This window comes from Actinoallomurus sp. NPDC050550 (genome assembly GCF_040655075.1).
Classification (GTDB): domain Bacteria; phylum Actinomycetota; class Actinomycetes; order Streptosporangiales; family Streptosporangiaceae; genus Actinoallomurus.
On the sequence record NZ_JBFAJC010000049.1, the window covers coordinates 1 to 56,555 of the forward strand.

50 protein-coding genes are annotated in these 56,555 nt (G+C 70.5%); 24 read left to right on the plus strand and 26 right to left on the minus strand.

The window, feature by feature from the left end; genetic code table 11:
- Nucleotides 1-210 precede the first annotated feature (210 nt).
- A complete protein-coding gene (locus tag AB0I04_RS42340) occupies nt 211-1,572 on the minus strand; it encodes a HAMP domain-containing sensor histidine kinase (RefSeq protein ID WP_360898146.1) in 1,362 nt (453 codons plus the stop codon).
- Nucleotides 1,569-2,237 (minus strand): response regulator transcription factor, encoded by a 669-nt coding sequence (locus AB0I04_RS42345; protein ID WP_360898148.1) that lies wholly within the window; start codon nt 2,235-2,237, stop codon nt 1,569-1,571. Before AB0I04_RS42345 ends, AB0I04_RS42340 begins: the two co-directional genes overlap by 4 nt.
- Before the next feature lie 125 nt (nt 2,238-2,362).
- Between AB0I04_RS42345 and AB0I04_RS42350 the strand changes: the two genes are divergently transcribed.
- From AB0I04_RS42350 to AB0I04_RS42375, 6 genes are all read left to right on the plus strand, one after another.
- A complete protein-coding gene (locus AB0I04_RS42350) occupies nt 2,363-2,863 on the plus strand; it encodes a DUF2231 domain-containing protein (protein ID WP_360898150.1) in 501 nt (166 codons plus the stop codon).
- Between the two features lie 92 nt (nt 2,864-2,955).
- On the plus strand, nt 2,956-3,321 hold the full coding sequence (locus tag AB0I04_RS42355; RefSeq protein ID WP_360898152.1) for a hypothetical protein: 366 nt from the start codon (nt 2,956-2,958) through the stop codon (nt 3,319-3,321).
- A complete protein-coding gene (locus AB0I04_RS42360; protein WP_360898154.1) occupies nt 3,321-4,292 on the plus strand; it encodes an FAD:protein FMN transferase in 972 nt (323 codons plus the stop codon). Before AB0I04_RS42355 ends, AB0I04_RS42360 begins: the two co-directional genes overlap by 1 nt.
- Nucleotides 4,289-5,044, plus strand: a complete 756-nt coding sequence (locus tag AB0I04_RS42365; protein ID WP_360898156.1) for a ferric reductase-like transmembrane domain-containing protein — start codon at nt 4,289-4,291, stop codon at nt 5,042-5,044. Before AB0I04_RS42360 ends, AB0I04_RS42365 begins: the two co-directional genes overlap by 4 nt.
- Entirely contained in the window at nt 5,041-6,357 is a 1,317-nt protein-coding gene (locus AB0I04_RS42370) for an NADH-ubiquinone oxidoreductase-F iron-sulfur binding region domain-containing protein (RefSeq protein WP_360898158.1), read from the plus strand. The genes AB0I04_RS42365 and AB0I04_RS42370 overlap by 4 nt, the downstream gene beginning before the upstream one ends.
- 2 nt (nt 6,358-6,359) lie before the next feature.
- Nucleotides 6,360-6,563, plus strand: coding sequence for a ferredoxin (locus AB0I04_RS42375; RefSeq protein WP_360898160.1), 204 nt, complete (start codon nt 6,360-6,362; stop codon nt 6,561-6,563).
- On the opposite strand, the gene AB0I04_RS42380 is transcribed toward AB0I04_RS42375, so the two are convergent.
- The 4 genes from AB0I04_RS42380 to AB0I04_RS42395 form a co-directional block, all read right to left on the minus strand.
- Nucleotides 6,537-7,367: a tryptophan 2,3-dioxygenase family protein gene (locus AB0I04_RS42380; protein ID WP_360898162.1), complete on the minus strand. Its 831-nt coding sequence runs from the start codon at nt 7,365-7,367 to the stop codon at nt 6,537-6,539. The genes AB0I04_RS42375 and AB0I04_RS42380 overlap by 27 nt on opposite strands.
- A gap of 277 nt (nt 7,368-7,644) precedes the next feature.
- Nucleotides 7,645-8,577 (minus strand): class I SAM-dependent methyltransferase, encoded by a 933-nt coding sequence (locus AB0I04_RS42385; protein WP_360898164.1) that lies wholly within the window; start codon nt 8,575-8,577, stop codon nt 7,645-7,647.
- A gap of 139 nt (nt 8,578-8,716) precedes the next feature.
- Nucleotides 8,717-9,232 carry a hypothetical protein gene (locus AB0I04_RS42390; protein ID WP_360898166.1) on the minus strand — a complete coding sequence of 172 codons (516 nt, stop codon included), beginning with the start codon at nt 9,230-9,232 and terminating at the stop codon, nt 8,717-8,719.
- Nucleotides 9,233-9,292: 60 nt separating this feature from the next.
- A complete protein-coding gene (locus AB0I04_RS42395; RefSeq protein ID WP_360898168.1) occupies nt 9,293-10,858 on the minus strand; it encodes an FAD-dependent monooxygenase in 1,566 nt (521 codons plus the stop codon).
- A 94-nt stretch (nt 10,859-10,952) separates the two neighbouring features.
- Here AB0I04_RS42395 and AB0I04_RS42400 point away from each other — a divergent pair, with 94 nt between their 5' ends.
- Entirely contained in the window at nt 10,953-11,684 is a 732-nt protein-coding gene (locus AB0I04_RS42400) for a TetR/AcrR family transcriptional regulator (RefSeq protein ID WP_360898171.1), read from the plus strand.
- Nucleotides 11,685-11,816: 132 nt separating this feature from the next.
- Here AB0I04_RS42400 and AB0I04_RS42405 read toward each other — a convergent pair whose 3' ends face one another.
- Together AB0I04_RS42405 and AB0I04_RS42410 are read right to left on the minus strand one after the other, a co-directional pair.
- Nucleotides 11,817-12,227 carry a cupin domain-containing protein gene (locus tag AB0I04_RS42405; RefSeq protein ID WP_360898173.1) on the minus strand — a complete coding sequence of 137 codons (411 nt, stop codon included), beginning with the start codon at nt 12,225-12,227 and terminating at the stop codon, nt 11,817-11,819.
- A gap of 87 nt (nt 12,228-12,314) precedes the next feature.
- Entirely contained in the window at nt 12,315-13,097 is a 783-nt protein-coding gene (locus tag AB0I04_RS42410; RefSeq protein WP_360898175.1) for a hypothetical protein, read from the minus strand.
- Between the two features lie 1,111 nt (nt 13,098-14,208).
- Here AB0I04_RS42410 and AB0I04_RS42415 point away from each other — a divergent pair.
- The 3 genes from AB0I04_RS42415 (at nt 14,209) to AB0I04_RS42425 (ending at nt 18,964) form a co-directional block, all read left to right on the plus strand.
- Nucleotides 14,209-14,799 (plus strand): TetR/AcrR family transcriptional regulator, encoded by a 591-nt coding sequence (locus tag AB0I04_RS42415; protein ID WP_360898177.1) that lies wholly within the window; start codon nt 14,209-14,211, stop codon nt 14,797-14,799.
- 90 nt (nt 14,800-14,889) lie between these two features.
- Nucleotides 14,890-18,012, plus strand: coding sequence for an MMPL family transporter (locus AB0I04_RS42420; protein ID WP_360898179.1), 3,123 nt, complete (start codon nt 14,890-14,892; stop codon nt 18,010-18,012).
- A gap of 112 nt (nt 18,013-18,124) precedes the next feature.
- A complete protein-coding gene (locus AB0I04_RS42425; RefSeq protein ID WP_360898181.1) occupies nt 18,125-18,964 on the plus strand; it encodes a YceI family protein in 840 nt (279 codons plus the stop codon).
- A gap of 138 nt (nt 18,965-19,102) precedes the next feature.
- Here the strand turns inward: AB0I04_RS42425 and AB0I04_RS42430 are convergent, their stop codons facing one another.
- Nucleotides 19,103-21,427: an MFS transporter gene (locus AB0I04_RS42430; protein ID WP_360898183.1), complete on the minus strand. Its 2,325-nt coding sequence runs from the start codon at nt 21,425-21,427 to the stop codon at nt 19,103-19,105.
- Between the two features lie 302 nt (nt 21,428-21,729).
- On the opposite strand from AB0I04_RS42430, the gene AB0I04_RS42435 reads away from it, so the two are divergent.
- Nucleotides 21,730-22,341: a hypothetical protein gene (locus AB0I04_RS42435; RefSeq protein WP_360898185.1), complete on the plus strand. Its 612-nt coding sequence runs from the start codon at nt 21,730-21,732 to the stop codon at nt 22,339-22,341.
- A gap of 125 nt (nt 22,342-22,466) precedes the next feature.
- On the opposite strand, the gene AB0I04_RS42440 is transcribed toward AB0I04_RS42435, so the two are convergent.
- Nucleotides 22,467-23,228 carry an isocitrate lyase/phosphoenolpyruvate mutase family protein gene (locus AB0I04_RS42440; protein ID WP_360898187.1) on the minus strand — a complete coding sequence of 254 codons (762 nt, stop codon included), beginning with the start codon at nt 23,226-23,228 and terminating at the stop codon, nt 22,467-22,469.
- A gap of 62 nt (nt 23,229-23,290) precedes the next feature.
- Nucleotides 23,291-24,712 (minus strand): MFS transporter, encoded by a 1,422-nt coding sequence (locus tag AB0I04_RS42445; protein WP_360898189.1) that lies wholly within the window; start codon nt 24,710-24,712, stop codon nt 23,291-23,293.
- Between the two features lie 183 nt (nt 24,713-24,895).
- Between AB0I04_RS42445 and AB0I04_RS42450 the strand changes: the two genes are divergently transcribed.
- Nucleotides 24,896-25,900, plus strand: a complete 1,005-nt coding sequence (locus AB0I04_RS42450; protein ID WP_360898191.1) for a sigma-70 family RNA polymerase sigma factor — start codon at nt 24,896-24,898, stop codon at nt 25,898-25,900.
- Nucleotides 25,901-25,909: 9 nt separating this feature from the next.
- On the opposite strand, the gene AB0I04_RS42455 is transcribed toward AB0I04_RS42450, so the two are convergent.
- Nucleotides 25,910-26,938 (minus strand): hypothetical protein, encoded by a 1,029-nt coding sequence (locus tag AB0I04_RS42455; protein WP_360898193.1) that lies wholly within the window; start codon nt 26,936-26,938, stop codon nt 25,910-25,912.
- 153 nt (nt 26,939-27,091) lie between these two features.
- On the opposite strand from AB0I04_RS42455, the gene AB0I04_RS42460 reads away from it, so the two are divergent.
- The 4 genes from AB0I04_RS42460 (at nt 27,092) to AB0I04_RS42475 (ending at nt 32,644) form a co-directional block, all read left to right on the plus strand.
- Complete coding sequence (locus tag AB0I04_RS42460; RefSeq protein WP_360898195.1) at nt 27,092-28,207, plus strand: hypothetical protein; 1,116 nt, start codon at nt 27,092-27,094, stop codon at nt 28,205-28,207.
- Nucleotides 28,208-28,353: 146 nt separating this feature from the next.
- Complete coding sequence (locus AB0I04_RS42465) at nt 28,354-30,561, plus strand: MMPL family transporter (RefSeq protein WP_360898197.1); 2,208 nt, start codon at nt 28,354-28,356, stop codon at nt 30,559-30,561.
- A 134-nt stretch (nt 30,562-30,695) separates the two neighbouring features.
- Nucleotides 30,696-31,970: a sensor histidine kinase gene (locus AB0I04_RS42470; RefSeq protein ID WP_360898199.1), complete on the plus strand. Its 1,275-nt coding sequence runs from the start codon at nt 30,696-30,698 to the stop codon at nt 31,968-31,970.
- Entirely contained in the window at nt 31,967-32,644 is a 678-nt protein-coding gene (locus tag AB0I04_RS42475) for a response regulator transcription factor (RefSeq protein WP_360898201.1), read from the plus strand. The genes AB0I04_RS42470 and AB0I04_RS42475 overlap by 4 nt, the downstream gene beginning before the upstream one ends.
- 50 nt (nt 32,645-32,694) lie before the next feature.
- Here the strand turns inward: AB0I04_RS42475 and AB0I04_RS42480 are convergent, their stop codons facing one another.
- The 5 genes from AB0I04_RS42480 to cseB all read right to left on the minus strand — a co-directional run bounded on the left by AB0I04_RS42480 (nt 32,695) and on the right by cseB (nt 37,522).
- Nucleotides 32,695-34,335 carry a trypsin-like serine protease gene (locus AB0I04_RS42480; RefSeq protein WP_360898203.1) on the minus strand — a complete coding sequence of 547 codons (1,641 nt, stop codon included), beginning with the start codon at nt 34,333-34,335 and terminating at the stop codon, nt 32,695-32,697.
- Nucleotides 34,336-34,596: 261 nt separating this feature from the next.
- Nucleotides 34,597-34,920, minus strand: a complete 324-nt coding sequence (locus AB0I04_RS42485) for a hypothetical protein (protein WP_360898205.1) — start codon at nt 34,918-34,920, stop codon at nt 34,597-34,599.
- A complete protein-coding gene (locus tag AB0I04_RS42490; RefSeq protein WP_360898207.1) occupies nt 34,917-35,111 on the minus strand; it encodes a hypothetical protein in 195 nt (64 codons plus the stop codon). The genes AB0I04_RS42485 and AB0I04_RS42490 overlap by 4 nt, the downstream gene beginning before the upstream one ends.
- Before the next feature lie 406 nt (nt 35,112-35,517).
- Complete coding sequence (locus tag AB0I04_RS42495) at nt 35,518-36,717, minus strand: HAMP domain-containing sensor histidine kinase (protein ID WP_360898281.1); 1,200 nt, start codon at nt 36,715-36,717, stop codon at nt 35,518-35,520.
- Nucleotides 36,718-36,799: 82 nt separating this feature from the next.
- Nucleotides 36,800-37,522 (minus strand): two-component system response regulator CseB, encoded by a 723-nt coding sequence (gene cseB / locus AB0I04_RS42500; protein ID WP_360898209.1) that lies wholly within the window; start codon nt 37,520-37,522, stop codon nt 36,800-36,802.
- A 140-nt stretch (nt 37,523-37,662) separates the two neighbouring features.
- On the opposite strand from cseB, the gene AB0I04_RS42505 reads away from it, so the two are divergent.
- Entirely contained in the window at nt 37,663-38,418 is a 756-nt protein-coding gene (locus AB0I04_RS42505; RefSeq protein ID WP_360898211.1) for a hypothetical protein, read from the plus strand.
- Between the two features lie 24 nt (nt 38,419-38,442).
- Here AB0I04_RS42505 and AB0I04_RS42510 read toward each other — a convergent pair whose 3' ends face one another.
- The 3 genes from AB0I04_RS42510 to AB0I04_RS42520 form a co-directional block, all read right to left on the minus strand.
- The gene (locus AB0I04_RS42510) at nt 38,443-39,033 is read right to left on the minus strand and encodes a class I SAM-dependent methyltransferase (protein WP_360898213.1); all 591 of its coding nucleotides are present in this window, start codon (nt 39,031-39,033) and stop codon (nt 38,443-38,445) included.
- 447 nt (nt 39,034-39,480) lie between these two features.
- Nucleotides 39,481-40,356 carry an SDR family oxidoreductase gene (locus AB0I04_RS42515; RefSeq protein ID WP_360898215.1) on the minus strand — a complete coding sequence of 292 codons (876 nt, stop codon included), beginning with the start codon at nt 40,354-40,356 and terminating at the stop codon, nt 39,481-39,483.
- Between the two features lie 2 nt (nt 40,357-40,358).
- Nucleotides 40,359-41,600: an MFS transporter gene (locus AB0I04_RS42520; RefSeq protein ID WP_360898217.1), complete on the minus strand. Its 1,242-nt coding sequence runs from the start codon at nt 41,598-41,600 to the stop codon at nt 40,359-40,361.
- A gap of 88 nt (nt 41,601-41,688) precedes the next feature.
- Between AB0I04_RS42520 and AB0I04_RS42525 the strand changes: the two genes are divergently transcribed.
- Nucleotides 41,689-42,594 carry a LysR family transcriptional regulator gene (locus tag AB0I04_RS42525; protein ID WP_360898219.1) on the plus strand — a complete coding sequence of 302 codons (906 nt, stop codon included), beginning with the start codon at nt 41,689-41,691 and terminating at the stop codon, nt 42,592-42,594.
- Nucleotides 42,595-42,605: 11 nt separating this feature from the next.
- Here the strand turns inward: AB0I04_RS42525 and AB0I04_RS42530 are convergent, their stop codons facing one another.
- A complete protein-coding gene (locus AB0I04_RS42530) occupies nt 42,606-43,586 on the minus strand; it encodes a hypothetical protein (RefSeq protein ID WP_360898221.1) in 981 nt (326 codons plus the stop codon).
- 175 nt (nt 43,587-43,761) lie between these two features.
- On the opposite strand from AB0I04_RS42530, the gene AB0I04_RS42535 reads away from it, so the two are divergent.
- Both AB0I04_RS42535 and AB0I04_RS42540 read left to right on the plus strand, forming a co-directional pair.
- Complete coding sequence (locus AB0I04_RS42535) at nt 43,762-44,391, plus strand: TetR/AcrR family transcriptional regulator (RefSeq protein WP_360898223.1); 630 nt, start codon at nt 43,762-43,764, stop codon at nt 44,389-44,391.
- Nucleotides 44,388-45,872: an MFS transporter gene (locus AB0I04_RS42540; RefSeq protein WP_360898225.1), complete on the plus strand. Its 1,485-nt coding sequence runs from the start codon at nt 44,388-44,390 to the stop codon at nt 45,870-45,872. The genes AB0I04_RS42535 and AB0I04_RS42540 overlap by 4 nt, the downstream gene beginning before the upstream one ends.
- On the opposite strand, the gene AB0I04_RS42545 is transcribed toward AB0I04_RS42540, so the two are convergent.
- Entirely contained in the window at nt 45,865-46,527 is a 663-nt protein-coding gene (locus AB0I04_RS42545; protein ID WP_360898227.1) for a DUF4232 domain-containing protein, read from the minus strand. The two genes, AB0I04_RS42540 and AB0I04_RS42545, sit on opposite strands and share 8 nt — an antisense overlap.
- A gap of 333 nt (nt 46,528-46,860) precedes the next feature.
- Between AB0I04_RS42545 and AB0I04_RS42550 the strand changes: the two genes are divergently transcribed.
- Nucleotides 46,861-47,475 (plus strand): DUF4189 domain-containing protein, encoded by a 615-nt coding sequence (locus AB0I04_RS42550; RefSeq protein WP_360898229.1) that lies wholly within the window; start codon nt 46,861-46,863, stop codon nt 47,473-47,475.
- Nucleotides 47,476-47,577: 102 nt separating this feature from the next.
- On the opposite strand, the gene AB0I04_RS42555 is transcribed toward AB0I04_RS42550, so the two are convergent.
- Both AB0I04_RS42555 and AB0I04_RS42560 read right to left on the minus strand, forming a co-directional pair.
- A complete protein-coding gene (locus AB0I04_RS42555) occupies nt 47,578-48,249 on the minus strand; it encodes a response regulator transcription factor (protein ID WP_360898231.1) in 672 nt (223 codons plus the stop codon).
- Between the two features lie 4 nt (nt 48,250-48,253).
- Nucleotides 48,254-49,378 (minus strand): histidine kinase, encoded by a 1,125-nt coding sequence (locus AB0I04_RS42560; RefSeq protein WP_360898233.1) that lies wholly within the window; start codon nt 49,376-49,378, stop codon nt 48,254-48,256.
- 203 nt (nt 49,379-49,581) lie between these two features.
- Here AB0I04_RS42560 and AB0I04_RS42565 point away from each other — a divergent pair, with 203 nt between their 5' ends.
- Nucleotides 49,582-51,069: a nitrilase-related carbon-nitrogen hydrolase gene (locus tag AB0I04_RS42565; RefSeq protein ID WP_360898235.1), complete on the plus strand. Its 1,488-nt coding sequence runs from the start codon at nt 49,582-49,584 to the stop codon at nt 51,067-51,069.
- A gap of 87 nt (nt 51,070-51,156) precedes the next feature.
- Nucleotides 51,157-52,104: an SMP-30/gluconolactonase/LRE family protein gene (locus tag AB0I04_RS42570; protein ID WP_360898237.1), complete on the plus strand. Its 948-nt coding sequence runs from the start codon at nt 51,157-51,159 to the stop codon at nt 52,102-52,104.
- 54 nt (nt 52,105-52,158) lie between these two features.
- Here the strand turns inward: AB0I04_RS42570 and AB0I04_RS42575 are convergent, their stop codons facing one another.
- Nucleotides 52,159-53,364 (minus strand): RNA-guided endonuclease TnpB family protein, encoded by a 1,206-nt coding sequence (locus AB0I04_RS42575; RefSeq protein WP_360898239.1) that lies wholly within the window; start codon nt 53,362-53,364, stop codon nt 52,159-52,161.
- A gap of 155 nt (nt 53,365-53,519) precedes the next feature.
- Between AB0I04_RS42575 and AB0I04_RS42580 the strand changes: the two genes are divergently transcribed.
- Nucleotides 53,520-55,565 carry an NAD(+) synthase gene (locus tag AB0I04_RS42580; RefSeq protein WP_360898241.1) on the plus strand — a complete coding sequence of 682 codons (2,046 nt, stop codon included), beginning with the start codon at nt 53,520-53,522 and terminating at the stop codon, nt 55,563-55,565.
- 43 nt (nt 55,566-55,608) lie between these two features.
- Here AB0I04_RS42580 and AB0I04_RS42585 read toward each other — a convergent pair whose 3' ends face one another.
- Complete coding sequence (locus AB0I04_RS42585) at nt 55,609-56,463, minus strand: ABC transporter permease (protein ID WP_360898243.1); 855 nt, start codon at nt 56,461-56,463, stop codon at nt 55,609-55,611.
- Nucleotides 56,464-56,555: the final 92 nt, after the last annotated feature.

A 56,555-nucleotide genomic window follows, 5' to 3' on the forward strand; every position in this document is an offset into this window, starting at 1 on the left:
CTACCCGCCAACGCCGCAGACGACGCCGGGAAGGACACGACCGTCCTCAGCCGATGAGCCGGTGTTCCGGCGCCCCTCGGGCGCCGGAACACCCCCGATCGGATACCGCCGAACCGTCCTCCGCCACGGTGCCTTTCGAACCAGGTGTCGAGGGGTATGTGGTCCTGTCGGGTGAGGGACGACGGTGCCTTCTGGCCGCAGCCGCCTGGGTCATCTCGTCGCCGGAAGGTCCAGAGTGACGGTGAGCCCTCCGCCGAGGGTTTCGGACAGCGTCACGTCTCCGCCGTCGGCGGTGATCAGCCGGTGCACGATGGGCAGGCCCAGGCCGGTGCCGCCCGCACGGCTGGTGCGGAATCTACGGAACGCCTCGGCCATCGCCTCGGGTGACATGCCGGGGCCGTCGTCGGCGACGGTGACGCGGACCCGATGACCGGTACGGCCTGCGCCGATCCGCACGTGACCGCCACTGGGCGTCGCGGTCAGCGCGTTGTCCACCAGATTGTCGATCGCCTGTTCGAGGCGGCCGGGGCCCAGCATCGCGGTCAGGGGTTCGCCGGGCTCCAGCGACAGTTCGACGCCTCGTTCGGCCGCGACCGGTTTCCAGGCGTCCACACGCTCCTGTAGCAGGTCGGCGACCGCGATCGCCTGCGGGGACGCCGTGGTGTTCTCCGCCCGAGCAACCGCGAGGAGCCCGTCGACCATGCGGGCCAGGCGGCCCAGCTCCTCCAGCGCGGCCTCGAACTCGGTCGCATCCGCCTCGCGCCCGGTGGACTCGGCCTCCTCGGCGAACAGCTCGATGCGCAACCGCAGCGCCGCCAGCGGCGTACGGAGCTGGTGGGAGACGTCCGCGAGCACGGCGCGGCTGTCATAGATCAGGCTTTCCAGACGGGCGGCCATCACGTTGAACCGCTCGGCGAGGCCGCGCACCTCCTGCGGGTGACGCGGTGGATCGGCGCGCGCCGCCAGTTCGCCGGCACCGAGGGCCTCGGCGGCCGCGCCCAGCCGACGCAGTGGGCGGCCGACCCACCTGGCGAGGTATACGGCGAGGACGACGGCGGTGACCACCGCCATGAACGCGATGACGCCGAGCCGCATCCACAGCAGGTCGACCCGCTCCAGCAGCGGCGTAAGCGGCCGGGCCAGCAGCACGGCGCCCTTCACCCGCTCGCGCTCGTCCTGAACCCCGACCGGCACGATCACCAGTAGGCGATCGCCGAGATCGGAGACGCGGGTCTGCCCGTGCAGGCCGATGGCGGCTCGGACGGGCGTGTACAGGCCGCTGTCGCCTCCGACGATGACCCGACTCTTCCGGTCGACGACGGTGACCACGGCCTGGTCGCCGCCCTCGATCTCCTGGCGCACCGTAGCCAGCCTGCGAGGCAGGCTGGTCGCGCTGTCCGGGTCCTCGAGACCCTCCTCGGCCGTGCTCGCGAGCGCACGGGCGAGCTCGAGCGTGCTCGTCCGGTAGTCACGTCGATGCTGGTCGTCCATTGCGAACCCCAGCGGCAGCAGCGCGCCGATGATCAGGCCGCCGGTCAGGACGAGGAACGCCGCGAGGATCCGGCTGGTCACCCGAGGTCCCCGAGCCGGAAACCCCGGGCGTAGACGGTCTGGATGGCCGACGGGTCACCCAGCTTTCGGCGCAGCGCCGCGATGTGGACGTCCAGGACGCGGGTGGGGCCGTACCAGTGGGTGTTCCACACGCGTTCGAGGATCTCCTGGCGGCTCACCACCCTTCCCGGGTCGGTGGCGAGGCACTCGAGAATGTCGAACTCGGTGGGGGTGAGGGAGACCTCGATGTCCCCGGACGTCACCCGCCGGGCCCTGGTGTCGATGATCAGCGAGCCGTGCCGTAGCAGATGCGTCTCGGTCAACCTGGTGCGACGCAGCACCGCCCGGATCCGCGCCATCAGCTCGGCGAACCCGAACGGCTTGACGATGTAGTCGTCGGCGCCGGCGTCCAGTGCGGCGACGCGGTCGGGCTCTTCCCCGCGCGCGGTGATCACCAGGATGGCGCTGTCGGACCGCTGCCGGAGCGTGCTGCACAGCTCGGTGCCGTCGGCGTCGGGCAGGCCCAGGTCGAGGAGGACCACGTCGTGGGTCTCGGCGGCCAAGGCGTCCGCGGCCGTACTCACGGCGCACGCGTCGTATCCCGCGCGGGTCAGGCCACGCTGGAGGGAAGCGGAGATCCCCGGGTCGTCCTCGACTATCAGGATCCGTACCGGTACGTCGGGCACGCTCTCACGGTACGGCCGTGGGCCCGATCTGAACGAGTTCTGAACATTTCCCTTAATCCCTGTTCAGCTCTGACCCGGAACAGTGGAGCGAACCGACCCGTAGTCAACCTCCCAGAAAGATCCTCATGCCCTCCACCATCATGGGACTCCCCGCTCACCCGCTCATAATCCACGCGGTGGTGGTGCTCATCCCGCTGGCCGCCCTCAGTGCGATCGTGGTCGCCATCTGGCCCGCCGCCCGCGAGCGGTACGCCTCGCTGGCGCTCGGGGTGGCGACGGTGGCCCTTGTCGCGATCCCACTCGCCACGCACACCGGCGAGCTGCTGGAAGCCCACGTCAAGCGGACACCGCTCGTCGAACGGCACACCGAGATGGCCGACGGCCTGCTGCCCTTCGCCGCTCTGCTCTGGCTGGGCCTGGCCGTACTGGTCTTCGTGCGCTGGTACGGGGCCAAGCGGAACGTGCAGTGGGGCCGGTACCTGACGGTCGCCGCCGCGATCGTCGCGGTCGTCGGTGCGGTGGCCAGCGGCGTCCAGGTGGCGCGCATCGGCCACAGTGGCGCTGCGGCCGCCTGGCACGGCGTCGACACCTCATCCTCCGGGCAGGCCGCCCGCGGGCACCGCTAGAGGATGAACGACTTCTTCACGTTTTAGGCCCAGCTTTCCGACATTCCGCCGACGACACTCGAACCTGAGCGCATGTCGAGGGGGAACGAACGATGCAACATCCCGAACGTTCACGCCGGCGTCGGCGCGATGCCGGCCTGAACCAGGTGACGGCCTGGACCCGTCGGGCGGTCGGCGTCGGCGTCGTCCTGTCCGGCCTGCTGGCCGCCGGTCTCGCGCACCTGCTGCCCGGGCAGGCCGCCGACCGGCCGCACGTCGGCCCGGCGGCTCCGACGTCCTCGGAGGAGCCCGCCACGCCGCCGACCACGAGCTTGTCGCCGTCCGACTCGACCGGCTCCTCCACCTCCGCGCGGCCGCACCGGACCCACCACCACCTCACTCCGCCCACGACCGCGCCGGCCGCTCCGCCGAGCACCCCGGCCCGGCATCCGACGCACGCGACCTCAGGCGGCTCGTGATGACGGGCGCGCTCAGCTTCCCGGTCTGGGGAACGACGGCGCGGCTCCTCGTCACCGACCCGAAGCGACTCGACGCGGCGCGCGCCGCCCTCGACGCCGAGCTCACGGCGATGGGGACGGCGTGCGACCGGTTCCGCGCCGAATCGGAGCTGTCCCGGCTCAACGCCGCTGGCGGCCGACCGGTCCAGGTGTCCGCCTTGTTCGCGCGGACACTGAAGCGGGCGCTGGAGGTGGCCGAGGCGACCGATGGCATGGTCGACCCCACCGTCGGGGCCGCGCTGGTGGCCGCCGGGTATGACCGGGACATCGCGGAGGTGCGCGATGGCGGTCCGGCGCCGCGCCTGGTACGGCGACGGGTCGCCGGCTGGCGCACGGTACGGCTCGACGGACAGGTCGTGCGGCTGCCCCGCAGCGTGCGGCTGGACCTGGGCGCGACGGCGAAGGCGCTGGCCGCCGACCGGGCCGCCGCGCGGGCGTTCGCGGACACCGGCTGCGGGGTGCTCATCGGGCTGGGGGGCGACATCGCGGTCAGCGGGCCGCCACCTGACGGCGGCTGGCGCATTCGCGTGACCGACGACCACCGCGACGACGGCTCGGACGCTTCCGACCAGGAGGTCGTGATCACCACGGGTGGCCTGGCCACCTCATCGGTGACCGTACGGTGCTGGCGGCGCGGAGACCAGCGGCTGCACCACATCATCGACCCGGCGACCGGCATTCCCGCCGCCTCCTGCTGGCGTACGGCCAGCGTCGCGGCTGCCACCTGCGTCGATGCCAACGCCGCCGCGACCGCGGCCCTGGTCAAGGGCTGGAATGCGATCCCATGGCTGGCCGATCTGCGGCTACCGGCCCGCCTGGTCCGTCTCGACGGGCGTGCGTTCGCCCTCGCCGGCTGGCCTGAGGAGACCGCCGCGGCGGTCGCGGCCGGCCCGTCCACGGACGAGTGGCCGTCGGGAGGGCGGTCGGGATGAGCCTCCTGTGGTACGCCACGCGCGCGACCGGAGAGGTCACGCTGCTGTTCCTCACCATCGTGCTGACGCTCGGCGTGCTGTCGGCTCTTCGCGTCGGCGGGCGGCGAGCTCCCCGTTTCGTTCTCGCCGGACTGCACCGCAATCTCACCTTGGCCGGCCTGGGCTTCCTCGCCGTGCACATCGCGACCACGGTCGCCGACTCCTACGCGCCGATCACCCTGACCGACGTCGTCGTGCCGTTCGGCTCGGCGTACCGGCCGATCTGGCTGGGCCTGGGCGCCGTCGCGTTCGACATGATCGTCGTCCTCACGGCGACCAGCCTGCTGCGGGCCAGGATCGGCTACCGGCGCTGGAAGGCGCTGCACTGGGCTGCGTACGCCTGCTGGATGGCGGCCCTCGTGCACGCGCTCGGTACCGGCTCAGACGTCCGGTCCTCGCTGTTCCTCCTGCTCGCCGGGGTCTGCGCCGCCATCGCACTGGCCGCCGTTGCCTGGCGGCTGGTGGCCGCCGGTCCGGGCAACGCGGGCCTACGGGCCGGGACCGGGTTGCTGACGCTCCTGGCGGTCTTGGTCGTCGGCGCCTGGACCGTGTCCGGTCCGCTGGCGGGCGGCTGGGCCCGGCGCTCCGGCACGCCCGCCTCGCTGCTCGGGAAGGCAGGCACCACGGGGACGACCGACGGTACGCCGACCCCACGTTCGACGCGGGCCACGCCATCGACCGATGACGGCGACGAGAGAGGAGACGGGGGGTGACCGCCGGAACGGCGACACCGCACGCCGTGCGCCTGCTCGCCGGATATCACGCGCTGGGCCGACCGGCAGGGCTGGACGACCACCTGGCACAGTACGGCGCGCCGCCTCTGGCCACAACGGGCGCCGCGTTGATCCAGGCCGTCGAGGAGTCCGGGCTGACCGGCCGGGGCGGCGGCGGGTTCCCGACCGGCCGCAAGCTTCGCTCGGTGGCCGCCGGACGACGGTCCGCAGTGGTGGTCGTCAACGCCGCCGAAGGCGAGCCGGCCAGCGGCAAGGACCGCGCGCTGCTGACGGTCGCGCCACACCTTGTGCTGGACGGCGCCGCGCTCGCCGCCGGTGCGGTCGGCGCACGCGAGATCGTGGTGTGCGTGCACGCCGAGCGGGACTCCGGTGAGATCCCGCAAGCCGACGCACGACGAGGCGGTACCGCCGCCCTCGCGGGCGCGGTCCGGCGCGCGGTCGCCGAGCGGGAACGGGCCCGGCTCGCGTCGGTGCCGATACGGGTGACCGCCGTACCGCCCCGCTACGTCGCCAGTGAGGAGACCTCCCTGGTCCGCTGGATCGATGCCGGCGACGCCCGGCCGTTCGTTACGCCGCCCCGCCCCGCCGAGCGTGGCGTCGGAGGCCGGCCGACGCTTGTCAGCAACGCCGAGACATTCGCGCAGATCGCGCTGATCGCGCGGTACGGTCCCGCCTGGTTCCGCTCCTGCGGCAGCCAGGAGGCGCCGGGCACGGCCCTTTTCACGGTGTCAGGCGCGGTCGCACGCCCCGGCGTGGTCGAGGCCCCGCTCGGCACGCCGGTCGGCGAGATCCTGCGCCTGGCGGGCGGCCCGTCCGAGCCGCTGCAGGCCGTTCTGGCCGGCGGGTACGGCGGTACCTGGCTGCCACCGGAACTGCAGGACATCCCGACGACACCGTCGGCGTTCAAGGCCGCCGGCCTCGCGCTTGGACCGGGCATCCTGATCGCGCTGCCCCAGCGGGCGTGCGGGGTGGCGGAGTCGGCACGGGTCCTGGCATGGCTCGCCGCTGAGACTGCCGGGCAGTGCGGACCGTGCGTCCACGGCCTGCCGGCGATCGCCGCGGACTTCGCCGAGATCGCGGCATGCCAGGTCAGCACGGAACTGTATCGCCGGCTCGACCGGCGGCTGTCGGTCATCGCGGGCCGTGGCGCCTGCCGTCACCCGGACGGCGCCGTACGGTTCGCGGTCAGCGCCCTGCGCGTCTTCGGACCGCACCTGCGGGTCCACGCGCGTGCGGAGGGCTGCCTGCTCGCCCGGTGGCCGTCGGTTCTGCCGATCCCCGAGGAGGCCTGAACATGACATGGCGGCTGAGGGTCGACCCGATCGCCTGCACGGCGCACGGCCTGTGCGCCGAGCTCCTTCCGGAGACGATCGACCTGGACGAGTGGGGCTACCCGATCACCGGGACCTTGCCCGATCGGCTGCTGCCGCTGGCACGCCGCGCCGTGGCCGACTGTCCCACCCTGGCGTTGCTACTCGAACGCGACCGCGCGCGCTGACCGCAGCTCGGGGAAGAATCGGTGTTCGGTGGCCGGGCCCGGCCACACGGCGCCCGGCGTACCGCCGGTTTCCGGCGTGTGGCTCAGGAGGCGTTCCACGGTCTGCAGATGGGTGGTGCGCCAGTGGGAGTACCGGTGGTCCAGCTCGGTCGGTGCCTCGGCCAGTGAGTACATCTCCCCGCTCGCCTCGCGGTAGATCTCGGCCCACGCCTGCTCGACCGCGGGATGCGGCTGGTACGGCCGGGCGAAGTCACGTTCGACGCACTCCATGGGAATGTTCGCGCCCTTGCGCCGCAGCAGGGCCAGGACCGCGTCGTAGAGGCTCGGCGCCCCCAGCGTCGCCTCGATCACGGTGTGGAGCCGGGGCACCGCCGCGAACGCCGTGGCCATCTCCGGTGATTTGCCGCCGAGCGCGAACTCCAGCCGGCGGTGCCAGAAGGTGCGGTACATCAGGGATTGCGACCCCGACGCGATACCCACCAGTTCGTCCCGGAGCACCGCAAACTCCGCAGGCGTGATCGCGCTCACCTGTTCCCAGGAGGCGATGAGCATCCGCTGAACGTGTCCGACACGGCGCAGGCGCCACAGCGCAAGCTGCACCAAGTCGTCCAGCAGCAGGTCCCGCGCCGCGTTGATGTCGGTGAACAGCAGCTTGAACAACAGCTCCTGCACCTTCCCGGTGACATAGAACGACAGCTCCGCCGACTGATCGGTACGCGGGTACTGCAGGCCTAGCAGGACCTCGCATTCGATCAGGTCGATCGCGGATTCGGTCCGGTGGTCGCCGTGGGTTTCAGTTGTCACCAGGGTTTCCCGTCAGAGTCATTCGGCCGTGCGACAGGGCTGGACTCGAAAACCCGTAGCCGAGTACGGCGCGGATTTCTGCATCCCGCAGTTCGGTCACGGCGGTGTCTCCGCGCAGCGGCATGCAGTGCCCAGCCATGACGGTTACCACCTATGCGTCACTTGTGGCGCCAAGGGGTAAAGCCGTTCCAGGACAGCACGACTGCGGCCGGCGATCATCAACCAAAATGGTTGTGGCAACGCAAGGTTCGGCCAGACCTTCTGCCTCTCCGAATGATCAGTGCCGGGTCGGCCTCATCGTGTCGGAGGCGCCCACGATCCGTCGACCGGGCTTGCTTGCGAACACCCACCGGTTGGCGGCCAGTGCGTCGGGCCGCTCGGGCTCGGGGTGTGGGCCGCGCCCGTGTTGGCGGGTGAATTCGAACGCGGTGTGGACCGACGTGGACCAGCCCTGGGCCGCCAGGTCCCCGGCGGAGTCGGGCCTCGGCTCCCCGCCGAACAGGACGAGAAGGTCGACACCGATCCGTCGCCTGGCCGCCGAGTAGATCGGGCTTTCGCGGACGGCCGCCGACTCCGTGCCGATCTTGACCTCGTAGGCCAGAGCGCTCCCCGCCGCGCTCAGTCCGTCCACCGCCTCGATGAGGGCGCGTTCGGCGGCATGGGGAAGGTAGAGCAGCAGCCCCTCGGCGAGCCAGGCGGTCGGTGCGGCCGGGTCGAAGCCCGCGTCGGTCAGCTCCCTGGCCCATTCGAGGCGCAGATCGCCCCCGATCGTGATGCGCTCGGCCTTCGGCACGGCACGCAGCCCGTCGAGCACGCGGTTCTTGAACACGAGGACGTCCTCGTGGTCGATTTCAAAGATCGTGCAGCCGGGCGGCCAGTCGAGCCGGTACGCCCGCGTGTCCAGGCCCGCCCCGAGGAGGACCACCTGCCGAGTGCCCGCGCGCACCTGCCGCAGGAGGAAGTCGTCGAGGACCCTTGTCCGCAGGCCGAAGTAGCGCGCGAACCGGCCCCAGAACGGATCGGCGTCGCCGTCCGGAACCTGCTGGAGGCGCACCGGCCAGGCCGCGGACGCCCGTGCCGCGCGTACGAAGTGCTCGGCATAGACGTCCCGCGCCAGGGCGTCGCGGCGGTGGGTCTCGATCGCCCGCGCCGCGGCGACCATGAGGGCGGTCCGTCCGACGCCTTCTTCCACGCCGGTATCGCCGGCCATGGGCTCTCCTCTCCGGGCCCCACCGCACGGTCGGTCCTCGAACCGTGCGGCGGCGGTCAGGTAAGACGGGAACATTCGTCGCATCGATGTCGATGCCGGTGCGGGCACCGGCTTCGACATCGACTGCCGGGGACGCGTGTCAGACCAGGGTGTCGCTGACGGCGTGGCTGCCCCTGGCGAGGAAGAAGTCCTCGATGGCGGTCAGCCACTCGATCCTGGAGACCTGGCCGGTGCCTTGCGGGTCGAGCGCCCGGGAGAGAGCCTCGATGTTCGCCACGGGGAAGCCCACAGCCCCCAGCCCCCGTACGAGGTCGGCGTGCTGGACGAAGCCGTCGTCATCTCGATCGCAGATCGAGGTCAACGCCTCCGCGTAGGGCCGGACGTTCTCCTCGTACCCGTCAGGTTCGTGGAACCGGGCGTATTCCTCGGAGCTCAGCTTCCCGTCGTTGTTCCGGTCGAGGGTGTCGACCAGGCCCTTCCAGTAGCGCCGGCAGCTCGCGTGGAGCGCTTGAGCCTTGGGTGCGCTCTCCGCCACGTCCAGCGCCTCGCTGATCCTGCGCCCGAGCCCGTCGAAGTCCTCCGCCTCCAGGTAGCCGTTGGAGTTCGTGTCGAGGGCGTCGAACGCGGCCTTGATTCGATCCAGACGTGCATCCATCGGGGGAACCTCCAGTGAGGAGTGCGATGCAGACAGTAGTACTATAACTACATATCGTGATCAATCAAGCGCCATTCGCATTGGCGCATCCATGGGGGTCCCCGAGACTCGTGCCGTCCCCGACCAGCGCGTCAGGGCGGTTTCCAGGCCGGCGGGGTCACTGGCGCCGTCGGCCGACGCCCACGCCACGAAGCCGTCGGGACGCACCAGCAAGCCGCTCACCCCGGTGCCGTCCGCGCTACCCCGGACCAGCTCCAGACGCCCGGCGTACGGCTTGGCCAGGGCCGCCAGTTGGTCGTCCCCGGCGAGATCGACGAGCAAGGCCCGGCCCTCATGGGTGTGGTCGGCGAGCCGTGTGCCGTCGTCCAGCCGGAGGTCGGGCACCGTCGCGCCGACCAGCGGATGGCCGTCCCCCAGGTCGTAGCGCTGCCACAGACCGGAGATCCGCTTCACGTAGTAGGTCGCCCCGTCCGGTGTGCCGAGGAAGTCGGTGACCACACTCCTGAGGGCACGGCTGTAGGCGTCGCCGCGCATCACGGCCGCCTGCGCGCGTGTCCAATCGAGCACCCAGGCGCCGATCGGGTGCCGTTCGCCGGTGTACGTGTCGAGCAGGCCCTCGGGTGCCCACCCTTGCACGGTGGCGGCGAGCTTCCAGCCCAGATTGACGGCATCGCCGAGCCCCAGGTTCAGGCCCTGACCGCTGAAGGGCGAGTGCACGTGGGCGGCGTCCCCGCAGAGGAGCACGCGACCGCGCCGATAGGTCGTCGCCTGCCGCGCGTTGTCGGTGAAGCGCGTACCGCTGACGACCTCGGTGACGCGGACGTCGACGCCACTGACGCGCCGCAGACTGGCCTCCATCTCGGCCGCGGTGACCGGTGTCTCCCGGTCCGCCGGGGGGCCGTCCAACTCGACCGTGCGCACGCGACCCGGCATCGGCCCGTAGACGTACACGCCGGTGGGGGTGTGCTGCCAGCCTCGCCCCAGGTGCTCCGCCCCCTCCACGGTGGCCACCGCCTGGCGGACCGTGATCTCGGGGTCCGTGCCGGGGAACTCGAAACCGGCTTGGCGGCGGACCAGACTTCGGCCTCCGTCGCAGCCGACGAGCCACGCCACGCGCACGTCCTCCCCGCCGTGTAAGTGAACGGTGACGCCGGCCTCATCCGCGTCGAATCCACGCACCTCGACGCCGCGCCGGACGTCGACGCCGAGCTCCGCCGCGCGCTCACCGAGGATCCGCTCCACCTCGGCCTGCGGGACTTGCACGTACCAAGCCGGACCACGGCCGCGCAGGCCGGGATCCTCCTCGTCGACGGGGTCTGCCGGGACCTGAATCCCACCGAAGTGCCCGGCGAACGGTGGCCGCCTCCACTCCTCCTGAAACGGCAGCGACCCCTCCACCGCCTTCAACGCGGGGAGCAGGCCGCGCCGTTCGAAGGCCTCGGCGGAGGCGGTGTTGATCCCTCCCGCCTTGAGCGCGGTGTCGAGCTCGGTCCGCCGTTCGACAACGAGCACCCGGACCCCTGCCAGCCGCAGTTCGGTCGCGAGCATCAGGCCGACCGGCCCGGCGCCTGCCACGAGAACGTCGTAGTCCATGCGGCTGGTGTCGGTGGTCGGCGCGGTCTTCATGGGGGAAGCAGAAGTTGACACGAACACTGTTCTATTTAGGAACAGTGTTCGTGTCAACCAGAACTACGCTCGTCCCTCGTCTAGACTGTGCCGCATGGCATCGCCTCCTCAGCGACGGCGCGCAGCGCGGCACCGGCAACCCCTGGCCGACGGCACCAACGCGACCCGTCGCGGACCGTCGGCAGGGCGCAAGAAGCCCATCACCGTCGACGCCATCGTCGAGACCGCGCTCGGGATCGTCGAGCGCGAGGGATATGACGCCCTGACGATGCGACGAGTGGCCGGCGCCCTCGAAACAGGCCCTGCGTCGCTCTACGCCCACGTCGTCAACAAGGAGGACCTGGACGACCTCCTCATTGGACGGCTCTGCGCCGAAATCGAGCTCCCCGAACCGAACCCGCGCACCTGGCGTGAGCAGATCATCAGCGTCTGCGCCCAGATCCGTGATCAGTACCTGCGCTACCCCGGCATCTCCCTGGCGGCGCTCGCCGCGGTCCCGACGAACCTGGAAACCCTGCGCGTGAGCGAGGGCATGCTCGGCATCGTGCTGGCAGGGGGCGTCGACCCGCAGACGGCCGCTTGGGCGATCGACGCCCTGATCCTCTACGTCAACGCCTTCTGCCTCGAGACCTCCCTGCTCGACAGGCATGCCGACCAGGAAGAGTGGGCCGTCAGCCGCGACGAATTGCTGCGCCGATTCGCCGCGCTGCCCGGCACCTTCCCCCACACCAAGCGCCACGCGGCCGAGCTGACGTCCGGCACCGCCGTGGATCGATTCGAGTTCACCCTCAACCTGATCACGGCCGGTCTCGGTAATCGCACCTAGTGCATCGGAACGGTGGGTGGCGGTAACTCGACACTGAGCGCCGCGCTAACGCCAACCACCGTTCGGTTGCTCGTGATGGGCCGGCTCGTGCTCCTGCCCGCCGCTGCTAGCCGCCCTGGCGGCGGCCGGTCATCACGACTGGGTGACCCGTAGGTGTCGTCGTTCGGCCAGCTCCTCCGCACTGACCACGGTCAGAACCGGGGTACCCGGCGGCGCGAACATGGTCACCACCATCTGCGACTGCGCGTTCGGAAGGTTGTTGGCGCCCTGGAGGTGGATCACGTCGCCCCCGGGCTCGAACAGGGCGTCACCGGCCCTGAGCACCCGGGGCGGCTGCCCCTCCAGCTCGAAGAAGATCTCGCCCTGGGTCACGTAGCCGAAGATCGGCCCGGGGTGCCGGTGCGGGGGCGCGCCGGGGTCACCGGGCGGCAGGGTGATCCGGACGGTCCTGGCTTCGGCGCCGGCCGGGATCCGGGCCGCCGCCTCCGGCAGGGTCGAGATCACCTCGACGCCCGGGGGCAAGTGTGAGAGCTCAGCGCTCATGTATTCCTCCAAACATGGACTGTCCACAGGAAGACCAGACGACCTCCCCGTTTGTGACAGCCACCTGGACTGAGCGCAGGGGGTCGATCAGAGGCGGTTCCACGCGTAGGTGGGCAGGGCGTGGGTGCTTGCGATCGGTTTCCACAAGGCGATCACCTGGCGCTTGGCGGGCCCCGCCTTGTCGTTGGCGGCGATGGCGTTCTTGTACGCCGCCGTCAGCGGTGCGACCTTGGCGCCGCAACTTCGGGTCCGCACCCCCTGCGCCCACGCCAGGTACGCCCGATCGGCCTTAAGGGAACTCTGGTACGCGCTGATCATCGACTGGCGGAGCCGCGGTCCGCCGGGCAGCCGGTCGACTTTGAGTCCTCTCGACTGGGAGAGTTCCTGCTGCCGATCCCGGACGACCTGCTGGAAACCGGCGACGCCCGCGGACACGTCATCGCACGTCCGCAGGCGGGCCGGCAGATGCCCACGGGCCACCTGACCGGACTTGAGGACCTGGTCGATGGCGGCGGCCTGCTGTGCGCCGCCCCCGGCACCCGGCTTCTGCTGCTGCGGGGTGGGCGCCTTGTCCCCTGATCCCTGTGTCAGGGCAAAGGCCAGGCCTCCGACGAGCACGACAGCGACCGCGATCCCTCCCCCAAGCAGCAGCATTCGGTTCCGTCCCATGCCGCTGCCCGGCGAGGACGCCGCAGTCTCCCCGGCGACCGGCGGAACGGCCTGGTCCCAGCCGCCCGGATACCCGGGCGGCGGCATCGCACCAGGCCCCGGGACGCCGAAGCCCTGGCCGGCAGCGTCGGGCGCGTACGGCATCGCACCGGGCCCCGGAGAGCCGAAACCCTGGCCGGCACCGTCGGGCGCGTACGGCATCGGGCTCGTCCCCGGAGGGCCGAAAGCCGGGCCAGCGACGTCCTGCGCGGGCGGTATCGGACCGGGCCCTGGAGGGCCGGGGTTCCAACCGCCTGGGCGATATTCGGGTGGCACGGGGCCGGCCGCCGGAAGGTCCAGGCGTTGCGTGGCGTTACCGGGATCAGGCTCGCCAGTGCCGCCGACTGCGGGGCCCTCGGGCCGTACACTCTCAGGAGGCTCCGCCCCCGCGTCCCAGACCTGGGCCGGCAATGGCTCGGTTCGCGGGTTCGTCGACGGGTCACCGGTGAAAGGCGGTTGTGAGCCGGAGCGCTCCTCCGCCGATGGGAGCGCTGCGCCGCACCGTGTGCAGGCGGACAGGCCTGAGGGCACATCGATCTCGCATGCCGGGCACTTCATGCATGATCCTTACTCGTTGACCGTTTCTCACGAGGAGGAACATTGTGCCGTTCAATCGCGGTTGGTGATCGCCCGGGGCTGAAGGGCCGACGTTCCCCACACGTCATCGGCCCGTCAACGGCGAGAATGGCGACATAGGAATCAGGCACCGGCATAAGGCGGGTCGCCCGCGCCCGGCGCGAGCGCGGGCGCCCGTGCCGAGGGGTCAGGGCTTGGCGGGGTCCCACAGGTCGAAGGCGTTGGGCTGGCCCGCATTGAAGCGGCGGTCATCGTCGTCGTAGAAGGTCTGGAACTCGGTGGGCAGGTACAGGTTGAAGATCTTGGCGGGGGTGCCGCCGGCGCCGGAGGCGTTCAGGATGGGACCCAGCGGCGGCTGAGCACCTCGGCATGGAACCAGGGCGGCTGCGACAGCTGGTATCTGGACACCGACCGCCGCAACACCAACAACTGGCCCGGGTTCATGACCGGCTATCGGCTACGCACCCGCCGACTCGCCCCGTCCGACTACAACCTCCGGCCCTGACACCGAACGCGGGAGGTCAGCGCCGGCCAGGACGGAGCCGTAGCCCAAAGCTCATGAACAGACATCACTGTCTTGCGGTTCCCTAACCCGGCGTGACCCAGGACACGTACGAAACCGTTTCGTTTCTCTGACTCTCGGGGTATCTTCATGGACATACGAAACGGTGCCCTGCGGAGCTGAAAGGTGAGTGGCATGACTGAGGTCGCAACGCCGCGTCGCAGTCGGATCACGCCCGAGCGCGAGGCCGAGCTTTACGAGGCCGTGCTCGATCTGCTCCGCGAAGTCGGCTATGACTCGCTCACCATGGACACCGTGGCCGCCCGCACCCGGTCCAGCAAGGCGACGCTCTACCGCCAGTGGGGCGGCAAGGCCGAGCTGGTCGCCAAGGCGATACGCCACGGCAAACCCGGCAGCGCCGCCGACGTCGACACCGGGTCGCTACGGGGCGACCTTCACGCTCTCATAGCCCACGAGGACGACCCCGCCATGGAACAGGCCTCCTCGCTGATGCGCGGTCTGGCCATGGCGATACACCACAACGCGGACCTCAGGAAGGCGTTCCGGGAGCAGCTCATCGAACCGGAGATGGCCGAGTTCCGAAGAGTGTTTCAGCGCGCCGTCGACCGCGGCGAGGTCCGCGCGGACAACCCCGCGCTGGAATACATGGTGCACATGATGATCGGCGCGTTCGCCGCCCGTAACTTGATCGACGACGAGCCGCCGACGCAGGCATTCCTCCATTCGTACCTCGACGCTGTGGTCCTCCCGGCTCTCGGCGCCTGACCCTTCCCTCTCACAAGTCCTCTACCTGACACGGCCGCTCACGTCGTCGGGCGGTCCGTCATGCCCTGAACCAACCGGGGGTACATCTCCGTGGCCACTTTCCTTTATAGACTCGGCCGATTCGCCTTCCGGCGACGGCACTTCGTCGCACTCGTCTGGGTGTTGCTGCTGACCGTCGTAGGCGTCGCGGCGGCCAACGCCCCCGCGGCGGGCGGATCGTCCTTCTCGATCCCCGGCACCGAGGCCCAGAAGGCCTTCGACCTGCTGAACGAGCGCTTCCCCGGCATGAGCGCGGACGGAGCGACGGCGCGCGTCGTCTTCAAGGCCCCTGCGGGCGAGAAGATCACGAACGCCGCGAACAAGGCGGCCGTCGAGCAGACCGTCAAGGAACTCGGTGCGGGCGCCGAGGTCGGCGCCGTCACCGACCCGTTCACCTCCCGCGCGGTGAGCCAGGACAGGACGATCGCGTACGCGCAGGTGAAGTACACGGTCCCGTCCATGACGATGAAGGACTCGACCAAGGACTTCCTGAAGAAGACGGTGGAGGAGCCCCGGCGCGCCGGGCTGACCGTCGAGGTCGGCGGGGACGCGCTCCAGGCGACGCCCGAGACAGGTGCGGGAGAGATCGTCGGCGTCGCCATCGCGGCGGTCGTGCTCATCATCACCCTGGGCTCGCTGATCGCGGCCGGGCTGCCACTGCTGACCGCGCTCATCGGCGTGGGCATCGGCGTCGCGGGCATCACGGCCCTGGCCAAGGCGCTCGACCTGGGCTCCACCACGTCCACGCTGGCCATGATGATCGGCCTCGCCGTCGGCATCGACTACGCCCTGTTCATCGTCTCCCGTTACCGCGCCGAACTGGCCGAGGGCCGCGAGCGCGAGGAGGCGGTCGGACGGGCCGCCGGCACCGCCGGCTCGGCGGTGGTCTTCGCCGGACTGACGGTCGTGATCGCGCTCGTCGGCCTCGCGGTCGTCAACATCCCGATGCTGACCAAGATGGGCATCGCGGCGGCGGGCACGGTCGCGATCGCGGTGCTGATCGCGCTGACGATGATCCCGGCGCTGCTCGGATACGCGGGCCGCAGGATCCAGCCCGCGGGCAAGAAGAGCAGGCTGCTGGGCGGCAAGAAGTCCAAGCACTCCGCAGGCGCCGAGTCCAAGCCCAACATGGGCACCCGCTGGGCGACCTTCGTCGTCCGCCGCCCGGCCGCCGTCCTGCTGCTGTGCATGGTCGGCCTGGGCGTGGCGGCCGCCCCGGTGAGCGGGCTGAAACTCGGGCTGGGCGACGATGGCACACAGCCGACGTCCACGACCCAGCGGCGAGCGTACGACCTGCTCTCGGAGGGCTTCGGACCCGGCTTCAACGGCCCGCTGATGATCGTCGTCGACGCGAAGGCCAGTGGCGACCCGAAGGCGGCCGCCGCCACGGTGACCGACGAGATCAAGGGACTCAAGGACGTCGCGACGGTCACGCCGGCGGTGTTCAACAAGGCCGGCGACACGGCGACGATCACCGTCATACCGGCCTCGAAGCCGTCCTCGACGCAGACCGAGGACCTGGTGCACGCCATCCGTGACAAGGCCGACGGGGTGAAGGCCGACACGGACGCGCGCATGCTGGTCACCGGCACGACGGCGATGAACATCGACTTCTCGCAGAAGCTGTCCGACGCGCTGATCCCGTACCTGAGCCTGGTGGTCGGCCTCGCCTTCCTGCTCCTGATGGTGGTCTTCCGCTCGATCCTGGTCCCGCTGAAGGCGGCGCTGGGCTTCCTGTTGTCGGTGCTGGCGGCGCTGGGTGCCGTGGTCGCGGTCTTCCAGTGGGGCTGGCTGGCCGATCTGCTCGGCGTCCAGCAGACCGGGCCGATCATGTCGATGATGCCGATCTTCATGATCGGGGTGGTCTTCGGCCTGGCCATGGACTACGAGGTGTTCCTCGTCACCCGGATGCGCGAGGCGTACGTCCACGGTGAGCAGCCCAAGCAGGCCGTGGTGACCGGCTTCAAGCACGGCGCCCGGGTGGTCACGGCCGCCGCGATCATCATGATCGCCGTCTTCTCCGGCTTCATCACCTCCAGCGAGTCCATGATCAAGATGATGGGCTTCGGCCTGGCGATCGCGGTGTTCTTCGACGCGTTCATCGTCCGGATGGCCATCGTGCCGGCGGTCCTGGCCCTGCTGGGCAAGGCGGCCTGGTGGCTCCCGAAGTGGCTGAACCGCATCCTGCCCAACGTGGACGTGGAGGGCGAGGGCCTGCGTGCGCGGTCCGAGGACAGGAGCGAGGTCTCGGAGATCCGGCTCGCCGAGCCGCAGCCCGTACGGGAGCCGGTGCTGGTCGGCGTCGGCGCCCCGCAGGCCCAGGCCGGCGCCCCGCAGGCTCAGGTACAGCCGTTCGCCGCGTACGCATCAGCGAGCGGCGGGGACGCCGTGCCGGCTGCGGGCGGGCCGTCCATCGGCGGTCAGGTGCGCGGTTCGGAGGGCGCGGGCGTCGGCGGAGCCACGCTGACGCTCGTCTCCCTCACCGGGCACCAGCTCGGCCGGGCCGTCGCCCGGACCGACGGCCGGTACAGCCTCGACGCGCCGGGCTCCGGCTCGTACATCCTGATCACGGTCGCCGACGGCCACCAGCCGCAGGCGTCCACCGTGGTGATCTCCGACAGCGCGGAGCCCGTGCCCTACGACGTGCTGCTCGCCGGGACCAGTGGGCTGGCCGGCACCGTGACCGACGCGAGCAGGCACCTGCCGGTCGAGGGCGCGATGGTCGCGGTGACCGATGTGCTCGGCGAGGTGGTCGCGAGGGCCGAGTCCGACCGCAGGGGCACCTTCCTGATCACCGACCTGCCCGCGGGTGACGTCACCGTCGCCGTCAACGCGGCCGGCCACCGGCCCACCGCGCTGCCGGTCGTGATCTCCGGCGCGGGCATGACCCGGCTGGAGGTCGTCCTTCGGTCCGGTGTTCAGCTGCAGGGCATCGTACGGGCCGGAGCAGAACAGAATCCGCTGCCGGACGCCCGGGTCACCCTGGTCGACGCGGCGGGCAACGTGATCGCCACCGCCACCACCGGGTCGGACGGCGCGTACACCTTCACCGACCTGGACGCGGGCGACTACCTGCTGATCGCCGGCGGCTACCCGCCGATCGCCACCGCGCTCACCGTCGACGGCAAGGGGACGGACGGCTTCGACCTGGAGCTGAGCCATCCCGAACGGTGACACACGGCCGCCGGTCCGCACGGCCGCGAGGGCGTGCGGACCGGCGGCAGGGGTCCCGGCCGGAGGAGGGGCGCCCCGGCCGGGCCCGAACCAACTTCGAGGGGAAACAACAATGAGCACCACCGGAACGGGCGGCGGCCTGCGGGCCCGGGTCCGTACCAAGGACGGCTGGGCCGTCCCGCACGCCGCGCTGACCGTCACCGACATGACGGGGCAGCAGGTGCTGCGCGAGACGGCGTCCGAGGAAGGCGTCGTCAGGACCGGCCCTCTGGCGCCCGGCACGTACACCGTGATCGTCACCGCCATCGGGTACGGCCCGGCCGCCTCCACCGCCATCGTTACCGCCTCAGGCGCCGATCTCGGCTCCCTCACCCTGGCCCGCGCCGGTGGCGTCGACCTCCCGCCGCCCGGCCCCTGGACGATCGACCCGGCCCACTCCACCGTACGCGCGGTCGCCCAGCACCTCGGGCTGACCAGCGTGCACGGCCGGTTCACGGAGTTCGGCGGCCGGATCGAGATCGCCGAGAACCCGCTGGCGTCCGGCGTCGAGGCGGTCATCGAAGCCTCCTCGATCGACACGGGCAACCGGATGCGCGACGGCCACTTGCGCTCGCCGGACTTCCTCGACGTCGACGTCCATCCCAAGATCACCTACCGCAGTACGGGCATCACCCCGGCGGCCGGCGAGGCCCGCTGGACGGTCCACGGCGAACTCACCCTGCACGGCGTGGTCCGCTCCGTCGACCTGGACCTGTCCTACCTCGGCACCGGCCCCGACCCGTGGGGCGGAATCCGGATCGCGTTCCGCGGCACCACCGAACTGCGGCGTGAGGACTTCGCCATGAACTACAACCAGATCGTCCAGGCTGGGATCGCCGCCGTCGGCACGACGCTGCGGGTGGAACTCGACATCCAGGCCGTCCAGGGCGACCAACTGCCGCCCGCCTCCTGATGGCACAGGGCCGGTCAGGCCCCTGCTCGGAATCGCCTGGGGCCCGGACGCTGCAGCGTCCGGGCCCCAGGCGATTCCGACGACGAAGGCCACCGCGGCTGGGAATCAGTGCGGTGGCCTTTACCCGAGGACCGGGGGCTACGCCTCCTCGTGGCCCAGCACGATGTCGACACCGTCCTGGCCGCCGCTCAGCGAGATCGGTGTGGCCACCGGCGGGTAGCCGCTGGCGATCACGGTGTACTGCTCGCTGGACAGGTCGGTGAAGGAGTAGCTCCCGTCGACTCCGGTGGTGCGCGTCCCGACGACGTTGCCCGCCGCGTCCAGCAGGGTGACGCGGGCGTCGTCGAGAGCACGGCCGTCCCGGGTGTGCACCGTCCCTCGCAGGCTCGCCGCGCCGAGAAGCTGGATGTCGCAGCGGGTCAGCTCGGCGGAGACGGTCGCCGGCTCGGCGGCCGGGCGGTGGCCCGGCGCGCTGACGGTGACCGTGTAGTCGCCCGGCAGCAGGTCATCGATCCGGTAGCCGCCGTCGATTCCGGTGACGGCGGAGGCCGCCACCTCACCGCGCTGGTCGGTGGCCACCACCACGGCGCCGGGTACGGCATCGCCGTCCCCGCCGCGAACCGTACCGGCCACGCCGCCTGTGTTGGCGAGCATCACGAGGTCGTACGAGATCGGTGCGCCGGTCACGGTCAGGGTGGCGACCTGTGGCTGGTGACCGGGCGCCGAGCCGATGAGGACGAGCGCGCCGCGTTCGAAGGTGTCCACCGCGTACGAGCCGTCCTCCCGCGAGGTGGCGCGGGCGAGTTGGTGGCCCGCCGAGTCGAGCAGGGTGATCGCGGTGCGCGGCACGGGCGCGCCCGCGCCGTCCCGTACCCGGCCGCGGATGACGCCCGCTCCGTCCGTGTCCGGGCGCGCGGGCACGGGGCCGGCCTGCGTGGGGGCCGCGGCGTGGGTCGTGGCCTGAGCCGGGGAGTCCTGCGCGACTTCCGCCCTGGCCCGGATCGCACTCTTCTTGCGGCGGAAGAGCAGCACCGTGACGAGCACGGCGAAGGCGAAGAAGCCGGCCGACCACCAGTAGGCGGTGGAGAAGCTGTGCAACGCAGCGTTCGCCTTGACCTGCGGGTCGGTCAGGTGGTGCTTCGCGTAGTGGGTGGCGGCGCTGGTGGCCAGGGTGTTGAGCAGCGCCGTGCTGACCGAGCCGCCCACCTGCTGTGTGGTGTTGACGGCCGCCGAGGCCACGCCCTGGTCACTCGCCTGCACGCCTAGGGTGGCGTAGCTCATGGCCGCGGGCATCGCCAGCCCGATACCCCCGCCCATCATCAGCAGCGGCGGAAGCACGTGCCTCACGTAGGTGCTGTCCAGGCCGAGACGGGTCAGCCAGACCATGCCGCCCGCGGCCAGCAGCAGGCCGACGGGCACGACCACCTTGGGTCCGATCTTCGGCACCAGCAAGTTGACCGACAGCTGCGCCATCACCATCAGCGCACCCACCATCGGCAGGAAGGCCAGGCCGTTCTTGACCGGTGAGTACCCCAGAGTCCCCTGCAGGTAATAGGTGAGGAAGAGGAACACGCCGAACATCCCGGCGGACGAGATGAGGACGGTCGACAGGGCGCCGGCGCGGTTGCGGTCGGCCAGCACGCGCAGCGGCAGCACGGGGTGCTTCGCCCAGCGCTGCCACAGGAAGAACGCCAGGAGGAACACGCCACCACCGGCGAGGAAGCCCCAGGTCATCCAGTTGCGCCAGCCGTGTGTGTCCGCGTTGGCGAAGCCGTAGACGATGCCGAACAGGCCGCCGGAGACCAGGACGACACCGAGGATGTCCAGCTTCGGCCGCTGGGCCGGGACGGAACGGCGGATGAAGGTGATCGCACCGATCAGCGCGAGAACCGCGATGATGTCGTTGACGTACAGCGTCCAGCGCCAGTTCAGGTACTCGGTGAGCAGGCCGCCGAGGACCAGGCCGACGGCGGCGCCGGAGCCGGCGATGGCGCCGTAGATGCCGAACGCCCTGGCGCGTTCCTTGGCGTCGGTGAACGTCGTGGTGAGCAGGGAGAGCGCCGCCGGAGCCAGCAGAGCGCCGAACAGGCCCTGCACCGCGCGCGCGACGACCAGCATGGTGAAGCCGTTGGCCGCGCCGCCGAGCGCCGAGGCGGCGGCGAAGCCGATGATGCCGATGATGAAGGTCGTCCTGCGGCCGAACAGGTCGGCGAGCCGCCCGCCGAGCAGCAGCAGACTCCCGAAAGCCAGCGAGTACGCGGTGACGATCCACTGCCGCCCGTTGTTGTCGAACACCAGGGCTTTCTGGGCGGACGGCAGCGCGATGTTCACGATCGTCGCGTCGAGCACCACCATCAACTGGGCCAGGCCTATCACGGCCAGCACCAACCAGCGGTGCTTCGCGTGTGGATGGGTCTGGCCGGACGGCCTGGCCAAGGCCGCGTCGACCTGGGTGGATGACATGGGCTCCCCCCGGATGGCTCAGTTATGCGCCAGTATCGATGTGATCCGAAACGGTTTCGTACCGTAACGCTAGGTCACCCGAACTGCGAAACACAATCGTTTCGATCGCCGTCGCGCCGTTTGTGGTGCAGCTCACGCGGCTGCGACGGCACCTGCGAACGCCGTAGCGGGCGAGGCGGGATACCGCGATCGCGGCAGGTGAAGTTACGGCGTCAGGACGAAGACGGACACGGCCGTGATGGCGAACGATGCACGAGTCCGTAGCGCTTTCCCGGGCGCCCCGCACCCCACGGAGGTAGACGATGTTCTACGCCGAAGTCCCCACCCGCCGTGCCCGCCAAGCGTTCACCGACCTGCTGGTCCTCGCCTGGGTCGGCACCTGGACCTGGCTGGCCGTCGAGCTGTACGGCCTGGTCGAAAGGCTCGCCACCGTCGGGGATGAGATCCAGAACCGGACCCAGGGCATCGCCGGGAATCTCGCCGCGACGGCCGAAAGACTCCACGATCTGCCTGTCGTCGGCGGCGAGGTCTCCGGGCCGCTGAACCGGGCCGCCACCGCGGCGCGATACCTCGCCTCGGCCGGGCAGACCGAACGCCACCTCGTCCACGACCTGGCCGTCCTGCTCGTCATCTTGGTACTGCTCGGCCCGGTGGCTCTCGCGACCTTGTCCTGGCTCCCCCGCCGGGCCCGGTGGGCTCGCGCCGCCGGTACCGCGGCACGACTCCGCCACCACCCCGCCGGGGTGGAGCTCCTCGCCCTGCGCGCACTCGCGAACCAGCCCCTACGCAGACTCGCCGGATTCGACGCCGATCAGCTGGCCGCCTGGCGTGGCGGACAGCCCGCCGCCGTCAACGCACTCGCCGGCCTCGAACTCCGCCGACTCGGGCTTCGCAGGGGTGCGATCAGTCGTTGAGGACGAAACCGGTAAGGGCGGCAGCAGCCGCCGACGCCGGGACCGCCGCCCCCTGCGTGGGCACCGGACCGGCACCGGGCTGCTCCTCCGGCACGGCCCGGAACCGGCCACGCGCGATGTGTACGTCAGACCTGCAGTTCCTGGACGGTGGTTCTCAGGCCGGCCATGGCTTCGCGGAAGAAGCGCGGTCCGTAGGACACTCGCGCCACGCCCAGTTCCCGGAGCGTGGCCAGGTCCAGATATTCACCTGTGTTGCCGTTGACCGGGCCGGGGATTTCGGCGACGAGGGTGGCGATGTCGTGCTTGTGGCGCACGCCGATCGGGTAAACGCAGTCGGCGCCGGCGTCCCGGTAGAGCCGGCCCCGTCGTACCGTTTCCGCGACCCGATCCGGCTCGGGTATCCCGCTGACCGGTAGGAAGGTGTCGACACGGGCGTTGATGACGATCGGGACTCCGGCATCGTCCGCGGCGGAGCGGACGCCCGCGAGCCATTGGGCGTGCGCACCGGCCTCGACCAGGCCGCCCGCCCGGTGATCGGTGTCCTCCAGGTTGCAGCCGACCGCGCCGATGTCCAGCAATCGGTCCACCAGTTCACGCGGCCGCATGCCGTACCCCGCCTCGGCATCCACCGTGACCGGGACTGACACCGCCCGGGCGACCCGCCCGGCCGCGGCGAACATCTCCTGCCACGGCGCACCCTCGCCGTCGGGATGACCGAGCATCGCCGCGATCGCAGCGCTGGAAGTGGCGACCGCGGGAAACCCCGCTTCGGCCACGATCGTCGCGCCGGCCGCGTCCCACACGTTGGGCAGCACGAGCATCTCTTCGCCGTGCAGCTCGCGGAGCCTTTCGGCGTGAGTCTTCAGATCCGCCACGTCAGCGGTCATCGATTTCCTCCGTGTCGAAGAAAGGCACGCCATAGGGGTCGGCGCGCAGACCATTTCTCGGCTCAGTGGGTCAGCTCGGGTTCCGGCCGGGGTGCGGCGGGCGTCGTCGCCTGCCGGGCCGTCCGGCTCCGTCCGGGAATGAACAGGCCGGCGAGCGCACCGGTCAGCGACAGCGCGCCGCTGACGGTGATGGCGGGCGCGAAGCCGTCCGAGAAGGTTCGCGCGGTGCCGTAACCACCCTTGGCGGTGAACACCGCCGCGAGGATCGCCACACCGAACACCGCGGCGAACTGCCGCAGCATGTTGAAGACGCCGGAGGCCTTACCGATCTCCTGCGGCGCGACGGCGTTGAGGACCGAGGTCTGCGCGGCGGGCATCGCCAAGCTGACTCCGGCGCCCGCGACGATCATTGGTGCGATCAGCTGCGCATATGCCAGGGACGGCTCCGCGACGAGCCCGATCCACCCCATCCCGGCGGCCTGCAGGGTCAGCCCGGCGACGGTGAGCGTACGAGCCCCGACCCGGTTCACCAGCGCCCCCGCGACAGGTGCCACCACGGTCACCGCCCCCGTCCATGGCATGAGCCGGAGCCCGGTGGCCATCGGCCCGTCCCCCAAGCCCGTCTGGAGGAACTGGGCCATGAAGAACAGCGAGCCGTACAGCGACGCGTACAGGAAGAGCCCGGCCGTGTTGCCTGCGGAGAAGCCGCGCGAGCGCAGCAACCGCATCGGCACCATCGGCTGCCGGACGCGGAGCTCCCAGGCGACGAACGCCACCAGCAGTACGGCCCCGGCCGTCAGCGCACCGTCCACCTCGAACGCGCCCCAGCCGACGCCGTCGGCGCGGATCAGGCCCCACACCAGCCCGAACGCACCGCCGGTCACCAACACGACGCCGCCGAGGTCGAAGGAGGTCCCGGCGCCGCGGCTCTCCGGAATGCGCCGGAGCACCAGCGGGATGACGACGAGGCCGATCGGCACGTTGAGCCAGAAAATCCACTGCCAGGCCAGGCCCTGGGTGACGACCCCGCCGACCACCGGACCGGCCACCACCGCCAGCCCGATGAGCCCGGCGGAGATCCCCAACGCCTTGGCCCGCCGCTCGGGTGGGAACCCGTTGCTCAGCAGCGCCATCGCCAGCGGCATCACCAGTGCGGCCCCACACCCCTGGACGGCGCGGGCGACAATCAGCCAGCCGATGCCAGGAGCCGTCGCGCACGCCGCCGAGGCCGCCGTGAACAGCCCCAGTCCGGCCACGAACATCCGTCTGCGCCCGAACCGGTCGCCGAGCGCGGCCCCGGTCATCAGCAGTACGGCGAAACTCAGGCTGTAGGCGTTCACCGTCCATTCGAGCTGTTCCATGGTGGCGGACAGGTCCAGCCGGATCCTGGTCAACGCGGTCGCCACCACGGTGGCATCCAGCGCCACCATCAGCGACGCCGCCGCGGTCAGGCCGAGCAGCCAGCCGCTTGTCTTCTGGGCCATGCGCGGTCCTTCGAGGTCTTGAGGAATTTCCTGCTGCTGCCCGGACCGTCCCGGGCCGTCGATGAGGTAGACACCACGCCGCCCGAAAGTTGGGCGTCCGTCGACCGCCCAGTTCGCGACTCGGCCGGTGTCGATACTTGAGATCGGCCAGGAAGGCCGGAGACGTGACGCGGGGGTGGAGTGGTGGCGACCGAGCTGATCACCAGGGCGCGGGCCGGAGATGAGGAGGCGTTCCGGGAGCTGACCGAGCCGCACCGTCGAGAGCTGCAGGTGCACTGCTACCGGATGCTCGGATCCTTCCAGGACGCCGAGGACGCACTGCAGGACACACTGCTGGCCGCCTGGCAGGGCATCCAGAAGTTCGAGGCACGCGCCTCAATCCGTACATGGCTCTACCGGATCGCCACCAACCGGTGCCTCAACGCGCTGCGCGCGGCCAGCCGGCGCCCGGCCAAGGAGTGGCCCGTGCCTGGGATCGAACCGCCCGAACCGACCGGGCTCAGCGAAATCGTGTGGCTCGAGCCCTTCCCCGACGCCCTCCTCGAGGGTGCGATCGACGTGCCGCTCGGCCCGGAGGCCCGCTACGAACAGACGGAAGCGATCTCCCTGGCCTTCGTGACCGCACTACAGGTCCTGCCACCTCGCCAGCTTGCCGTCCTCATCCTGCGCGACGTCCTCGGATTCCACGCGAACGAGGTGGCCGACATGCTCGACTCGACCGTCGATTCGGTCAACAGCGCCCTCAAGCGGGCCCGCGCCGGCCTGCACCACCGCCTACCATCGACCGGCGAGCACGAACCGCCTCCCGCTCCCGGCTCACCCTCCGAACAGGCCCTCGTGGAAAAGTTCGTCCGCGCGTACGGATCCGGCGACGTCGACGCGCTGGTCGCCTTGCTCACCGACGACGTCCGCATCTCCATGCCACCGATTCCCCTTGAATACCAAGGCCGCGACGTCGTCGCCCGCTTCTACGCCGCCGTCGTCCGCCCGGACCGGACCTATGACCTCGTGCCGACCCGGGCGAACGGTCAGCCCGCGCTCGCGGTCTACCTTCGCGCCGCCACCGGTGTCCGCCACGGGGCCGGCCTCCTCGTCCTCACCGTCTCCGGCGACCAGATCCGCGCCATCACCCGCTTCGACAACAGCGTCCTCCCGTCCTTCGGACTACCGCGATCGCTTCCCGACTGATAGCGGAGATCACTTGGTGGCGGTCTGGACGATGGTGTCCGCGGTCTCCATGAGGGTGGGCAGGTAGTCGAGGACGTCACGGGCTCGGCGTCGCAGGTCTGCCTGGCCGGTGATGCCGAGGTCGCCGAGAAGGTGGTTCAGGTGGCCTTCCGCGTCGGCTCGTTGCCGTGGGGTGCCGTCGGCGGTCAGGATCGCGACGCAGCGGGCCATCGTCGCGACCATCCAGAACTCGGCCTCGCGATGGTCACCGCGGTCGATGAGCTCCTGGCTCCCGTCGATGGCCAGCCGCCGCCCGGCCGTGGTGATGTCGGAGCTGAACGGGAACGGGGTCGTGGCGACCTTCGCCGCTTGGTCGAAGGTCTGCGCGAGCAGTGCCAGGTGCGTGTTCGCCTGCTCCGGCGAGATCGTCTCGCAGCCCAGCGACCGCAGCAGCCAGCCGTAGACGTCTTCGAGCCCGTGGTCGTGCAGCACCGATCTCGCGGCGACGTATCTGACCCGGACGGTGGGATTCCGCAGCGCGGCCACGAGGATGACATGGGTCATCACGCCCGTCCCGAACAGCCATGAGCTCACCCGTTGATGCCACGGCGTGGCCGGGTCGAGGCCGCCGAGCAGAGTCTTGATCTTGCGGTGGGCGTTCTCGCAGCGGGCGGTGACGAACCGCGGATCGGTGAAGGTCGCCGCGACCTGCTCGTGCAACCTCCTCAGCCAGCCGTCGCCCTCGAGGAGGATCGAGTCGTGGCGCAGCCCGTGGGCGAGGTGGTAGTCGGTGATCGCCCGTTCCGGCGGCAAGAGGCTGCTTCTGGCGACGAACGAGACCTCGATGACGGCCTCGCCGATATCGACCTTGCCCGGCTTGGGAGGCGGGATGTCGTCCGACACCACCACCATGACATCGAGATCCGAGGTGGCCGGTAGCTCGAGGTCGGAAGACGCCGTGGCGGTGGAGCCGATCAGGTACGCGCCTTCGACGGCGACCTGGCCGCGTAGCGACTCGACAAGCGCGCCGGCTCGACGCCGGGCCTCCCCGATCTTCATCGAACGCTCCGATCATCGACATCACCGGCGACTTGTGGGGCGCTCGATGACGCTGTTGCGACAGGGAAGTCTTCCCTCACTCCATCGCATGCACTATGAGTAGTCGATCTGTTGCAGTGTGTTCTCCGTGCAGGGTCCACGACCGGAGGGAACATGATGCCGACCATTCTGCCGTCCATCGCATCGGCCGCTCGTACCAGGCGCTCCCCGGGGGTGACCGTCAAGGCCATCGCGGCGGCCACCGTGGCGGGTGCGACCGCTTCGGTTCTGATCCTGGGAGCGGCGCCGCGTGCGCACGCCTTCGGCACCGTCGGTCATCTGGCCGAGCACGAGCGCATCACCCGGGCGGCTCTGGGGTGCGATTCGGGCGTCGGCGCCGACTGCTTCCAACCGCGGTCGCTGGACCAGGTCGCGGGCAAGAAGGGAACGTTCGGGGCGGTCGGCTCGCCGGACAACCCGCTGACCAGGGAGATTCTGACCTCGGCGGCCCACTGCGACAACGCCGACTACGTCGCCGGTCCCCAATACCGCCCGCAGGACCGGGAGCGGGCCACGGCCGCCCTGCTGGACTGCGTCAACTACGCTCGCGCCCGGATACGCGCCGCCGTGCGACGAGCCGCCGACCTGCTCGACGGCCAGGGCCGCATCAAACCGGGCGAGGTCAGCCTCAACCGCTCGCTGTTCCCGCCGCACCCGGCCGACTGCTTCTTCAACCGGGTAGCAGGTCGGGCCAAATGCGACGTCATCGAGGAGTTCGGGCGCGCCCTGCACGCCGTCCAAGACTTCTACTCCCACAGCAACTGGTCCGATGAGGCCGCACCCGGACCGGCCGACGTGCACAACCCGCCCGGCGGCCGGCAAAGCGCCATCAACCCGCTGTTCGCCCTGTTCGGGCCCGAGCCGACCGCCACGCAGGTGCCCGGCTGGCTGAGCACCGGCTGCTTCGACGCCAAGGCCGCCGTCACCGGCGAACGGGCCGGGTGCACCGACGGCGGCCGGACCCGACTCAAGCACGCCTGGCTCAACAAGGACCACGGCGTGATCGACCCCCGTACGGGCGCCACCACCTGCACCGAGGGCAACAAGAACGTGTGCACCCCGCGCGGCCAGGTCGATGACAACTTCTCCCACGCGGTACGCCTGGCCATCGCCGACACCCGCCGCCAGTGGAGCGACTTCGCCACCGCCGTACGGCAGGCTTACCCCGGACGCGGCGACCGCATCGTCTGCGCCCTCACCCACGACGACCCCACCAAGACCTGCCCCTGACCAGGGGCACCTCTGCGAAGGCACTACACGCGCACACCGGCGTACTGCGTTCTCAGTAGCCGCAGTGTCGGCAGCCGCACGACGACGGGGCGGGCTCCCTCGGACAGGCTCGAGGACATACCTCGAGATCTGATGGGAGACCCGCTGTGGCTTCATTCCTTTATCGGCTCGGCCGTCTGGCCTTCCGGTGGCGATGGCTCGTCGCCGTATTCTGGGTGGCCGTCATGGCCGCCGTCGGATTCAGCGCCACCAGGGCCTCCGAAGCACCCGACGACGGGTTCGCCATGCCGGGCATCGAGTCCCAGAAGGCGTTCGACCTGATGGACCAGCGTTTCCCGGGCTCCGAGGCCAACGGCGCGAACGCCCGGATCGTCTTCGTCGCCCCGAACGGACAGAAGATCACGGCGGCGGACAACCGGAAGACGATCGACAAGGTCGTGGCCGAGGCGGCCCACGGGCCGCAGGTCGCCGGCGCGGTCTCTCCGTTCCAGGCGCACGCGGTGAGCAAGGACGCCTCGACCGCATACGCGACGGTCTCCTTCAAGGTCAAGGCCACCGACCTCACCGACGCCAGTAAGAAGACGGTGGAGGACGCCGTCGCTCGGGCCAGGGACGCGGGCCTGACCGTCGAGGTCGGCGGAGACGCGCTCGCGACCCGGCCCGCGGCGGGCGGGCCGTCCGAAGGCATCGGCATCGCCGTGGCCGCCGTCGTCCTGCTGGTCACCTTCGGCTCGCTGGCAGCCGCCGGACTGCCGCTGCTGACCGCGATCCTCGGCGTCGGTGTCAGCATGGCCTCGATCCTGGCGCTGGGCACGACCTTCGGGCTGTCCGCGACGACCGGCACCCTGGCCACGATGCTCGGCCTGGCGGTCGGGATCGACTACGCCCTCTTCGTCGTCTCCCGTTACCGCGAGGAACGGTCCAACGGACATCTGCCCCGCGAAGCCACCGGGCTGGCGGTCGGTACCGCCGGATCGGCGGTCGTCTTCGCCGGGCTCACCGTGATCATCGCGCTGGCCGGGCTCTCGGTGGTCGGTATCCCGCTGCTGACCAAGATGGGGCTGGCGGCCGCGGGAGCGGTCCTCATCGCCGTCTTCATCGCGCTGACCCTGGTCCCGGCCCTGCTCGGTTTCTGGCCGGACGCCGTACTGTCGCGCGCCGTCCGCAAGGGTTCGAAGCGGAGCGGCGCATCTCATCGGCGCAGCCGCTGGGCCGCCTTCGTGCTGCGCTTCCCCATCCCCGTGCTCCTCGCCGGCATCGCGGGCCTGGGAGCGATCGCGCTGCCGGTGACGCACCTGCAGCTGGGCATGCCCGGAGACGAGGCCAAGCCCACCTCCACCACCGAGCGCCGCGCCTACGACGACCTCGCCAAGGGGTTCGGACCCGGCTTCAACGGTCCCCTGGCCATCGTCGTGGACGCCAAGGGAGCCGGGGATCCCAAGGCCGCGGTGAACACGATCACCGAGAAGATCGGCGCCACCGCCGGGGTCGTCTCCGTCTCACCGGCCCGGTTCAACCCCGCGGGCGACACCGCGGTCTTCTCCGCGGTACCGGCCACCAGCCCCACCGACCAGAAGACCAAGGACCTCGTCAAGGTCATCCGCGCCGAACGCCCCGCCACCGAATCCGCCACCGGAGCGACCTTCGAGGTCACCGGCAGCACCGCGGTGAACATCGACGTCGCCGCCAAGGTCCAGGGCGCGCTGATCCCCTACCTGGCGGTCGTGGTGGGCCTGGCGTTCCTGCTCCTGCTGGTGGTCTTCCGGTCCGTGCTGGTGCCCCTCAAGGCCGCCGTGGGCTTCCTGCTGTCGGTGCTGGCCGCCCTCGGCGCCGTCGTCGCGGTCTTTCAGTGGGGCTGGCTCGCCGCCCTCCTCGGCGTCCACCAGACCGGACCGATCATGAGCATGATGCCGATCTTCCTGGTGGGCATCGTCTTCGGACTCGCCATGGACTACGAGGTCTTCCTGGTCACCCGCATGCGGGAGGCGTACGTCCACGGAGAACCCGCCGGCCAGGCGATCGCCTCCGGATTCCGGCACAGCGCCCGAGTGGTGGTCGCCGCCGCACTGATCATGATGGCGGTCTTCAGCGGGTTCATCGGCGCCGGCGAGTCCATGATCAAGATGATCGGGTTCGGCCTGGCCATCGCGGTCCTGTTCGACGCCTTCGTCGTACGGATGGCGATCGTGCCCGCCGTCCTCGCCCTGCTCGGCGACCGGGCGTGGTGGATGCCGCGCTGGCTGGACAGGCTGCTCCCGCGTATCGACGTGGAGGGAGAAGCGTTGAGCCGCCGAGCCTCGACCTCCCCGGCCCGTCTGCCCGACACCGAGCCCGAACCCGAACCCGTCCACTAGGGCGTAACGCAGGGCCGCACGGCCACCCCCGGGTGGCCGTGCCGCTTCTCCCCATAGGACGCTGCGGTGGCTCTCCTCGCATACCGTCGAATCGTCGTCCACGCTGGTCACAGCACCGACAGGAAGCCCGTTCAATGAGTACAAGCCGGTGGCGAGACCTGCGTGACCGCCTCCACGTCCAGCTCCGCCCCGTCGACGTGGTGGTGTCACTGCTGCTGTTCGCCTGCTCCTTCCCCGGCAGCGTGGTCGGGCTCCCCGGCACCACGGGCCACCTCGGGGTCCCGTGGTGGCCCGGCGTGCTGCTGGCGGGCATCTCCTCCACCGCGCTGCTGTGGCACCGCAGTCACCCCCGCGCCACCGTCGCGATGACCACCGCCTGCGCCGTGGCCATGGCCGCGCTGGGCTACCTGCTGACGGTCCTGCTGCTGGGACCGCTCATGGCCGCCCTGTACTCGCTGGCGACCCAGATCGACCGCAGGTCCACCCGGCTCTACGCCCTTTCCGCCGCCGCACTGCTCGTGGTGGGCACCGACCTTCTCCTCGGCCCCAGCGGTCACCCGCTGGACGCGAAGGTGGCCGGCGGTCTCACCGTCCTGCTGCTCAGGGGGGTCGGACCCGCCGCTTGGCTGCTGCTGCCGACCGTGCTCGGCAGCGCGGTCCGGCTGCGGCGGGCCTACGTGCAGGAGGTGAAAGCCCGCGCCGAGTACGCCGAGCGCACCCGCGAGGAGGAGGCACGGCACCGGGTCGCCGCCGAGCGCATGCGCATCGCCCGCGAACTGCACGACGTCGTCGCCCACCACCTCGTCCTGGCCAACATGCAGGCCGGCACCGCCGCGCACCTGGTACGCACCCACCCCGACCAGGTCCAGAAGATCCTCGCCGACCTCTCCGGCACGACCTCCGCGGCGCTGCGCGAACTCAAGGCCACCGTCGGGCTCCTGCGCCAGGCCGACGACCCGGCCGCGCCCACCGAACCGGTCCCCGGGCTCGCGCGGCTGTCCGACCTGACCGGTTCCTTCGAGCCCGCCGGGCTCAAGGTCACCGTCAGCACCGAAGGGGAACCCCGATCGCTGTCACCAGGGGTGGATCTCACCGCGTTCCGAATCGTGCAGGAAGCGCTCACCAACGTCACCAAGCACGCCGACACGTCGACCGCGCAGGTGAACCTCGCCTACTCTCAGGACCGGCTGACCATCACGGTCACCGATGACGGAGGCGGACCGGCCCCTTCCGGACCAACCCCCTCCCGACCGGCGCCGAACAGCGGCTTCGGGCTCGTCGGCATGCGCGAACGCGCCCTGTCGGTCGGGGGCCGCCTACAAACGGGTGTCCGTCTCGAAGGCGGCTTCCAGGTCACCGCCGAACTCCCGCTGCACCCCGCGTCCCTGGAAGAAGACCGAATCCGATGACCATCCGTGTGTTGCTCGCCGACGACCAGGCCCTCCTGCGGCAGACCTTCCGGATCCTGATCGACTCCTGCGCCGACCTGGAAGTCGTCGCCGAAGCCGCCGACGGCAGGGAGGCCGTGGAGCAGACACGCGCGCACCACCCCGACGTCGTCGTCATGGACATCCGCATGCCGGGCACCGACGGCTTGACCTCCACCGCCGAGATCTGCGCCGATCCGGACCTGTCCGCCACGCGCGTCCTCATCCTCACCACCTTCGAGATCGACGAGTACGTCGCGCGGGCCCTGCGCGCCGGCGCCAGCGGCTTCCTCGGCAAGGACATCGCCGCCGACGACCTGCTCGCCGCCATCCGTACGGTGGCCTCCGGCGACGCGCTCCTGTCCCCTGCGGCCACCCGCGCGCTCATCACCCGCTTCCTGGCCGCCCCCGAACCCGGTGACCACCTGGTTCCCCCCGAGCGGCTGGCCGCCCTCACCGACCGCGAGCGCGAGGTGATGGCCCTGGCCGCGCAGGGGCTCTCCAACGACGAGATCGCCGGGAAATTCGTCGTCAGCCCCCTGACGGTGCGCACCCACGTCCACCGCGCCATGGCCAAACTGCACGCCCGCGACCGCGCCCAACTGGTCGTCATCGCCTACCAGTCCGGTCTCGTCCACCCCGCCTCCGAACGGTGAGACGACGAGTCGGAGAAATGCGGCTATGCCCGCCGGCGGTGTTGATCGGGTCAGCGCTTGTGGGCACCAGGGCTGCTGTGCCGGTTGTGGTCACCGGAGTGACCGTCGTGGTGGTCAGGGCGGGGCGTGGCACCGGTGAGGGTGCAGCCCTGGCGGGACAGGTCCAGCTTCGATCCCTGGGTCAGACAGGCCGCGATCATGTAAACCTGCTGGCCGTAGCCGCGGCCCTGCACGGAGGTCACGGCCCCGTCCGGGCCCACCTCGCAGGGATTGTTGTCGGTGCACTGCTCACCGGCGTCGTTGTGGGTGTTGTGGATCCCCACGACCGTGGTGCCGTCGGGGGCCAGCAGCGCCGAACCGGATGTGCCGTGCCAGGGCGTGCAGTCTTTACTCGTGGCGTAGCGGATCGAGTCGTCCTGCTGGTAGCCGCCCTCCCGCAGGTGCGTGACTACGGCCTCGGCGGTGCAGTTCAAGCGGATGCTGGTGTAGGCCATGGTCAGCGAGTCGCCTGCGCGCACGGGGGTGGAGGTGAGTTGGAAGACTTTCGCGCCCTCGGCCCTCAACTGTGTGTAGGTCTTGTCCAGGCGGTAGATCGCGATGTCGGTGCCGGTCATCGTCGCGTACACCAGGCGGTTCGCGCGGGCGGTGGTCTGGGGGTAGCCCTGGCGGTCGGCGATGGGCACCTCGCGATCGGCGGGCTGGTCCACTAGCGCGGTTCCGGGCGCGGGCCGCTGTCCCTGCACGCAGTGACCGTTGGTCAGCATCAGCGCCGGGTCCTTCGGCCGGGAGGCGGGGGTGCGCACCACTGAGCCCGTACAGTCGTTCAGATCCACTGCGCCTTCGACGTTCGGGATCTGGTCATCGGGGGGCACGTTGGTGCCGGTGATGATGCCGTTGATCCAGTCGGCGTGCCGGGTGACATCGGTGAACAGCGTCGGTGCCTTGTCGCCGCCGGGGCCGCTGACCACACCGGCCACCGCCCACCGGTCGCCGTCGCGGACCAGCGCGGGGCCGCCGGAGTCCATGTTGCTCGCGGCGACGCTGCCGTCGCGGCTGCCGATGCACAACTCTCCGCTGGGCGCGGCCGACGGACACGTCGAGATCGGCTGCACTACGGTGTCGGCCTCCCGCAGCCGCGTGGGGAAACACGCCGGATTGTTGCTGTCGTCGCAGGTCATGCCCCAGCCGATGATGCGGACGGGCGTGTTGTCCGGTGGCGTGGTCGAGGCGATCCGCACGGGCTTGGCCCGAACCGGGGTCCGCAGGTGCATCAACGCGAGGTCCCTACCCCAGAACCCTCCCTCATCGCGGTTGGTCGCCAGCCGGTAGTAATGGTCGACCTCGGCGACCTCGCCTCCGGACGTGGTGTCCAGTGATCCGATCCGGACCTTCCAGCCACGCGGAACCCCCACCTTCGCCCCGGTCGGATTCCTTCCGGCGCAGTGGCTGGCGGTCAGTACCCATCGCGGCGCAAGGACCTCCACCCCACAGCCGTGTCCATCCGGGCGCGGTGGCCGGGGAAAGGACGGCTGGAACGAACCCATGAACGAGTAAGCCCGGGTTGACTCGGTGCCACCCACAATGGCCTGCGCCGGAAAGGCGGCCATCAGGGGCGCGGTCAGCGCCAGGGCAGCGGCGGCCAGGGCCAGTACGGCAGTGGCGGCCGACCGCCGGGGGCGGACAGGGTGCATAAGACCTCCAGGGACTCGCATGCGGGATTCGCATGCACCAGCCACTTTGAACGCCGAAGGTGTCCGGTCCGCCGCGACACTGTTTTGGTGACCGCTTAGGTGTGTATCGGCCCTGTATCAGCGATATCCGGCCGAAATCCCGGAGACTAAGGCGGCCCCTACTCCACGCCCGTCCCTCGATCATTATCGAGACAGGTCCGATGAGGGCGGCGGCCCCGGTCCCCGGCCGGTCCTCGCCGGCGCTGAACGGATCGCGCCCGGCTATGCGTTCAGCGACGCCGTTGGCGGAATTATCGCCACCCGGATGGCGGGGTAGAGGCCGGCGACCGCTCCGATCAGGAGCGTCGCGCCGATACCGGCGGCGAACACGGCGGGCGGTACCGTCAGGACGTTCTTGCGGCTGGCGGTGGGGAAGTCGACCAGCACCGAGGCCTGTTGCAGGGAGCCCGCGTCGGACGGATGGTCGAGGCTGATCGTCACCGGAACGACGACGGTCTTCGTACCATTCTGGTCGACCTGCTCGGGCGCGCCGACTCCGGAGATGGTGCCGGTCGTCGTCTTGCCGGAGGGCAGATCGACGGTCACGTCGCCGCCTTGGCGACGGTCTGGTTCGCGCTCCCCAGCTGGGCGGAGACGACCTTGCGGAGGCTCGACAGTTTCAGCACGGCGGTACCCGCGGCGACGCGGTCGCCGAGGTGTGCCACGGTCTGCGCGACGCGCACGTCGCCGGAGGCGAAGACGACCTGTCCGAGCTGGATCGTCCCGGTCTCCTTCACGTCGCAGGCTTCACACAAGCGCGTGCCGGGCACCGCTCTCGTGGAGCGCAGGACGCTCCGGGAGACCGTCACCGCGCCCGGGTCGCTGGCACGACCGGAACTTGGCCTCCCAGGCGCTGTACTGCTGCTCCTGCGTGCCGGCGGAGGCGGAACCCGACGCGGGAGCCACCGAGCCGCCCGCCGCGGCACTCGAATGCCCCCTTTCCCGCAACCTGCCACCACGCTCGCGAGGCAGGCGACGGCCGCGAGCGCGACACGAGTACGAGGGCGGTGGAGCGTACTGGGCATGGTGTTCCCTTCGGTCGCTGTGACGTGCGGTGGTGCACGTCGGCCACCATGCCGGGCGCGGTTCTCCACGCCTCGCGGTCGTGTATCCCCCGCCGCTCGGACGTGTATCAGGCCTGTATCAACCGGGGGATGAGGGCCGGTCGTCGGCCGGCAGGTGAAGCGTGGCGATCGCGCCACCGTCCGGTGCGTTGCCGAACGTCAGGCGGCCGCCGATCACTCCCGCGTGCCCGGTGGCGATGGTCAGGCCGAGGCCGTGGCCCCGGCCGCGTTCGGCCGCGCCGGTGCGGAACCGCCCTGGCCCGTCCACCAGCAGCGCCTCAGGGAACCCGGGGCCGTGGTCGCGTACGACGATCGTCGTACCGCTCACGGTGACCTCGATCGGCAGGCTCCCGTGGCGGTGCGCGTTGATGACCAGGTTGGCGATGATCCGGTCAAGTCGGCGCGGATCGGTGTAGGCGACCGGAGCACCGGTCACCGTCAGCCCGGCCTCCACTCCCGTCCGCCCTACGGATTCCTCGACGACTTGGTCCAGCGGCACCGAGGCGAGATCGGCGTGCTCCACGCCCGCGTCGATCCGGGTGATCTCCAGCAGGTCTTCGACCAGCGACCGCAGGGCCCGCACCCGGTCGCGCACGAGGTCGGTGACCTCGCCGTCGGGAAGCAGCTCAGTGGAGGTGACCAGGCCCATCAGCGGAGTGCGCAGCTCATGGGCCACATCGGCGGTGAACCGCTGCTCGCTGCGCAAACGTTCCTGCAGCGCGCCCGCCATCTCGTCGACGGCCACCGAGATCTCGGTGATCTCGTCGCCACGCCGGCCACGAGGGTCACCCATCATCGCCCGGGCGTCCAGATCGCCGTCCGCGATGCGCCGTGCGGTCCGGGCGACCCGCCTGAGTCGCCGGTTGGGCAGCTCGGCGACCAGCGCCGCCAAGGGCACCACGACCGCCAGCACGGCCAGCGACGCCTCCATGACATGCCGGTCGAGGGCCTGCAGGCTGAGCCTCTCGCTGGTCATGTCCATCTGCACGAACAGCACCCGGCCGTCGACCCGCTGCGCCGCCCACATCCAGGGGATGTCCGGCCGCCGGTCGTCGTACCAGGTGGCGTACTGCCCCGACCTGTCCACCCGCTCGAGCAGGGCGGGCGGGATCAGTCGCGGGTCGCCCTCGTCCGAGGGTGCGGTGCCCGTACGCCGGTAGGTCGCCACGTCCTGCTCCATCGCGACGTAGGCCCGTGCCCTGGCCTGGTGCATGAACCACGAGAGGGTGGTCTTGTGGACCAGGAGCCCGACGGCCAGCGCGACCACAGAGGACGCCACGGCCGCCAACGCGGCGATCCTCCACCGGAGCGATCGCCAGTTCCGCAGGCCACGTGTCCATCGGACGATGGCGTTTCCCACGTCAGCGCCGCAGCTTGTAGCCGAAGCCGCGGACCGTTTCGATCCGCTCGCCGCCGATCTTCTTGCGCAGCCGCTGCACGCACAGGTCGACGACGCGGCTGTTACCGTCCCACCCGTAGTCCCAGACGTCGCGCAGCAGCGTTCGCCGGTCCAGCACGATCCCCGGACTCGCCGCGAACACCAGTAGCAGGCGCAACTCGGTGGGCGCCAGCGCCACCGGCTCACCGGCCCGGCGTACCTCCAGACCTCCCGGATCGATGGTCAGATCCCCGAAGACCAGGTCGGAGGCCACGTCGGGAGCAGGCTCCGGGGAAGTCCCGGAGCCCGGCCGGAACGCGGCCCGGCGCAACAGGGAACGGATCCTGGCCACCAGCACGGAGGTGTCCACGGGCTTGACGACGTAGTCGTCGGCTCCCGCCTCCAACCCCGCCACGACGTCCAGCGCGTCACCGCGCGCGGACATCATCAGGATCGGTACCTGGCTCCACTCCCTGACCCTCCGGCACAACCCGATACCGTCCAGCACCGGCAGCATCACGTCCAGCAAAAGGAGATCGTGCCGCTGCTCCCGGTACGACTCCAGGCCCGTGAGACCATCACCCGCCACGCTCATCCCATAGCCGTAGCGCTCCAGCGCCATCGCGACGGTCTTCCTGATCACCTCATCGTCCTCGACGAGCAGCACGGTGACCGGCACCGACGAACCGGCGTCTGAAACTGACATCGCCCCCCAGACGGGTCCTCGCGGATTTGTATGGGCCGAAGCTATCGGGAAACAGCAGGGTTCACCTATTCACCGTGCTAAAGGCCTCGGCATCGGGGAATCGGGCGCGGAACGTTCGTGATGATCGATAACGTGCTCGGATGAGTGACGCGATTCCTCGCCATGTGCTGTGCGTACTCAGCTCCGGGCTTGACCTCTCGGAGATCGAACGGATCGCCGCCGACTTCGGCGGCTTCGTGCTCGACCGCGAGTACTCCCAGACCGAACCCGATCCTCGGATGCCGAAGGCGTTCGAGGCCAGCATGGCGGGGGCCTCGTTCGACGATTCGGACTGGGACGCCGTCGAGTCCCACGACACCGTCGGCTACCTGCTGTCCGCGCCGATGATGCGAGAACTGGCGGCCGACACTTCGCGGCGGCTACTGGCCGCGACGGCCGCTCTGTTGCGGTCCGGCGCCACCGCGGTGAAGAACGAGAGCAGTGGAATCGCGCACGGCCGGGACCGCTGGCTCGCCCTGGCCGACCGAGCGGCGAGCGCCGAGGACGAAGACCTCGCCGATGCACTCGTCACCGCCTGGGTGAAGCGGCCGATCTACGACGGTGAGGTGCTCTACAGCTGCGGCATGCACCTGCTCGGCGCGCCCGAGGTGGAGATCGAGGTCGACGAGGAGCAGCTGACCGAGGACGGCGTGCCGGACCTGGTCGCGCACCTGGACACGCTGGCGACCTACCTGCTGACCGATCCGCGCGCGGAGGAGATCGAGGACGGCGCCGGCTTCCGGATGGCCGAGGACGCCCCCCGATGGTCGCTGCGCACCGGCCCGTACGACCGCTGCGACGAGGACGACCTGTTCTTCAACCCATACGGATACGTCCGGCTGACCCGTCCTCAGTGACGGAGGCGCCGGGTTCGCCCGGCGCTATCCGCCGGTACGGCGCCAGGCGAGGTGCAGGCCCTTCCCCACGGACACGGTGCTCCCGGTGACCCTGTCGTCCCCGGTGACGAGGGCGAGAAAGCCGGTCAGCTCGTCCGGGCTGGGAGCGAGCACGTTGTCGACCGCCAGCACCCCTCCCGGACGAAGGACTCGAACCGGGTGGGGCCACCAGCTCGTGTACTGGGTGCGCTCGGCGTCCAGGAAGAGGAGGTCGACGCTACCGTCCGGCAGCTCCGCCAGATGGCGACCGCCGTCGCCCTGGATGAGGTGCACGCGTTCGGCCAGTCCGGCCCGGCGGAGGTTCTCACCGGCCTCGTCGATGCTCGCGGTGTCCACGCTCACGACCGTGCCGCCGGTGTCGGCAGCCGCGTCGGCGAGCCAGATCGTCGAGTAGCCGTTGGACGTTCCGATCTCGACGATGTCGCGCGCACCGGTCATGCGGACCGCCAGGGTCAGCAGTTCGGCCGCGTCGGGCTCGAAGTTGCGTCGCCGAAGCAGCCGGTCCGACTGCCGGGCATCGTGGGCCGACCCATCCGCGTAGAGCTCATCGAGCAGTGCCCGGCGACGGTCATCCATGACGGTCAGCAACCTCCGTGATCAGGTGTTCCCGCACCGGGTCTCGCCCCTGAACGCCGGCGCTCAGGGGCGGGGAATGGCGACGGCATTGTACGGCGTGTCCCGGGTCGGCGGCGTGTCGAAGCGGCGGGTCGATCTTCATCCCGAGGGATGGTGTGCCGGGCCCGCGACTGAAGATCGCGCCGCGTCCGGTGCGCAGGTCGGCGCGGTAGATGGAGCCGTCGGCCATGGAGCCGATGAAGGCGAACGGGCCGAGGCCGGTGGCGATGCCCTCGGGCTAAAAGCCCTTGGGCAACGAGATCGATGTGGGAAATGTGCCGGCCGGCCGGTCCGGTGTCGCTCCGGCGGAACCGCCCGTGGCGATGGCGAGTGTGAGCGCGGCGAGAATCGCCCCGGGGACCCTGATTGATCGCATCACCTATATGTCCTCTCTGGCTGAGTGCGGGTTCAGTCGTCGGTCGAGCCGAACGCCGTGGCGTGGTCGCGGACGAAGTCGGCGATGTCGCGCGGAGGACGGCCGAGAAGGTCGGCGACCGTGTCGGTCGTGAAGTCACCCCACGCGGAGGCATACGCCTGCGCGTACTCCTCGAGCATGTCGACGATCCATCCGGGGACGCCGTGGCCGAGCAGCGTCTTGCGCTTGGCGTCGTCGCTGACCGGCAGGTACGTGATGGACCTGCCGAGAGTGAGACTCAACCGGCCGGCGACCTCGTCGAACGTCAGCGAGCGCGGGCCGGTGAGGGTGTACGTCTCACCGTGGTGGCGATCCGGGTCGTCGAGGAGCACACGGGCGGCGCACTCGGCGATGTCGCGTACGTCGATCATGCCGATCCGCGCCGAGGCCATGTTCAGCGAGAACGTACCGGTGGCGGAGATGTCGCCCGCCTCGTTCAGCAGGTTCTGCATGAACCAGTGCGGACGCAGGATCGTCCAGCGCATGCCGCACCGTTCGGTCTCCCGGTCGGACAGCGCGTGCAGCCTGCCGCTGCGGTTCGGCGCGTCGTGTGCCGCGCCGACGGCGGACAGGCGCACGACACGCTCCACGCCGGCCTGCCGCGCGGCCCACACGGCGTTCATGTTGTGCTCCGGAGCGCGGGGGCCGTTCGGCGTGAGCAGCCACACGTCCTGCACGCCCTCGAAGGCGGGCGGCAGCGACCGGGCGTCATCGAGGTCGCCGACGAAGACCTCGGCGCTCCGCGGGCCGTCTGCTCTGGACTCTTCGCGGACCAGTGCACGAAGGTCCAGGTCGGCCCCTTCCATCGCATTGATCAGCGCGGTGGACACGGTTCCGGTGGCTCCGGTGATCAGAACGGTGCGCGACACGCTCATTCTCCTTTGGTGGTAGCGGGGACACGGACCAGATCGCGGGCGACGTCGGGTGCCGCCCGGGTGACGGTGATGCGCTCCAGGACCCAGAGCACGACGGTCCCGGCCGAGAGGGTGGCGCCCAAGACGCACACGCCGGTCCAGCCGCCGTGCACCCAGACCACCGAGGCCAGCGCGGACCCCACCGCGCCGCCGACGAAAAGGGTGGTCATGAAGGCGGAGTTGATCCGGTTGCGGGCCTCGGGCCGCAGCGCGTAGAGGACGTTCTGGCTGCTGTTGAGCACGGCCTGGTGCGCCAGGTCCAGCACGATCACGCCGGCGAGCAGCAGGGCCAGTGAGCGGCCGCCCGCCGCGATCGCCGCCCAGGACGCCACCAGCAGGACCGTCCCGGCACCGGAAACGAGCTGTACATACCCGCGGTCGGCCAGCCTCCCCGCCACCGTTGCGGTCAGCGCGCCCACGGCACCGACCAGGCCGAAGAGGCCGATGGCCGACTCCGACCAGCCGTACGGCGGCCGCACCAGCAGGAAGGTCAGCGCCGTCCACAGCACGCTGAACGAGGCGAGGCTCAACGCGCCGATGCCCGCCCGCCACCGCAGCAACGGCTCGTACCGGAACATCGCGATCGTCGAGCGCAGCAAGCCGGGGTAGGACCGGCCTTCTCCGTCTCCGCCGAGCCGGGGCAGGAAGGTGCGCAGCAGCATGGCCATCAGTGCCATCAGGGCCGCGTTCACCCAGTAGACCGTCCGCCACCCGCCCAGCTCCGACAGTGCTCCGGACGCGGTGCGCGCCAGCAGCAGGCCGAGCATCAGCCCGGTCATCACCGTGCCGACCACCCGGCCACGCTCGGCCGGGGCTGCCAGCGTCGCCGCGAACGGCACCACGACCTGCGCTCCCACCGAGGTCAGCGCGGTCAGGGCCGTACTGGCCAAGAGCACCGTGCTGCTGGGAGCGATGGCCGACACCAGCAGGAACACCGCGGTCGCCGCGTAGAGCGACACGGCGAGCCGCCGCCGCTCCATCAGGTCGCCGAGCGGCACCAGCAGGATCAGCCCCAGCGCGTACCCGACCTGTGCGGCCGTCACCAGCAGCGCCGCCGACGATGGCCCGATCCCCAGCTTCCGGCCGATCACGTCGAGCAGGGGCTGCGCGAAGTAGTTGCCCGCGACCGCCAACCCGGTCGCCACCGACATGAGCAAGAGCAGCCCTCGCGACAGGCCGCCGTCCGTGTGAGGTCTCATCGCCGTCATGGCCCCAGCCTCGGTGAGGGGACATCAATGAGTCCAACGCATGTTTTTCATCGGACCGATCGTGTTTCACGATTGATCCATGGAGCTTCAGCAGATGCGCTACGTCGTCGCCGTCGCGGAGACGAGCAACTTCACCCGCGCCGCCGAGCAGTGCATGGTCGTCCAGTCCGCGCTGAGCCACCAGATCGCCCGGCTGGAACGTGAACTCGGCGCCAAGCTGTTCGACCGCACCAGCCGCCGCGTCCGGCTGACCCCCGCCGGCGAGGCGTTCCTCCCCGCGGCCCGCCAGGCTCTCGAGGCCGCCGACCGAGCCCACGCCGAGGTGTCGGCCGCCCTCGGCGAGATCCGCGGCCGGCTCGCCATCGGCGCCATCCCCACCGTCACGGCGGTCGATCTGCCGGCCGCGCTGAAACAGTTCCACCTGCGGCATCGGCAGGTGCGGATCAGCCTCCGCTCGGGCGCGAGCGAGGAGCTGATCGAACGGGTACGGCAGGGCACCCTGGACGTCGCCTTCCTCGGGCTTCCCCTGGGCGCACCCCCCAAGGGCGTCCGCGGCCGCGAACTGGCGCGCGGCGACCTCGTCGCCATGGTGGCGCCCGACCACCCGCTGGCGGACAAGGAACGCGTGGACCTGCACCGACTGTCGGATGAACCGTTCGTCGACTTTCCCCTGGGCAGCGCCGCGCGGGCCCAGTCGGACGAGGCGTTCGCGGCGGCCGGAGTCCGGCGGGAGGTTGCCTTCGAAGTGACGACCGTGGACTTCATGGCCCGCCTGATCCGGCAGGGCCTGGGCATCGGGATGATGCCCGCCGCCTTCGTCTCCGACCTCCCCGATCTGCGGGTCCTCCAGCTTCGCGACGCTCCCGCCCGCATGGAGCACCTCATCTGGAGTCGCTTCCCACCGTCCCCTGCCGCCGCGGCGTTCCTTTCCGCCCTCGGCATCTCGGCGGCGGAACCCTCAGGGGGCTCACGGGAGGACGGGTGAACGAACGACGCTCAGCGGCAGGTGGCGGCGACCGTGTCGGCGACCTCGATCGTATGATCCGGGTAGTTGTCGTAGATCTGCAGGTCGATGGTGCCATTCTTGGTCGGCCCGAAGGTAATCGTTATCGCGCCGCCCCGATTGGCGAACTGGTCCGCCCGGACGTTGCCACCGATGCGATTCTGGGGGAAGTGCTTGCCGGGAAGCGTGTCCCAGGCCTGGTAGGTCACGTTCCTCGCGGTAATGGCGGTTGAATTCGGAATATAAATTTTGAAGGTGCAGGTCTTGCCGACGCCGGGCTTGAACACCCAGTTCGCCCCATTGCTGTTGTCGGTCGTCCGGTGGGTCAGGGCCTCTCCGCAGTTGCCGGTCGCGCTGCCCGGGAGAGGCGTCCAAGAACCGGTGGTGTCGATCGGAATGGCGGGACCCGTTGCACACGATGGTCCGGACGTCGCGGTCCAGGCTTGTGGCGATGGTGTCGTCGTGCTGTGGTGCCTGGCATCCGCACCGTTCGCTCCGGACGATGACATCTCATCGGCGGCGAAGGCGGCTGCGGCGGCCAGGACCACGATCACGGCGGCACCGAGACCAAGGCGCAGGAACGGCCCGTGAAAGCGCGTCCGCGGCGGGACCGGTGACGGCGGGTCATCGTCCGCCGTCACCGGTTCTGGTCCGGCGGGCGAGCCGTCGGGGCCCTGCGCCAGGTCGGGGATCAGGTCCGGGTGGTGGGCCTGGAGCTCGGCGTGCAGCCTGGTCCAGCGCTCCCGCCACTCGCCGGTGTCGCCGCCGCAGGCCCTGACGAACGCGAGGGTGACGTCCAGGCTCGGCAGCCGGCGACCGGCGGCGGCCACCGACAGGACGGAGGCCGAGTAGTGCGCTTCGTCGGCGAGCTTTCGGTAGGTCGGCGCACCGGGCGCGTTGACGCGCAACGCGCGGAGCGCGAGGGCGAACTCCTTCAGGGGCCCGTCCGGAACCGGCGCCTCTCGCCTGCCCATCGCCACCTCGATCGCAGAGTCCAGGGCCGCCTCGCACCGGGCGAGGCGATTGACTCACCGTATTGATCGTTGTCGAGCCGGGTCAACGGCCGGTAATGGCCGACAGCGGAAAAGCCGGCGCCAACCCGACAGCTCGACAGTAGACACTGTCTACGGTGACTGGTAGACAGTGTCTATGGAGTCGGAGGAACCTCTTCGGGACCGGCTGGTCGATGTCGGTGTGGAGCTGGTGCTGACCGAGGGCGTCGCGTCCCTGGGGCTGCGGGAGATCGCCCGCAGAGCGGGCGTGTCGCACGGCGCGCCTCGCCGGTACTTCCCCACTCACCAGGCGTTGCTGTCGGCGATCGCCCGGCGCGGATTCGCCGATCTGGCCGGGCGGTTCGCCGAGGCCGTCGACGAGGCCGCGTCACCGCGGACACAGTTGCGGGCGCTGGCCTCCGCGTACGTCCGGTACGCGCAGGAGCGCCCCGGCATGTTCGAGCTGATGTTCCGGCACGATCTGCTGCGTGGACAGGCGCGCGCGGCCGGCCGACCCCAACTGCGGGAGGCGACCCTGCCGCTGTTCGGCCGCATCGTCGAACTCGTCACCCGCTGCCGGGAACAGGAGGACCAGGGCCCGCAGGACGTCCCGGCGGCGGTGACCGCGGTCGCGTTGTGGGCGAACGTGCATGGCCTGACCCAGCTGTGGGGGTGGGGCAGCATCGGGCTGGCGCTGGGCGAGGACGACTCTCCGCGGACCGGCAACCGGCTCGACCAGCTCATCGACGCGGTCATCGACGCCCACCTGGGCGCGGCGGACGCGTGAGCGACGTGGTCCGGCGACGTCTGGCCCTGGCGACCAGCGCGGCGGGCGCGATGCTGGTCGCCTTGGACGGCACCGTGCTGGTCATGGCCCAGCCCAGCATCCGGCACGACCTCGGCGCCAGTGTGGCGCAGACGCAGTGGACCAGCACCGGCTACCTGCTCGCCGTGGCCGCGTTGCTGGTCGTCGCCGGACGCCTGGGCGACAGGTACGGCCATCGGCGGCTGCTGCTGTGCGGCGTGCTCGGTTTCGCGGCGGCCTCGGGCGGGATCGCGTTCGCGCCGGGCATCGGCTGGGTGATCGGTCTTCGCGTGGTGCAGGGAGTGTTCGGTGCCCTGCTTCAGCCGGCGACGCTGGCGTTGCTGCGTCTGGCCTACCCGGCGGACCGGCTCGGTACGGCGGTCGCCGTCCGTACCAGCGCCATCGGGGTCGCCTGTTCGGCAGGGCCGGTCCTCGGCGGTGTGCTGGTGGCGCACCTGGGCTGGCGCAGCGTGTTCGTCGTCAATGTGCCCGTCGGGCTGGCGATCGCCGCGGTCGCCATGGCGATGCCGGCGCCCGTACCGGCGCAGCGAGAGTCCGCGCGCCGCCGACCGGAGCGGCTCGATGCCGTGGGCGCGGCGCTGGTCGCGGGTGTTCTGGCCGTCTTGGTGTACACCCTGGTCGGCGTGCCCGCGCACGGCTGGACCGGCGGCCCGACGCCGGCAGGCCTGCTCTGCACCACGGCCGGCGCGGTACTCCTGGTCGTCCACGAACGCCGCACCGCCCAGCCGATCGTGCCGCCCGCAGTGGCGCGCTCGATCCCGGTGATGGCCGCCATGGCGCTTCTTCTCCTCACCGCCGGCGGCATGTTCGGAGCCCTGTTCGTGGCGACCTTCCTGCTCCAGGACATCCAGGGGCTCAGCCCCGTGTCGGCGGCGCTGCGCGTCCTGCCGCTGACGGTGCTCATGGTCCTCGGTGCGCCGCCGGCCGGCGTTGCGGTGCGCCGGTACGGGCCACGCCGCACCGCTGGCATCGGCTCGGCCCTGCTGTCCCTCGGCGTCCTCGGCATGTCCGATCTGACCTCGACCGGCACGTGGGCGGTGAGCGGCATGTGCTTCGCGCTGATGGGCGCCGGCTTCGCCGCCGTGATGGTCACCGCCACCGGCACCGTCGTCGGCGACGCCCCTGCCGGGTACGCCGGAGTCGTCGGCGGACTCAAGCAGACCGCCATGAACGTCGGCCCGACCCTCGGCATCGCGGTCGCGGCCATCTTGCTGCAGGCGGAAGGGTTCCTGACCTCTGGTTCCCTGCGGGCGGCGTCCGCGTCCGCCCAGGCGACACGACCGGCGCTGCTGGGATTGACCGCCGTCGCCGCGCTCGGGCTGCTCCCCGCCCTGCTGCTGCCCACGCGTTCGGCTGCCGCTCCCGGGCGTCCCGAGCAGACCGGCTCGCACCTGTCGCGTCCGTGCGGACAGGTGCGAGGCCGTCGGCGTCGGGTCAGGTGAAGTTGACGCCCTCCATGCTGGGCTGGATCGTGCCCAGGGTGAGGGAGTCGCAGATCGGCGGCCGCCGACCGCCCAGGCCTTTGTACGTGAGCGGGATCCAGGTGCTGTGCCAGGCGACGCCGAGCCCCGAAGTGGTGCCACAGTCCGGGCCGGTGTGCCACTTCATCCCGGCGAAGGCCGATCGGCCAGGGCGCAGCGTGATGGTGCTGCCGCGGCCGGGGTAGTTGGTCCGCGTCGCGGGAAGCGGCGTGTAGTTCGGGCCGCCGGTACCGATCGGCGCCCATCCGGCCGGAATCAGACAAGTCTCACTCGACCTGTTGGTCAGAATGAGCGTGCCGTTTCCCTGCTCCTCGGACATGGAATTCTGAACCTGAATCTCGGCGTGGATTTCAGAGCCCATGCAACTCGGTGTATCGCCCTGACCGGCGGTCGTCGGCCTGCTGCGCGTGCGGCCGCTTCCGGTCTTGCCGGAGGAGGAGGTCGGCGCCGCCGACGCGGTCGGGGCGGACGACGACTCCGGTGAATTCCCCGACGCCGACGCGTTTCCGCTGAAGTTACAGGCGCTGAGCGAGAGAACGACCATTCCGCCACCACAGGCGAGAACAGCGGCGGTACGCAGACGCTTGAGCTCCATTGGTACGACCTCCTCGTGCATTTACTCATTTGCGAAACCACTTGATTGGATGTCGCCAATGGGAGCACGAGTTCGCCGTAATACCGAACTGATTTGTCCCACCCACCGTGAGGGTTGTCACACGAACTTCCGCCGTAGGCCGCCACTGCGCCCGGCCCGTCGTCTCCTGAGGCCACGTGCCGGCGAGCACGGCGGCGTCCTGCACGCCGAGGGAGGCATCGACCCGTCAGAACGGATGGCGACCGCCGGGGCGACCTGGAACCGAGTTGCCGGAAGTGACGTCTTAGCCCTGCTTCGTAATCATGAACCGGTACGATCTTCCGGACATTGACGCATCTGGGGAGTGGGTCACCCGTGCAACCCCCGCAGCCACCGTACAGCGGTCAGCCGCCCTCCTACGGGCCTCCGGCCGGCCCGCCCGGACCCCCGGGATGGGGGCCTCCGGGTCCGCCGCAGCGGCCGAACAACAACGCGGCGGTCGTCATCATCATCGTCGTCGCGGCCTTCGTGGTGCTGATCGGCGGCGGCGGCATCCTGTTGTTGGCATTCGACGTCGGCTCTTCGGGGCACAGGGTGGCGATCGCGAGCCCCACGGTGCCGGACTTCCCGACGCCGCCCACCTACAGCCCGCCGACGATGCCCAGCTATACGCCGTACTCTCCGCCTGACACGTACTCACCGCCGCCTCAGCACTGGGGAGCCATTGCCGTGGCGAGCGATGGCAGCACCGGCAAGGCCTGGGACTACACTTCCCCGTCCGCCGCCCAACGGCGAGCGATGAATGAGTGCCCCCGCTCCAGCTGCAAGGTCCTGACGACATTCGTCAACGGCTGCGGCGCCATCGCGTACAACTCCAGCACCAACAGGTACTGGGGCGGTCATGGCGACACCCGGAGCGAAGCCGAGAGCAACGCCATCTCCAACGCGGGCGGCGGCCGCTGGACCACCTGGGTGTGCACCACCACATAGGGAGCCCCGCGCCGCCCGGTGTCGGAATACGGCTGGGAGGTGTCCGGTGGATCTTGTTCGTAGCGAGTGTCTCGCAGCCGGACGGAGATCCACCGGGCACCCCTAGGGGACTGCGTCCTCGTGGTCGCCGGGGACGACGAGACCGGACTCGTACGCGAAGACGACGGCCTGTGCCCGGTCCCGCAGGTCCAGCTTCGTCAGCAGATTGCTGACGTGGGTCTTGACCGTGTGCTCGGTGACCACGAGATCCGCCGCGATCTCGGCGTTGGACCGGCTGCGCGCGAGCAGCCGCAGCGTCTCCATCTCCCGATCGGTCAGCTCGCCGAGGCGCTGCCGTAGCCGGGGCCGCGCCTGCCCCCGCCCGACGAATTCGGCGATCAGGCGCCGGGTGATCGCAGGGGCCAGCAGCGACTCGCCCTCGGCGACCAGGCGGACCGAGCGTACGAGGTCGTCACGCCGCACGTCTTTGAGCAGAAAGCCGCTGGCTCCGGCGCGCAGGGCGTCGTAGACGTACTCGTCGACGTCGTACATCGTCAGGACGAGAACCTTGGCGTCCGTCCTCCGGCACACCTGCGCGGTGGCCTCGACGCCGTCCACGCCCGGCATCCGGATGTCCATGAGCACCAGATCCGGCTCCAGCTCGACCGCCTTCGCGACGGCCTCGGCGCCGTCGGCCGCCTCGCCGACCACCGTGATGTCGTCATGGGCATTGAGGATCATCGCGAAGCCGCCGCGGAACAGATCCTGGTCGTCGGCTACGAGCACACGCAGCATGCCGTCATCCGATCGGCAGCGTCGCGGTGAGGGTGAACCCCCGGTGCCCCGGCCGGACGGCCAGCCGGCCGCCGCAGGCCGTGACCCGCTCGCGCATCCCGATCATGCCGTGTCCTTCCCGTAGCTCCCGCGCGCCCCGGCCGTCGTCGGCGACCTCGATCTCCAGGGTCTCACCGGACCAGCGGAGCCGTACGCGGACGGTCCTCGCTCCCGCGTGCCGGATCGTGTTGGTCAGCGCCTCCTGGATGATCCGGTACGCGGCGATGTCCACGTCGGCGGGAAGACGCCGCGGCTCACCGCGCACGTCCGTGGAGGCGTCCAGGCCCGCCCGGCGGGCGTTGTCCAGCAGGGTAGCCAGCGCGTCGAGCCCCGGCTGCGGCCCGGGACCACCGGCGCCGTGGTGCGCGTCGCTTCCGCGCAGCGCGCCGAGGATCAGGCGGAGCTGACCGACCGCGTCCCGTCCGGCCTCCGCGATCCCCTCGAAGACCGCCTCGGCCTTCTCCGGGTGATCGCGTACGACCAGCGGACCGGTCTCCGCCTGGATCACCATGAGGCCGACCGAATGAGTCACGATGTCGTGCATGTCGCGGGCGATCCGGGTGCGTTCGCGTTCGACCGCGGCGACGCGTTCCTCGCGGACGCGACGTTCGCGCTCCCGTTCGGCGTTCCGGGCGGCCCGCCGGGCCCGCGCCCCGACGCCGACGGCGTACGCGGCGACGATCGCGGTGACGAGGTAGCGGTAGGTCTCCAGATCCTCGTGCGGGACGATGAGCGACACGGCCACGCCGACGGCCAGGCCCGCGAGGCCCCCGGCGCGTCGTACCGATGAGAGATCCCGCACCGCGAACGTGCAGGTCCACACGAGCACGCCGTACGGCAGCAGCAGCATCGGGGCGTGCGGCAACGACTTCGCCGCGATCGCGAGGATCGTCGTCGCGGAGCCCACGACCGCCCCGACGGTGAGAAGGGCGCGGCGCCGCCACAGCACCGGCACCGACATCAGGGCGGCGAGCACCATGAACCACCACGGCTGCCGGTGCGGGACGATCGCCGGCGTCACCGTCATCACGGTGACCACGGCGGCGATCGCGACGTCGGCCCGCGACGGATTGAGGATGTTCGCCCGCATGACCGGCTCCGAGGTGTGAGAGGGACCCGGAAAGAGTAGGCGCGCGGCATCCGCCGTCACCTCCCTCGCCCGGCCGATGGCCGTCTCACTCCTGCGAGCGAGACGGCTCGTCCGTGCGAACGGCAGGCGGATCGCTCGCTTCGGCGATGTGCGTCCAGGCCGGACCCGGGACCGTCGGTGCGGCTGAAGAAGGAGGCCGCACGATGAACTCACCGATTCGGCGTCTCGCCGTGGTGCTCGCCGCAACCGCGCTGTCGACGACGCTCTTCCTTTTCGGCACCGGGCTCACGCCGGTGCCCTGGCTCACCTGGCTCGCACCGCTGCCGGTGCTCGTCCTCGCCTCCCGCGTCGGCGCTCGCGCCGCGTTCTTCGCGGCGTCGGCCGCGTGGCTCGGCGGCGAGACGACGATGTGGGGCTACTTCCTGCACACCGTGCGGGTCCCGCCGGCGATGGCCGTCACGACGATCGTCGGATCGGCGCTGCTGTTCGGGCTGGTCGTTCTCCTGTGGCGGGCGCTGGTGCTGCGGGGGCGTCCGCTGACGGCCGCCGCGGTCGTGCCGGCGGCCTGGGTCGCCATCGAGTACGCGGTTTCGGTGGTGTCACCGAACGGGGCATGGTGGAGTCTGGCCTACACCCAGGCCGACGTCCTGCCCGTCCTGCAGACCGCCTCGCTCACCGGACCGTGGGGAATCACCTTCCTGCTCCTCGGAGTTCCCGCGGCCGCCGCCGCGCTCCTCACGCCGCGGGCGGCCGGGCGGATGCGGGTGGCGGTCACGGCTGCCGTCATCCTGGCCTTGACGGTCGGGTACGGCGCCTGGCGGCTGCGCACGCCGGACGGCGAAGGCGCCGAGAAGGTGGCGCTGCTCGCGACCGACCGGGACGGCTGGGTCCCGGTCGCCTCACCGGAGGGACGCGCCCTTCTCGGGCGGTACCTGGCGCGCATCCCGGACGTCGCCGCACGCGGCGCGCGGGTCGTGGTCATGCCGGAGAAGGCGTTCATCGCCGACGACGCGACGCTGCCCGCCCTGACGACACCGCTCGCACGGCTCGCGGCCGAGCGGCACGTCGACATCATCGCCGGGCTGATCCTCAAGCGGGCCGGCGTCCTCCGCAACACGGCCATCGACGTCCCTGCGGACGGAAGCCGGCCGGTCGAGTACTTCAAGCGCCATCTCATCCCCGGCCTGGAGAGCGACTTCCAGCCCGGGACCCGGAAGGCGTTCGTGCCGGGTTCGGGCTCCCGCTGGGGGATCGCCATCTGCTTCGATCTGGACCTGCCGGGCCTGGTGCGCGACTACCGCAAGAGCGGTGCGACCACGCTCTTCGTACCCGCTTGGGACTTCGACCGGGACCGCTGGCTGCACGGCCGGATGGCGGTGACCCGAGGAGTCGAGAACGGGCTGACCGTGGCCCGCGCGGCGCGGAACGGCGATCTGGTCGTGAGCGACGCACACGGCCGGATCCGGGCCGAGGCGCACAGCGCGGACGCGCCGTTCGTCTCCGTCGTCACCGCGCTGCCCACCCGCTCGGCCGACACGGTGTACACGAGGTTCGGCGACTGGTTCGCCTGGGCCTGCGCCCTCCTGTTCCTGTCCGGACTCGCGTCCCTCGCCCGGACTCGGCGCGCGGCGGGCACCCGCCCTTCGCCGCCCGCACGCGCCACCGTGCCGGACCCGTCGATGACGCGTTAGGCCTCAGGGTCGCGGCACGGTGACCGGGGCCTCGTGGCGGGCGAGGCCCCGTTAGATTCGCCCTATACCTGGATGGGGAGGATCCGCATGCCCAGCTTGCGCCCAGCGCTGTACGAGATGCTCGACGACCGGTTCCGGATGAGCGGTGATGATGACCTGGAGGTCCTGTACACCGGTTGCCGCTGGGCCGAGGGGCCGATCTACCTGCCCGCCTGGCGGCAGCTGATCTGGAGCGACATCCCCAATGACCGGATGCTGCGCTGGGACGAGGAGACCGGCGCCGTCAGCGTCTTCCGCCGCTCCGCCGGGCACACCAACGGCAACACCCTCGACCACCAGGGCCGGCTGATCACCTGCGAGCAGGGCAACCGCCGCGTGACACGGACCGAACACGACGGCACGGTCACGGTGCTGGCCGACCGCTGGCAGGGCAAGCGCCTGAACAGCCCGAACGACGCGACGGTCAAGTCCGACGGCTCGATCTGGTTCTCCGACCCGGACTTCGGCATCAGGAGCGACTATGAGGGCTATCGCGCGCAGAGCGAGATCGGCTCGAACAACGTCTACCGCATCGATCCCGCCACCGGCGAAGTGCGGCTGGTCGCCGACTGCTTCGGCGCCCCGAACGGCCTCGTCTTCTCGGCCGACGAACGGCGGCTCTTCGTCTCCGACACCCGGGCGGGCTTCATCCGGGTCTTCGACGTACGCGATGACGGCACTCTGTCGGACGGCGAGATCTTCGCCGAAGCCGCCGACCGTACGGCGGCCCGCTTCGACAACATCCGTTTCGACGACGCCGGCCGGCTCTGGGTGGCCGCGATGGACGACGGAGTGCACTGTTACGATCCCGACGGCACTCTGATCGGGCGGCTCGTCATCCCCGAGACGGTTGCCAACATCACCTGGGGCGGAGCCAAGCGCAACCGTCTCTTCATCGCCGCGCAGACCAGCCTCTACTCGGTGGTCCTGGGTGTCACGGGAACACACCCGACCGGACCGGGACGCAGGCCCTGGCTTAATTCGGAGTCCCATTGACTTCCTCCCCTCCCGAAGGAGGGGGAGTCCCGTCGGCCTTGGGGCCGATCCGGCTTACGCCGGGCGCCTCGCAGCGCGGGGTTTCTGCTTCAGCGCCGACTGCGGAAGGGAGGACCCTTGCCGTCTTACACCAGCTCCACAGACATCACCGGGACTGTTCCCGGCTACGGCTCGACCAGCCGCAAGGAGGTTCTTGGCCGCGTTGATGTCCCGGTCATGCCGGGTACGGCAGCCCGGACACGTCCAGCGCCGGGTCGAAAGGCTCAGCTCAGCGAGCAGATGCCCGCAAGCCGAGCAGGTCTTGGAGGAGGGGTACCAGCGGTCGATCACGATGAGGGTGCGTCCGGCGCGTTCGGCCTTGTACTCAAGCTGCCTGCGGAACTCCCCCCACCCCGCGTCCATGATGACGCGTGCCAGCTTGTGGTTCTTGACCATGTTGGTGACCGCGAGGTCTTCGATGACGATCGTGTCGGCCCGGCGGATCAGGTTGGTGCTGGTGCGGTGCAGGAAGTCGGCGCGGGCGTTGCGGACCTTGCGGTGGGCGCGGGCGACCTTGGCCTTGGCCTTGCGCCGGTTGGCGCTCCCGCGCTGGCAGCGGGCCATGCGCCGCTGATAGCGGGCCAGGTTGCGGGCCTTGCGCTCCAGGTGGCGGGGGTTGGCGATGCGTTCCCCGTCGGAGGTGACCGCGAAGTCCTTGATCCCGAGATCGACGCCGATGGCGTGCCCGACCTCGTCCACGGGCTCGGGCGCTTGAGTGTCGATGGCGAACGTCACGTACCAGCGGCCGTCCGGATCTCGGGAGATGACGACCATGGTGGGATTGAGCGTGGCGGGGTCCACGTCGAAGGACCATACGAACCTCAGCGGCGTGGTGGTCTTGGCCAACTGCAGCTCGCCGTTCTTCATTCGGAACGCCGAGCGGGTGTAATGCGCAGACTGCCGGGCGTTGCGGTTCTTAAAACGCGGGTACTTGGCGCGGCCGGCGAAGAAGTTCGCGAACGCCGCGTGCTGATGCCGCAGCGTCTGCTGCAGCGGAACCGACGACACCTCGGACAAGAACGCCAGGTCCTCGGTCTTCTTCCACGCCGTCAAAGCAGCGTCGGTCTGCTTGTAAGAGGTCTTGCGGCCACGCTCGTGATACGCCGCGTGGCGTTCGGCAAGGGTCTTGTTCCACACGAGACGCACGCACCCGAACGTGCGGTTGAACACCGCCGTTTGTTCGGGGTCCGGGTAGGCCCGGCACTTGTACGCCGTACGCATGACCGTGAACTTACAGACGTTGTGTGCGCACGTAAAGCAGTTCGTCGAATTGCGGTGAATTCCGTTTTTGGACCGTCCCACCTCGGCCGGGACGGTTCTGGCAGAGCCCAAATCCCTCCCCGGCTTGGAGGCCGGGGCATCCTTCGGAGGACTGGGTGAACTTCTGGTCGATCTATCAACACGGCTTCGCGCGGATCGCCGCGTGCACCGGCCACGCCGCCATCGCCGACCCGTCCGCCAACGCGGACGCGGTGCTGCGGCAGGCTCGCCGATGCGCGCAGGAGGGGGTCGCCGTCGCGGTCTTCCCGGAGCTCTGCCTGACCGGCTATTCGATCGAGGACCTCCTCTTGCAGGACGCGGTGCTCGACGAGGTCGAAGAGGCGCTCGAGACCGTGGTGGCCGGGTCGGCGGAGCTGATGACGGTACTCGTCGTCGGCGCCCCGCTGCGTCATCGCCACCGGATCTACAACTGCGCGGTGATCGTGCACCGCGGCCGGATCCTCGGCGTCACGCCCAAGTCCTTCATCCCGAACTACCGGGAGCTCTACGAGCGGCGGCAGATCGCCGCAGGCGACGACGAGCGCGGCGGGACGATCCGCCTCGGCGGCGCGACCGTTCCGTTCGGCGTCGACCTGCTCTTCGCGGCGGAGGACGTCCCCGGCCTGGTGCTGCACGTGGAGATCTGCGAGGACATGTGGGTGCCGGTGCCGCCGAGCGCCGAGGCGGCGCTGGCCGGCGCGACCGTCCTCGCCAACCTCTCGGGCAGCCCGATCACGGTCGGCCGGGCCGAGGACCGGCGCCTGCTGTGCCGCTCGGCGTCCGCGCGCTGCCTCGCCGCCTACGTCTACGCGGCGGCCGGCCTGGGCGAGTCGACCACCGACCTGTCCTGGGACGGCCAGACCATGATCTACGAGAACGGCGTCCTGCTGGCCGAGACCGACCGGTTCCCGCTCGGCGACCAGTACGCGGTGGCCGACGTGGACCTCGACCTGCTGCGGCAGGAGCGCCACCGGATGGGCACCTTCGACGACAACCGCCGCGTCCACGCCGCGCGTACCGGAGGCTTCCGGCAGGTGGAGTTCCGGCTCGACCCGCCGATGACGAACCTCGGGCTGAAACGCCGGGTCGAGCGGTTCCCCTTCGTGCCGGCCGACCCCGACCGCCTCGCCCAGGACTGCTACGAGGCGTACAACATCCAGGTCGCGGGTCTGCAGCAGCGGCTGTCGGCGATCGGCGACCCGAAGGTCGTCATCGGGGTGTCCGGCGGCCTCGACTCCACGCACGCGCTGATCGTCGCCGCCCGGGCGATGGACCGTGCCGGCCGCCCTCGCAGCGACATCCTGGGCTTCACCCTGCCCGGCTTCGCGACCAGCGAGCACACCAAGGAGAACGCCCACAAGCTGATGCGCGCGCTCGGCGTCACCGCGGCCGAGCTCGACATCGCACCGACCGCACGGCTCATGCTCGAGGAGCTCGGCCACCCGTTCTCCTCCGGCGAGCCGGTGTACGACATCACCTTCGAGAACGTCCAGGCCGGGCTGCGCACCGACTACCTGTTCCGGCTGGCCAACCAGCGCGGGGGCATCGTGCTAGGCACCGGTGACCTGTCCGAGCTGGCGCTCGGCTGGTGCACCTACGGCGTCGGCGACCAGATGAGCCACTACAACGTCAACTCCGGGGTGCCGAAGACGCTCATCCAGCACCTGATCCGCTGGGTCGTCGGCAGCGGGCAGTTCGACGAGGAGACCGGCGAGACGCTGGCCGCGATCCTCGACACGGAGATCAGCCCGGAGCTCGTGCCGGGCGAGGAACTGCAGTCCACCGAGTCCAAGATCGGCCCGTACGCGCTGCACGACTTCACGCTCTTCCACGTGCTGCGCCACGGCTTCCGGCCGTCGAAGATCGCCTTCCTGGCCTGGCACGCCTGGCACGGCCGGGCCGCGGGCGCCTGGCCGCCCAACTTCCCCGAGTCCAAGCGGGCGGCCTACGACCTGCCGGAGATCCGGCACTGGCTGGAGGTCTTCTGCCGCCGCTTCTTCGGGTTCGCGCAGTTCAAGCGGTCGGCCATGCCGAACGGGCCGAAGGTCTCGGCCGGCGGCTCCCTCTCACCGCGCGGCGACTGGCGCGCGCCGTCCGACAGTACGGCGCGGGCCTGGCTGCGCGACCTCGCCCGCTGGGACATTCCCGACGCCGACCGGTAGGTCCGTTCACGACTGGTCAGCGGGCGGATACAGGGCGTCGTCGCTAGGCGTCCCGCTTGCGGAAGGCGACGAACGCCGTTATCAGCATTTTCGCGACGCAACTGGCCATGACGGCGAGCCCGGCCCAGGGAGCCGGCAGCGCCGGGTCATGGTGGCCGGTGATGATCTGGCCGCCCGCGATGGGCGGCCAGTATTTCGTCACCCAGTCGCCGAGCGCCCCGGGCAGAGCCGGCGCGAACGCCTGCACGATCAGCATCGTGCCGAACAGCGTCGTCACCGTCGCCGTCGTGCTACGGAGCACCGTCCCGATCGCGAACCCGAACAGGCCGGCGAGCATCAGATAGAGCCCACCGCCAAGAATGCCGCGTAGCGCCGAAGGATCGGACAGGTGGAGGTGCGGGGTGCCCGCGCCCGCCAGCGCCGCCTGCCCGACGAGGAAGCCGCTGAAGGACACCAGCAGCCCGACCGGCAGTGTGACCGCCATCAGGACCGTGGCTTTGGCGGCCAGAACCCGGGCCCGGCGCGGCACGGCCGCCAGCGTGCTGACGATCGTGCGGGCACCGTACTCGGAGGTGATCACCAGACCGCCCAGCAGACCGAGCGTGATCTGCGCCAGCAGATAACCGCGCAGGCTGGTGGCCAGTGGGTCGAATGCGGCCCGGTCGGCGGCCGTCATGGTCGCGTATTCGCGCCCGGCGGACGTGCCGTTCAGCGCGGCGAGACCCACACCGATCGCCAGGGTGCCGAGGACGATGTAGACCGTCGACCGCATGGTACGGATCTTGATCCACTCGGCCTTCAGGCAGTGCAGGAACATCGCCCCGCGGCGGGGCATTCGGTACCCCTGCGGCCGGACCTCGCCGTAGCGTTTGGTGAGTCCGCGGACTTCGATCATCATGACTCCAGAGCCGATCGTGTACGTGGTGCGCGCCGTCGTCGCGCACCACCTCACAGTGATCCGCTCCTCTGGGACAGATCTGTACGAGTCTG

What these genes read in the sequence shown, in the direction of transcription:
- AB0I04_RS42545 (WP_360898227.1), bottom strand. Translation starts at nt 46,527, where the DNA reads ATGCACGAGGAGGTCGTACCAATGGAGCTCAAGCGTCTGCGTACCGCC.
- AB0I04_RS42415 (WP_360898177.1), top strand. Translation starts at nt 14,209, where the DNA reads ATGACTGAGGTCGCAACGCCGCGTCGCAGTCGGATCACGCCCGAGCGC.
- AB0I04_RS42565 (WP_360898235.1), top strand. Translation starts at nt 49,582, where the DNA reads ATGAACTCACCGATTCGGCGTCTCGCCGTGGTGCTCGCCGCAACCGCG.
- AB0I04_RS42385 (WP_360898164.1), bottom strand. Translation starts at nt 8,577, where the DNA reads ATGGCCGGCGATACCGGCGTGGAAGAAGGCGTCGGACGGACCGCCCTC.
- AB0I04_RS42520 (WP_360898217.1), bottom strand. Translation starts at nt 41,600, where the DNA reads ATGAGACCTCACACGGACGGCGGCCTGTCGCGAGGGCTGCTCTTGCTC.
- AB0I04_RS42480 (WP_360898203.1), bottom strand. Translation starts at nt 34,335, where the DNA reads ATGCACCCTGTCCGCCCCCGGCGGTCGGCCGCCACTGCCGTACTGGCC.
- AB0I04_RS42405 (WP_360898173.1), bottom strand. Translation starts at nt 12,227, where the DNA reads ATGAGCGCTGAGCTCTCACACTTGCCCCCGGGCGTCGAGGTGATCTCG.
- AB0I04_RS42570 (WP_360898237.1), top strand. Translation starts at nt 51,157, where the DNA reads ATGCCCAGCTTGCGCCCAGCGCTGTACGAGATGCTCGACGACCGGTTC.
- AB0I04_RS42555 (WP_360898231.1), bottom strand. Translation starts at nt 48,249, where the DNA reads ATGCTGCGTGTGCTCGTAGCCGACGACCAGGATCTGTTCCGCGGCGGC.
- AB0I04_RS42460 (WP_360898195.1), top strand. Translation starts at nt 27,092, where the DNA reads ATGATGCCGACCATTCTGCCGTCCATCGCATCGGCCGCTCGTACCAGG.
- AB0I04_RS42525 (WP_360898219.1), top strand. Translation starts at nt 41,689, where the DNA reads ATGGAGCTTCAGCAGATGCGCTACGTCGTCGCCGTCGCGGAGACGAGC.
- AB0I04_RS42365 (WP_360898156.1), top strand. Translation starts at nt 4,289, where the DNA reads ATGAGCCTCCTGTGGTACGCCACGCGCGCGACCGGAGAGGTCACGCTG.
- AB0I04_RS42360 (WP_360898154.1), top strand. Translation starts at nt 3,321, where the DNA reads ATGACGGGCGCGCTCAGCTTCCCGGTCTGGGGAACGACGGCGCGGCTC.
- AB0I04_RS42530 (WP_360898221.1), bottom strand. Translation starts at nt 43,586, where the DNA reads ATGGGCAGGCGAGAGGCGCCGGTTCCGGACGGGCCCCTGAAGGAGTTC.
- AB0I04_RS42585 (WP_360898243.1), bottom strand. Translation starts at nt 56,463, where the DNA reads ATGATGATCGAAGTCCGCGGACTCACCAAACGCTACGGCGAGGTCCGG.
- AB0I04_RS42410 (WP_360898175.1), bottom strand. Translation starts at nt 13,097, where the DNA reads ATGCCGTACGCGCCCGACGGTGCCGGCCAGGGTTTCGGCTCTCCGGGG.
- AB0I04_RS42435 (WP_360898185.1), top strand. Translation starts at nt 21,730, where the DNA reads ATGTTCTACGCCGAAGTCCCCACCCGCCGTGCCCGCCAAGCGTTCACC.
- AB0I04_RS42575 (WP_360898239.1), bottom strand. Translation starts at nt 53,364, where the DNA reads ATGCGTACGGCGTACAAGTGCCGGGCCTACCCGGACCCCGAACAAACG.
- AB0I04_RS42510 (WP_360898213.1), bottom strand. Translation starts at nt 39,033, where the DNA reads ATGGATGACCGTCGCCGGGCACTGCTCGATGAGCTCTACGCGGATGGG.
- AB0I04_RS42425 (WP_360898181.1), top strand. Translation starts at nt 18,125, where the DNA reads ATGAGCACCACCGGAACGGGCGGCGGCCTGCGGGCCCGGGTCCGTACC.
- AB0I04_RS42400 (WP_360898171.1), top strand. Translation starts at nt 10,953, where the DNA reads ATGGCATCGCCTCCTCAGCGACGGCGCGCAGCGCGGCACCGGCAACCC.
- AB0I04_RS42395 (WP_360898168.1), bottom strand. Translation starts at nt 10,858, where the DNA reads ATGAAGACCGCGCCGACCACCGACACCAGCCGCATGGACTACGACGTT.
- AB0I04_RS42390 (WP_360898166.1), bottom strand. Translation starts at nt 9,232, where the DNA reads ATGGATGCACGTCTGGATCGAATCAAGGCCGCGTTCGACGCCCTCGAC.
- AB0I04_RS42445 (WP_360898189.1), bottom strand. Translation starts at nt 24,712, where the DNA reads ATGGCCCAGAAGACAAGCGGCTGGCTGCTCGGCCTGACCGCGGCGGCG.
- AB0I04_RS42350 (WP_360898150.1), top strand. Translation starts at nt 2,363, where the DNA reads ATGCCCTCCACCATCATGGGACTCCCCGCTCACCCGCTCATAATCCAC.
- AB0I04_RS42355 (WP_360898152.1), top strand. Translation starts at nt 2,956, where the DNA reads ATGCAACATCCCGAACGTTCACGCCGGCGTCGGCGCGATGCCGGCCTG.
- AB0I04_RS42440 (WP_360898187.1), bottom strand. Translation starts at nt 23,228, where the DNA reads ATGACCGCTGACGTGGCGGATCTGAAGACTCACGCCGAAAGGCTCCGC.
- cseB (WP_360898209.1), bottom strand. Translation starts at nt 37,522, where the DNA reads ATGTCAGTTTCAGACGCCGGTTCGTCGGTGCCGGTCACCGTGCTGCTC.
- AB0I04_RS42470 (WP_360898199.1), top strand. Translation starts at nt 30,696, where the DNA reads ATGAGTACAAGCCGGTGGCGAGACCTGCGTGACCGCCTCCACGTCCAG.
- AB0I04_RS42475 (WP_360898201.1), top strand. Translation starts at nt 31,967, where the DNA reads ATGACCATCCGTGTGTTGCTCGCCGACGACCAGGCCCTCCTGCGGCAG.
- AB0I04_RS42455 (WP_360898193.1), bottom strand. Translation starts at nt 26,938, where the DNA reads ATGAAGATCGGGGAGGCCCGGCGTCGAGCCGGCGCGCTTGTCGAGTCG.
- AB0I04_RS42535 (WP_360898223.1), top strand. Translation starts at nt 43,762, where the DNA reads ATGGAGTCGGAGGAACCTCTTCGGGACCGGCTGGTCGATGTCGGTGTG.
- AB0I04_RS42505 (WP_360898211.1), top strand. Translation starts at nt 37,663, where the DNA reads ATGAGTGACGCGATTCCTCGCCATGTGCTGTGCGTACTCAGCTCCGGG.
- AB0I04_RS42375 (WP_360898160.1), top strand. Translation starts at nt 6,360, where the DNA reads ATGACATGGCGGCTGAGGGTCGACCCGATCGCCTGCACGGCGCACGGC.
- AB0I04_RS42430 (WP_360898183.1), bottom strand. Translation starts at nt 21,427, where the DNA reads ATGTCATCCACCCAGGTCGACGCGGCCTTGGCCAGGCCGTCCGGCCAG.
- AB0I04_RS42560 (WP_360898233.1), bottom strand. Translation starts at nt 49,378, where the DNA reads ATGCGGGCGAACATCCTCAATCCGTCGCGGGCCGACGTCGCGATCGCC.